Source organism: Nocardioides sediminis, from assembly GCF_003047295.1.
GTDB classification, from domain to species: Bacteria; Actinomycetota; Actinomycetes; order Propionibacteriales; family Nocardioidaceae; genus Nocardioides; species Nocardioides sediminis.
In genome coordinates, this window is sequence record NZ_PZYZ01000006.1 from 274,542 (window position 1) to 321,446 (window position 46,905).

At 73.0% G+C, this 46,905-nt stretch carries 43 protein-coding genes (1 of these 43 cut by a window edge); 22 read left to right on the forward strand and 21 right to left on the reverse strand.

Annotated elements, in window-relative coordinates; translation table 11 throughout:
- Together DAI17_RS15425 and DAI17_RS15430 are read right to left on the reverse strand one after the other, a co-directional pair.
- Positions 1–616 carry the 5' portion of a M1 family metallopeptidase gene (locus tag DAI17_RS15425; RefSeq protein ID WP_107774087.1) on the reverse strand. Its footprint begins 872 nt before the window's first position, so the window shows 616 of its 1,488 coding nt (coding positions 1–616); it begins with the start codon at positions 614–616; its stop codon lies off the left edge, out of view.
- On the reverse strand, positions 613–1,164 hold the full coding sequence (locus DAI17_RS15430) for an RNA polymerase sigma factor (protein WP_107774088.1): 552 nt from the start codon (positions 1,162–1,164) through the stop codon (positions 613–615). Before DAI17_RS15430 ends, DAI17_RS15425 begins: the two co-directional genes overlap by 4 nt.
- Before the next feature lie 20 nt (positions 1,165–1,184).
- Here DAI17_RS15430 and DAI17_RS15435 point away from each other — a divergent pair, with 20 nt between their 5' ends.
- On the forward strand, positions 1,185–2,720 hold the full coding sequence (locus DAI17_RS15435) for a serine/threonine-protein kinase (RefSeq protein WP_199905150.1): 1,536 nt from the start codon (positions 1,185–1,187) through the stop codon (positions 2,718–2,720).
- Between the two features lie 15 nt (positions 2,721–2,735).
- On the opposite strand, the gene DAI17_RS15440 is transcribed toward DAI17_RS15435, so the two are convergent.
- Positions 2,736–3,380, reverse strand: coding sequence for a hypothetical protein (locus DAI17_RS15440; protein ID WP_159081590.1), 645 nt, complete (start codon positions 3,378–3,380; stop codon positions 2,736–2,738).
- A gap of 43 nt (positions 3,381–3,423) precedes the next feature.
- Here DAI17_RS15440 and DAI17_RS15445 point away from each other — a divergent pair, with 43 nt between their 5' ends.
- From DAI17_RS15445 to DAI17_RS15455, 3 genes are all read left to right on the forward strand, one after another.
- Positions 3,424–4,038, forward strand: coding sequence for a sulfotransferase family 2 domain-containing protein (locus DAI17_RS15445; RefSeq protein ID WP_107774090.1), 615 nt, complete (start codon positions 3,424–3,426; stop codon positions 4,036–4,038).
- Between the two features lie 148 nt (positions 4,039–4,186).
- Complete coding sequence (gene paaN / locus DAI17_RS15450) at positions 4,187–5,893, forward strand: phenylacetic acid degradation protein PaaN (RefSeq protein WP_107774091.1); 1,707 nt, start codon at positions 4,187–4,189, stop codon at positions 5,891–5,893.
- A 74-nt stretch (positions 5,894–5,967) separates the two neighbouring features.
- Positions 5,968–7,470 (forward strand): amidohydrolase, encoded by a 1,503-nt coding sequence (locus DAI17_RS15455; RefSeq protein WP_107774092.1) that lies wholly within the window; start codon positions 5,968–5,970, stop codon positions 7,468–7,470.
- A 4-nt stretch (positions 7,471–7,474) separates the two neighbouring features.
- Here DAI17_RS15455 and DAI17_RS15460 read toward each other — a convergent pair whose 3' ends face one another.
- Entirely contained in the window at positions 7,475–8,665 is a 1,191-nt protein-coding gene (locus DAI17_RS15460; protein ID WP_234412521.1) for a helix-turn-helix domain-containing protein, read from the reverse strand.
- Between the two features lie 117 nt (positions 8,666–8,782).
- On the opposite strand from DAI17_RS15460, the gene DAI17_RS15465 reads away from it, so the two are divergent.
- From DAI17_RS15465 to DAI17_RS15505, 9 genes are all read left to right on the forward strand, one after another.
- On the forward strand, positions 8,783–9,919 hold the full coding sequence (locus DAI17_RS15465) for a ferredoxin reductase (RefSeq protein WP_107774094.1): 1,137 nt from the start codon (positions 8,783–8,785) through the stop codon (positions 9,917–9,919).
- 45 nt (positions 9,920–9,964) lie between these two features.
- A complete protein-coding gene (locus DAI17_RS15470; RefSeq protein WP_107774095.1) occupies positions 9,965–11,203 on the forward strand; it encodes a fatty acid desaturase family protein in 1,239 nt (412 codons plus the stop codon).
- A gap of 395 nt (positions 11,204–11,598) precedes the next feature.
- Positions 11,599–12,729 (forward strand): carboxypeptidase-like regulatory domain-containing protein, encoded by a 1,131-nt coding sequence (locus DAI17_RS21330; RefSeq protein WP_107774096.1) that lies wholly within the window; start codon positions 11,599–11,601, stop codon positions 12,727–12,729.
- Positions 12,730–12,827: 98 nt separating this feature from the next.
- Positions 12,828–13,643: a crotonase/enoyl-CoA hydratase family protein gene (locus DAI17_RS15480; protein ID WP_107774097.1), complete on the forward strand. Its 816-nt coding sequence runs from the start codon at positions 12,828–12,830 to the stop codon at positions 13,641–13,643.
- Between the two features lie 639 nt (positions 13,644–14,282).
- Positions 14,283–15,227, forward strand: coding sequence for a cupredoxin domain-containing protein (locus tag DAI17_RS15485; protein WP_159081592.1), 945 nt, complete (start codon positions 14,283–14,285; stop codon positions 15,225–15,227).
- A gap of 369 nt (positions 15,228–15,596) precedes the next feature.
- Positions 15,597–17,963 carry an ATP-binding cassette domain-containing protein gene (locus DAI17_RS15490; RefSeq protein ID WP_107774099.1) on the forward strand — a complete coding sequence of 789 codons (2,367 nt, stop codon included), beginning with the start codon at positions 15,597–15,599 and terminating at the stop codon, positions 17,961–17,963.
- Positions 17,964–18,010: 47 nt separating this feature from the next.
- Positions 18,011–19,252, forward strand: a complete 1,242-nt coding sequence (locus DAI17_RS15495) for an MFS transporter (protein WP_199905151.1) — start codon at positions 18,011–18,013, stop codon at positions 19,250–19,252.
- Positions 19,252–21,045, forward strand: coding sequence for an acyl-CoA dehydrogenase (locus DAI17_RS15500; protein ID WP_234412522.1), 1,794 nt, complete (start codon positions 19,252–19,254; stop codon positions 21,043–21,045). The genes DAI17_RS15495 and DAI17_RS15500 overlap by 1 nt, the downstream gene beginning before the upstream one ends.
- Positions 21,046–21,115: 70 nt before the next feature.
- The gene (locus DAI17_RS15505) at positions 21,116–21,922 is read left to right on the forward strand and encodes a GTPase domain-containing protein (protein ID WP_107774101.1); all 807 of its coding nucleotides are present in this window, start codon (positions 21,116–21,118) and stop codon (positions 21,920–21,922) included.
- 11 nt (positions 21,923–21,933) lie between these two features.
- Here the strand turns inward: DAI17_RS15505 and DAI17_RS15510 are convergent, their stop codons facing one another.
- The 6 genes from DAI17_RS15510 to DAI17_RS15535 all read right to left on the reverse strand — a co-directional run bounded on the left by DAI17_RS15510 (position 21,934) and on the right by DAI17_RS15535 (position 26,225).
- Positions 21,934–23,223: an RNA polymerase sigma factor gene (locus tag DAI17_RS15510; RefSeq protein WP_107774102.1), complete on the reverse strand. Its 1,290-nt coding sequence runs from the start codon at positions 23,221–23,223 to the stop codon at positions 21,934–21,936.
- Positions 23,224–23,246: 23 nt separating this feature from the next.
- Positions 23,247–23,594 (reverse strand): YciI family protein, encoded by a 348-nt coding sequence (locus tag DAI17_RS15515; RefSeq protein WP_234412523.1) that lies wholly within the window; start codon positions 23,592–23,594, stop codon positions 23,247–23,249.
- Positions 23,595–23,776: 182 nt separating this feature from the next.
- Positions 23,777–24,424: an HAD family hydrolase gene (locus DAI17_RS15520; RefSeq protein WP_107774104.1), complete on the reverse strand. Its 648-nt coding sequence runs from the start codon at positions 24,422–24,424 to the stop codon at positions 23,777–23,779.
- A 10-nt stretch (positions 24,425–24,434) separates the two neighbouring features.
- Positions 24,435–24,905 (reverse strand): PTS sugar transporter subunit IIA, encoded by a 471-nt coding sequence (locus tag DAI17_RS15525; protein ID WP_234412524.1) that lies wholly within the window; start codon positions 24,903–24,905, stop codon positions 24,435–24,437.
- Positions 24,902–25,135 carry a glucose PTS transporter subunit EIIB gene (locus DAI17_RS15530; RefSeq protein ID WP_107774105.1) on the reverse strand — a complete coding sequence of 78 codons (234 nt, stop codon included), beginning with the start codon at positions 25,133–25,135 and terminating at the stop codon, positions 24,902–24,904. The genes DAI17_RS15525 and DAI17_RS15530 overlap by 4 nt, the downstream gene beginning before the upstream one ends.
- A 37-nt stretch (positions 25,136–25,172) precedes the next feature.
- Positions 25,173–26,225: an SIS domain-containing protein gene (locus DAI17_RS15535; RefSeq protein ID WP_234412525.1), complete on the reverse strand. Its 1,053-nt coding sequence runs from the start codon at positions 26,223–26,225 to the stop codon at positions 25,173–25,175.
- A 108-nt stretch (positions 26,226–26,333) separates the two neighbouring features.
- On the opposite strand from DAI17_RS15535, the gene DAI17_RS15540 reads away from it, so the two are divergent.
- The 4 genes from DAI17_RS15540 to DAI17_RS15555 are packed head-to-tail and all read left to right on the forward strand — an operon-like array spanning position 26,334 to position 31,193.
- Positions 26,334–27,110 (forward strand): GntR family transcriptional regulator, encoded by a 777-nt coding sequence (locus DAI17_RS15540; RefSeq protein WP_107774149.1) that lies wholly within the window; start codon positions 26,334–26,336, stop codon positions 27,108–27,110.
- Positions 27,107–28,360, forward strand: a complete 1,254-nt coding sequence (locus tag DAI17_RS15545; protein WP_325049876.1) for a PTS transporter subunit EIIC — start codon at positions 27,107–27,109, stop codon at positions 28,358–28,360. Before DAI17_RS15540 ends, DAI17_RS15545 begins: the two co-directional genes overlap by 4 nt.
- 11 nt (positions 28,361–28,371) lie before the next feature.
- Positions 28,372–29,541, forward strand: a complete 1,170-nt coding sequence (nagA, locus tag DAI17_RS15550; protein WP_107774106.1) for an N-acetylglucosamine-6-phosphate deacetylase — start codon at positions 28,372–28,374, stop codon at positions 29,539–29,541.
- A 23-nt stretch (positions 29,542–29,564) separates the two neighbouring features.
- The gene (locus tag DAI17_RS15555) at positions 29,565–31,193 is read left to right on the forward strand and encodes a hypothetical protein (protein ID WP_107774107.1); all 1,629 of its coding nucleotides are present in this window, start codon (positions 29,565–29,567) and stop codon (positions 31,191–31,193) included.
- A gap of 19 nt (positions 31,194–31,212) precedes the next feature.
- Here DAI17_RS15555 and DAI17_RS15560 read toward each other — a convergent pair whose 3' ends face one another.
- The 6 genes from DAI17_RS15560 to DAI17_RS15585 form a co-directional block, all read right to left on the reverse strand.
- The gene (locus tag DAI17_RS15560) at positions 31,213–32,217 is read right to left on the reverse strand and encodes a glycerophosphodiester phosphodiesterase (protein ID WP_199905152.1); all 1,005 of its coding nucleotides are present in this window, start codon (positions 32,215–32,217) and stop codon (positions 31,213–31,215) included.
- A gap of 86 nt (positions 32,218–32,303) precedes the next feature.
- Positions 32,304–32,594, reverse strand: coding sequence for a 2TM domain-containing protein (locus tag DAI17_RS15565; RefSeq protein ID WP_107774108.1), 291 nt, complete (start codon positions 32,592–32,594; stop codon positions 32,304–32,306).
- 5 nt (positions 32,595–32,599) lie between these two features.
- On the reverse strand, positions 32,600–33,463 hold the full coding sequence (locus tag DAI17_RS15570) for a hypothetical protein (RefSeq protein WP_107774109.1): 864 nt from the start codon (positions 33,461–33,463) through the stop codon (positions 32,600–32,602).
- Between the two features lie 6 nt (positions 33,464–33,469).
- Positions 33,470–34,024 carry a nitroreductase family deazaflavin-dependent oxidoreductase gene (locus DAI17_RS15575; RefSeq protein ID WP_107774110.1) on the reverse strand — a complete coding sequence of 185 codons (555 nt, stop codon included), beginning with the start codon at positions 34,022–34,024 and terminating at the stop codon, positions 33,470–33,472.
- Positions 34,025–34,229: 205 nt separating this feature from the next.
- Entirely contained in the window at positions 34,230–35,129 is a 900-nt protein-coding gene (locus DAI17_RS15580; protein WP_107774111.1) for an SDR family NAD(P)-dependent oxidoreductase, read from the reverse strand.
- Positions 35,130–35,203: 74 nt separating this feature from the next.
- Positions 35,204–36,040, reverse strand: a complete 837-nt coding sequence (locus DAI17_RS15585; RefSeq protein ID WP_107774112.1) for a maleylpyruvate isomerase family mycothiol-dependent enzyme — start codon at positions 36,038–36,040, stop codon at positions 35,204–35,206.
- A 37-nt stretch (positions 36,041–36,077) separates the two neighbouring features.
- Here DAI17_RS15585 and DAI17_RS15590 point away from each other — a divergent pair, with 37 nt between their 5' ends.
- From DAI17_RS15590 to DAI17_RS15600, 3 genes are all read left to right on the forward strand, one after another.
- On the forward strand, positions 36,078–37,835 hold the full coding sequence (locus tag DAI17_RS15590) for an NHL domain-containing thioredoxin family protein (protein WP_199905153.1): 1,758 nt from the start codon (positions 36,078–36,080) through the stop codon (positions 37,833–37,835).
- Between the two features lie 275 nt (positions 37,836–38,110).
- The gene (locus DAI17_RS15595; RefSeq protein ID WP_107774114.1) at positions 38,111–38,320 is read left to right on the forward strand and encodes a DUF6458 family protein; all 210 of its coding nucleotides are present in this window, start codon (positions 38,111–38,113) and stop codon (positions 38,318–38,320) included.
- 85 nt (positions 38,321–38,405) lie between these two features.
- Positions 38,406–39,599: an NAD(P)/FAD-dependent oxidoreductase gene (locus tag DAI17_RS15600; protein WP_107774115.1), complete on the forward strand. Its 1,194-nt coding sequence runs from the start codon at positions 38,406–38,408 to the stop codon at positions 39,597–39,599.
- Positions 39,600–39,603: 4 nt separating this feature from the next.
- Here DAI17_RS15600 and DAI17_RS15605 read toward each other — a convergent pair whose 3' ends face one another.
- The 5 genes from DAI17_RS15605 to DAI17_RS15625 all read right to left on the reverse strand — a co-directional run bounded on the left by DAI17_RS15605 (position 39,604) and on the right by DAI17_RS15625 (position 44,992).
- Positions 39,604–40,209, reverse strand: coding sequence for a response regulator transcription factor (locus DAI17_RS15605; protein ID WP_107774116.1), 606 nt, complete (start codon positions 40,207–40,209; stop codon positions 39,604–39,606).
- Entirely contained in the window at positions 40,206–41,267 is a 1,062-nt protein-coding gene (locus DAI17_RS15610) for a sensor histidine kinase (RefSeq protein WP_107774117.1), read from the reverse strand. The genes DAI17_RS15605 and DAI17_RS15610 overlap by 4 nt, the downstream gene beginning before the upstream one ends.
- On the reverse strand, positions 41,264–42,070 hold the full coding sequence (locus tag DAI17_RS15615; protein ID WP_234412526.1) for an ABC transporter permease: 807 nt from the start codon (positions 42,068–42,070) through the stop codon (positions 41,264–41,266). Before DAI17_RS15615 ends, DAI17_RS15610 begins: the two co-directional genes overlap by 4 nt.
- Positions 42,067–42,951 (reverse strand): ABC transporter ATP-binding protein, encoded by an 885-nt coding sequence (locus DAI17_RS15620; protein WP_107774118.1) that lies wholly within the window; start codon positions 42,949–42,951, stop codon positions 42,067–42,069. Before DAI17_RS15620 ends, DAI17_RS15615 begins: the two co-directional genes overlap by 4 nt.
- Positions 42,952–43,117: 166 nt before the next feature.
- Entirely contained in the window at positions 43,118–44,992 is a 1,875-nt protein-coding gene (locus DAI17_RS15625; RefSeq protein ID WP_107774119.1) for an acyl-CoA dehydrogenase, read from the reverse strand.
- 247 nt (positions 44,993–45,239) lie between these two features.
- Between DAI17_RS15625 and DAI17_RS15630 the strand changes: the two genes are divergently transcribed.
- Positions 45,240–46,142, forward strand: a complete 903-nt coding sequence (locus DAI17_RS15630; protein WP_107774120.1) for a sulfite exporter TauE/SafE family protein — start codon at positions 45,240–45,242, stop codon at positions 46,140–46,142.
- 125 nt (positions 46,143–46,267) lie between these two features.
- Positions 46,268–46,726, forward strand: a complete 459-nt coding sequence (locus tag DAI17_RS15635) for an RrF2 family transcriptional regulator (RefSeq protein ID WP_107774121.1) — start codon at positions 46,268–46,270, stop codon at positions 46,724–46,726.
- Positions 46,727–46,905 lie beyond the last annotated feature (179 nt).

The following is a 46,905-nucleotide window of genomic DNA, read 5'->3' on the forward strand; positions in this document are numbered from 1 at the left end:
CCTTGTCGGACGGCTGGTCGTTGACCGGATACCACGAGTAGGCGCCGTAGGGCTCCTGCATCGTCCACACCTCGCCGCGGTCGGTGACGGTGAAGCCGACGGTGGAGAAGTCGCGGCGGGTGGTCGGCGCGGGCACGGGGCGCGGGCTGCCGCCATAGGTCACGACGAGCTCGTGCCGGTCGCCCTCGGTGAGCGGGGAGCGGACCACGAGGTCCTTGCCCCGGTGCGCGTACGCCGCGTCCTCGCCGTCGAGCGTCACCTCCGAGACGTCGAGGGCGGGGCCCAGGTCGAGGCGGAAGGTCCGGGTGTCGCGCGCCGCGCGGAAGGTCACGGTCGCGGAGCCGAAGAGGGTGCGGTCGGCGGGGGCCCACGCCAGGTCGAGGTCGTAGTGGAGCGCGTCGACGTCGGGGTGCCCGACGTCGGGGTAGACCGAGTCCTCGACCGGGGTGCTCTCCGCCAGCGCGAGGTCGGGCTCGACGGCCGCGGCGGTGGGCGCGGAGACCGCAGGCTCGACCTCGGGGGAGGGGGACGGCGACGGGGGGGACCCCGTGCACGCGGTGAGGCCGACCAGCCCGGCGACGGCGAGCGCCGCCGTACGGCTGCGCAGGCCCCTCACGCCTCACCCCGCAGCAGCGGCCGGGCGAGCTTGCGGCCGTGGTGGATCTGCGCCTTGACCGTGCCCAGCGGCGCACCCACCTGGGCGGCGATCTCGTCGTAGGGGAGGCCGTAGACGTCGCGCAGCATCAGCGGCTCGACGTACTGCGGGTGGTCGCGCTCGATCGTCTCCATGGCCTCGAGCAGGTCGAGGCGGGTGCCGGCGATGACCGAGGTGGTGCGCGGGTCCGGGCGCTCGTGGTGGTGCATGCCTTCGAAGTCGGTGGGGACGGCCTGATTCTTGAGCCGCCGGTAGGTCGAGCGTGCGCTGTTCAGCGCCACGACGTGCAGCCAGGTGGTGAAACGGCCGCGGCCGTCCCACGAGCCGATCTTGGTGGCGATGTTGAGCAGCGCCTCCTGGCAGGCGTCCTCGGCGTCGCCGGAGTAGGGGAGCACGCCGCGGCACACGTTGAGGGCGCGCGGCCGGACGGCTCCGAGCAGCGCCTCGAGGGCGTCGCGATCCCCGTCGCGGGCGCGCCGAGCGAGGTCGTCGATGTCGTCTGGCGTCACACCTGCAACATAATGCAGTGGTGTCGACTCCCTCGCTCCTCGGTCGCTACCCGGTGCGGCGACGCCTCGGGGCCGGGGCGTTCGCGACCGTGTGGCTCGCGCACGACGACCAGCTCGACTCCCCGGTCGCGATCAAGGTGCTGGCCGACAACTGGACCGAGGACCTGCACGTCCGTCAGCGGTTCCTCGAGGAGGGCCGCTTCCTGCGCCGTGTCGAGTCGCCGCACGTCGTGAGCGTGTACGACGCCGGGGAGCTGCCCGACGGGCGCCCCTTCCTCGTCATGTCGTACGCCGACCAGGGCACCCTCGCGGACCGGCTCGAGCTCGCGCCGCTCACCCGCGCGCAGGCCGTGCACGTGGTGGCGCAGGCCGGGGCCGGACTGCACGCGCTGCACCAGCGCGGGGTCCTGCACCGCGACATCAAGCCCGCCAACGTCCTCTTCCGCACCGTCGAGCTCGACGGCCACAGCCGGGTCACCGCGATGGTCGGCGACCTCGGGCTGGGCAAGGCGATGGACATGTCCTCGCGGTTGACGATGATCGGCGGCACGCCGCAGTTCGTCGCGCCCGAGCAGGCGCGCGGCGAGGCGCTGGACGCGCGGGCCGACCAGTTCTCGCTGGCGGCTGTCACCTACCTGCTGCTCGCCGGCCGCGCGCCGTACGACCACACGTCGCTCATCGCGGCCGCCGAGCCGGCGCCCGCGCCGCCGATGGGCGGCGGGCTGCCGGACGCCGTGGAGGCCGCCGTGCACCGCGGCCTGGCCGTCGACCGGGAGGACCGCTTCCCCGACGTGCCGGCCTTCGTCGCCGCGCTGACCGCCGCCCTCGACGAGACCTTCGACGGGGCGGACGAGCCGCCCACGGCATGGATCCCCACGGACCCGAGCCTGACCCGGGTGGCCGGCCTGCCCGTGCCGTCGGGCGAGGCCCCGGCAGGCGTCGGCAGCTCGGCGAGTGGCCCGGACACGACGGGCGGGACCTCCGGCACCGCCGGTCCCGCCTCGGCGGCCGCCAAGATGCCCATGACGTCGACCGCGCGCCGCCGCTGGGCGCTGGTCGGCGTGGCAGCGCTCGTCATCGGGCTCGGCGGAGGCTTCGCGCTCGAGCGCACGGGCACCGTCGAGCAGAGGCTGGTCGACGCGAACGGGACGATCTCGGTGACGGTCCCGGCGGACTGGACGGCGGCGGTGGACGACGGTGGCTGGACGCCCCCCTACTCATCCCGGGAGTATGCCGCGATCTCCGCCGGCACCGCCGAGGACTGGAACGGTGACGAGGAACCCGGTCACGGGGTCTTCGTCGGACTCATGCGCGGCTACGACCTGCCGACGACGTTGCCGCAGCACCCGGAGTGCGAGGAGACCCGGCCGACGAGCCGCGGCGTGCGCGAGCAGTCGATGACGGTGGTCTCCACCGGGTGCTCCGACGACGGGGTGACGGTGGAACGGGTCGTGCAGGCGACCGCCGACCAGCTGCTCTGGGTGCAGGTGCGCTCGGCCGACCAGGGAACCGCCAACAAGGTGCTGGACTCGGTCGAGCTGTACGGCTTGCTGTGACCCTCGGGCGGGCCGTCAGGCACCGTCCTCGGCGAGGCGCATCCCGGCGGTCACGCGGGAGATGAGCTGCGCCGCCCCGCGGGCGTCCATCTCGCGGCCGGTCACCGCCACCTCGACCTCGGCGACGCCGGTGCCACGCATGTCGAGCCACGCCAGGAACCCGTGCCGCGGGAATCCGTCGGAGACGTAGGTGAACTCGAGGGTGGAGGCGGTGCGCTCCTCGATGGTGAAGCGCTCCTTCTCGTCCTGCAGGTCGCCGATCCGGTCGCTGATGGTCTCGGCGATGGTGTCCTCCCGGGACACGACGTTCTCGACGCGCAGGATGAAGGTGTCGGCCGGGTTGTTGGGCTTCTTCCACTTGGCCTCGTTGTTGCCGTTGCCGAGGCGCGCCCAGCCGACGGGAACGGGGTGCGCCAGTCGCAGCCCGCCGTTGCCGAGGCGGGCGTCGCGCATCGGCAGGTCGGTGCCCAGCGCAGGCACGGAGGGGGAGGCGTTGGCCGAGGGCAGCGGGTCCACCGGGACGCGCGGGTCGCTGGCGACCACGGGCTCGGGTGCCCCGGACGTGGCGGGGACCGGCTCGAACGCCGACGCGGCGGCGTACCCCGCGACGACGCCCGTGACCAGCAGCGCCACGGCTGCGGCCATCCCCCTCCACCTCATGCGGACGAGGGTAGGCGACGCACCCACCTAGGATGACGCCGTGATGGTCTCCCGGGAGCACCGGTTCGTCTTCATCCACGTCCAGAAGACCGGTGGCAGCGCGGTCTCGCGCACGCTGGAGGCCTCGATGCCGGACCTGGCCCCCGTCCCGGGCACCAAGCACATCAAGCTCGGCGCCGCGCTCGAGCGCTTCCCCGAGCTCGCCGGCTTCTTCACCATGGGGTTCGTCCGCAACCCCTGGGAGCGGCTGCACTCCTGGCACTCGATGATCCTGCGGCGCCGTGACGGAGTTGCCGAGGGCACGTACGACGCGGAGCTGTTCGCGCGCAACGAGTTCTGGCAGCGGGTGGTCGCCGACTTCGAGGACTTCGAGTCGTTCGTGCTCGAGGGCACGCGACGGCTGCCCCGGCTGCGGGTGCCGCAGGTCGACTACCTGGTCAGCGACCGCGGGCGGGCGGACTTCGTCGGGCGCACCGAGAACCTCGACGACGACCTGCGGCGCGGGCTGGCGCTCGCGGGCCTGCCGGCGCCGGCCACGGTCGAGCGGACCAACGCCGGACCGAGGTCGGACCACCGCGAGCACTACACGCCCGCGATGCGCGACCGGGTGGCCGAGATCGCGGCGCGGGACATCGCGGAGTTCGGCTACACGTTCTGAGGCTCGCCCCCCGGTGGGTAGTTTGGGACGAACTGGTAGGCGATTCGGCCGTTCCGCCCACGAGATCGTCCCAAACTACCCGGGTCGAGGGTGTGACAGGCGGGCGTCGCGATTGCGCGAAGACGTCACAGCGCGAGACAGTGTCCCCATGACCTCGAGCCCCACCCTGAGCCCCACGCCCAGCAACACCGCCAGCCCGATCCTCAGCCTCGACCGCCACCGCGAGCGCCTCGACGCCGCGGTCGCCGCCAGCGCCGCCCGCACCTACTACTCCGCGTTCGAGGAGTCCCCCTCTCCGCGCGTGTACGGCGAGTCCGCGGCCGCCGAGGGCAAGGCGGCGTTCGAGGCGCTGCTGCACCAGCCGTTCCCGCTGGAGACGCCGGGCAGCGAGGGGACCGTGGCGACCGAGCGGTCGCCGTACGGCATCGACCTGGGCGTGACCTACCCCCGGGCGAAGGACGTCGACACGCTGATGGCCGCCGCGCAGGCGGGGATGAAGGCGTGGCGCGACGCCGGGCCGGACGGGCGCACGGCGGTGTGCCTGGAGGTCCTCGACCGGCTCCACGGGCGGATCTTCGAGCTGGCCAACGCGGTCCAGCACACCAGCGGCCAGGCGTTCGTGATGGCCTTCCAGGCCGGCGGCGCGCACGCGCTCGACCGCGCGCTGGAGGCGATCGCCTACGCCCACACCGAGATGACCCGCACGCCGGCGACGGCGCGCTGGGAGAAGCCGGGCAAGCACCCGCTCGCGATGGAGAAGACCTTCACCGTGGTCCCGCGCGGCGTCGCGTTGGTGATCGGCTGCAACACCTTCCCGACGTGGAACTCCTGGCCCGGCCTGTTCGCCAGCCTGGTCACCGGCAACCCGGTCGTGGTCAAGCCCCACCCCGGCGCCGTCCTCCCGCTCGCCATCACGGTCCAGGTCTGCCAGGAGGTGCTTGCCGAGGCCGGCTTCGACCGCAACCTGGTCACCCTGGCCGCCGAGGAGCCCGACGACCGGCTGGCGGCGACCCTGGCCACGCGGCCCGAGGTGCGGCTCATCGACTTCACCGGCGGCAACGCCTTCGGTGACTGGCTCGAGGCCAACGCGCGGCAGGCCGTCGTCTTCACCGAGAAGGCCGGCGTCAACACCGTCGTCATCAACTCGACCAGCGACTTCCGGGCGATGTGCCAGAACCTCGCGTTCTCCTTCGCGCTCTACACCGGGCAGATGTGCACGGCCCCGCAGAACGTCTACGTCCCCGCGGCCGGCATCGCCACCGACGACGGCGTCAAGACCCCTGCCGAGGTCGGCGCCGGCATCGGCGCGGCCCTCGACAAGCTGCTCGGCGACGACGCGCGCGCCGTGGAGCTGCTCGGCGGCGTGGTCAACGCGGGCGTGCTGGAGCGCCTCGACGCGGCCGCCTCCCGCGGCGAGGTGCTGGTGCCCTCGCGGACCGTCGCCCACCCGTCGTACGCCGACGCGACCGTGCGTACGCCGATGATCGTCGGGCTGACCGCCGCCGACTCCGAGGTCTACGAGGCGGAGTGCTTCGGCCCGGTCGCCTACCTCATCGAGACCGCCGGCACCGACCAGTCGATCGACCTGTTCCGCGACACGGTCCAGCGGCACGGCGCGATGACCGCGTCGGTCTACTCGATGTCCGACGAGGTGGTCGAGAAGATGCGCGACGCCGCCCTCGACGCCGGGGTGGCCCTGAGCGAGAACCTCCTCGGCGGGGTCTTCGTCAACCAGTCCGCCGCCTTCAGCGACTTCCACGGCACGGGCGCCAACCCGGCCGCCAACGCGTCGTACACCGACGGCGCGTACGTCGCCTCGCGCTTCCGGGTGGTGCAGTCGCGGCGCCACGTGTGAGTGGTCACCCGGTGGGGTGACCATCCCCGCCGCCCGTGTCCGGGACGGGCCCGGATGCGTCCTACGGTGTGCGCATGCTGATCCGCAACGCCCGCCTGGTGGCCCTCACCGACCCCGCCCCGAGCGACCTCGTCGACGTGCTCGTCGAGGACGGCGTCGTGACCCGGGTGAGCCCCGCGGGGGCATCGGGGGACGGGCGCGAGCCGTACGACGAGGTGGTCGACGCCGAGGGCGGCTGGCTCCTGCCCGGCCTCTGGGACCAGCACGTGCACCTGGGCCAGTGGACGCTCTCCAGCGCCCGGCTCGACCTCGCCCCGGCGCGCTCGGCCGAGCACGCGGTGGCCCTCGTCCGCGAGCGCCTCGAGGAGTGGCCCGACCTGCCGGTCATCGGCTGGGGGCACCGCCCGACCGCGTGGGACGAGGCCCCGGTGACCGCGCACCTCGATGCCATCGAGACCGAGCAGCCGATCGTGCTGATCGCGGGCGACGGGCACCACGGCTGGCTCAACACCGTCGCCATGCACATGCTCGCCCTGCCGACCCGGCAGAGCGTGGTCGCCGAGGCCGAGTGGTTCATGGCCTACGGCCGGCTCGCCACCGTGCTCGGCACCGACGGCACCGGCCCGGAGGCCTACCGCCGCACCATGGAGAACGCCGCCGCGCTCGGCATCGTCGGCGTCGTGGACCTGGAGTTCAGCGGCGGCGTCGCCGACTGGGCCGAGCGCTGGGCCGGCGGTGCGGACCTCATCCGCGTCCGCCACGCGGCGTACGCCGACGGGCTCGACGACGTCGTCGCGCGCGGCCTGCGCTCGGGCGACCCGCTCGACGGCGACCGCCGGCTGACCATGGGCCCGCTCAAGATCATCAGCGACGGCTCCCTCAACACCCGGACCGCGTGGTGCTGCGACCCCTACGCCGAGAAGGCGGTCCACGGCTTCCCGGTCGGCCAGCCCAACCAGACCCCGGATGAGCTGCGCGACCTGCTCCGCCGGGCCACCGAGCACGGCCTCGACGTCGCCGTGCACGCGATCGGGGACCGGGCGGTCACCGAGGCGCTGGCCGCCTTCGCCGACACGGGTGCCCGCGGCGGCATCGAGCACGTCCAGCTCACGACGCGCGACGACGTACGCCGGATGGCCGAGCTCGGCGTCCGCGCCAGCGTGCAGCCCGCGCACCTCGTCGATGACCGCGACGTGACCGAGCGGCTGTGGCCCGGTCGGGCGGAGCGGTGCTTCCCGCTGCGGTGGATGCTCGACGACGGCGTCGACGTGGTCCTCGGCTCCGACGCGCCGGTCTCGCCGCTCGACCCCTGGCTGGCTGTCGCCGTCGCCGTGCACCGCTCCGGCGACGAGCGCGAGGCCTGGCACCCCGAGCAGTCGATCACCCCACGCGAGGCGCTCGCCGCCTCGACCGACGGCTGGGGGACGGTCGCCGCCGGACACCCCGCGGACCTGGTGCTGCTCGACGCCGATCCGCTCGAGGGGGCCGGCGACCAGGCGCACGCGGCACGGCTGCGTGCCTTCGCCGACCACGTCGTCGCCACCTGGGTCGACGGGCGGGTCGCCCACCAGCGCTGAGACGTCAGGCGAGCGCGAGAGTCACCTCCAGCACGAACTCCGGGTCCTCGAGCCGGTCGCCGTACAGCTCGCGCAGCTGCCCGACGCGGTAGCGCACGGTCTGCGGGTGGATGAAGAGCTCCTCGGCGACGGCGTCGCGGCGGCCCTGGTGCAGCACCCAGGAGCGCAGCGTCTCGGCGAGCTTGTCGGCGGTCGAGGGGCGCTGGTCGGCGAGCGGGGCGAGCACCCTGGCGCGCAGGTCGGCGCGGGTCTCGGGGTCCGCCGCGAGGAGCAGGGCGCCGAGGTGGGCGTCCGTGTCGACCACCCCCTCGAGGCCGAGCGACACCGCGCGCAGCGCCCGGGCGTGCGACCGCGCGGCCTCCAGCCAGGGGACCGTCGGCCCCACGACCGCGGTCGAGCCGCGCAGCGCCCGCACCAGCCCGGTGCGGGCCGTGCGAGACCCCGTCGAGGGCACCAGCAGCAGGGCGAGGCCGTCGGGGATGCCGGGCACGTCCTCGGTGGGGTGCAGCGTCCGGGGGTCCAGGACGGATCGGGCGTGCGAGACCTGCGACTCCGGCAGCAGCACCGCGCTCAGCGAGTGCGGCGGGTCCCAGTCGGCGCGCTCCGCCGCCGCGACCACCGCGTCAGCCGCCGCCCCGGTCACCAGCGCGCGGGCGAGCCGGTCGAGGTTGCGCTGCCGCACCCGACCGCTGCTCTCGAGCTCGTCGGTGTGCCCCGCCGCGCTCGAGGCGGACAGCTCGTCGATGTAGGCGAACACCAGCTCGGCGAACCGTGAGAGCTGCTCGGCTTCGACCCCCGCCTCCACCGCGGTGCGTGAGAGGTCGCGCCACGAGACCCGGGCGCCGATCCGGTACGCCGCGAGGAGCGCCTCCATGCTGCGCCCGCTGCGGGCCTCGCCGCGCCCGAGCTGGTAGGCGCCCTCCAGGGCCGGTGCCATCGGGGTGCCGGCGTCCTCGCGGGTCGCCAGCGTCAGGAACCCGCCGAGGGCGAGCTGCACCGCGGTGCGGATCCGCTCTCCCATCGCGCCGCTGAGCTCGCCGGCATAGCTGGGCACCTCGTCGGTGATGGCCGCCACGGCCCGCTCGGCGACCTCGGCCAGCTCGGCGCGCATGAGGCCCACGACCTCCTCGTCGAGGCGTACGACGGTGGGCGCGGGCACGCTGCGCTCGGGACGCATCTGTGTGGCACGACGCACATGTTGACGCGGCATGGGCCCTCCCGGGCGTGAGTTGTTCGTGTCGAACAATAATCCAGATCCGATTCACGTGCACGGGGCAGGACTTCGCCGCCCTGCGCAGGCACCCTTGGTGACATGACGACGTTCCTGTCTCCCCCCACAGGCCGCCGCGAGCGACCGCTGGCGCGCGAGTGGCGCGACCGGGCGGTCCGCCTCGCCGAGAGCGTGACGACGCCGTACCTCCCCTCGGACTACCTCGACCTCTTCGCCCCGCTGCGCTCCGGCGCGGACCTGCGCGGCCGCATCGAGGAGATCCACCCCGAGACCCCCGACGCCGCCACCATCGTCATCCGGCCCGGCGCCGACTGGGCCGGCCACGAGCCGGGCCAGTACCTCCGGATCGGCATCGACGTCGACGGCGTCCGCCAGTGGCGGGCCTACTCGCTGACCCACGGCCCCCGCGCCGACGGCCGCATCTCGATCACCGTCAAGGCGGTGCCCGACGGCCTCGTCAGCAACCACCTGGTCCGCGAGGCTCGCCCCGGCACGCTGGTCCACCTCGAGCAGGCCGCCGGCGAGTTCGTGCTGCAGAGCGACCACGACAAGCTGCTCTTCGTCACCGCCGGCTCCGGGATCACCCCGGTCATCGGGATGCTGCGCAACCTCTTCCCGAGCACCGACTCCGGCGTGCTGCGCCTGCCGCGCAGCAAGGACCTCGACATCGTCGTCGTCCACGTGGCGCCCAGCAGGCCGCAGTCGATCTTCAGCCGCGACCTGCACGCCCTCGCCGACGCCGGTGCGATCCGCCTCGTCGCGCGGTACGACGACGAGCACGGCGTCCTCGACGTCGCCGACCTCGCCACCCTGGTCCCCGACCTGCACGAGCGCCGCACGCTCGCGTGCGGCCCGGCCGGGCTGCTGGACGCCTTGGGCACCCACCACGAGGCCGCGGGGCTCGAGCTGACCACCGAGCAGTTCCGCACCACCCGCGTGGAGGCGGGTGAGGGCGGCACGGTCGCCTTCTCCTCCGGCACCACCCTCGAGGTCGACGGCGCCACCCCGATCCTCGACGCCGCCGAGGAGGCGGGCGTGCTGATGCCGAGCGGCTGCCGGATGGGCATCTGCATGGGCTGCGTCCTGCCCCTGCGCGAGGGCTCGGTGCGCGACCTGCGCAACGGCGCCATCACCACCGCCGTCCCCGGCGAGTCCGGCGCCATCAAGGTGCAGACCTGCATCAACGCCGCCGCCGGCCCGTGCCAGATCGACCACTGAGCCTTCCCGACCGCTGACGCTCCGTCCCCCCGAAGGAGATCCGACATGACCACGATCCAGAAGAAGACCGCCGCCGGCGGCAACCCGATCGCCCACCTCACCGAGGCCGACATCGAGCAGATCGGCAGCGAGCTCGACGCCATCCGCCAGGACGTCCTCGACACCCGCGGCGCCGACGACGCGGCGTACATCCGCAAGGTCATCGACCGGCAGCGCAAGCTCGAGCTCGGCTCGCGCGCCGTGCTGCTGTTCAGCGCCTTCCCGCCGGCCTGGGTGCTCGGCACCGCCGGCCTGAGCATCGCCAAGATCCTCGACAACATGGAGATCGGCCACAACATCCTCCACGGGCAGTGGGACTGGATGCGCGACCCCAAGATCCACTCCAGCACCTGGGAGTGGGACATGGCCTCGCCGGCCGAGCAGTGGAAGCACAGCCACAACGAGCTGCACCACACCTACACCAACGTCATCGGCAAGGACAACGACCTCGGCTACGGCATCATGCGCGTCGACGAGGAGCAGCGCTGGACCCCGTTCCACCTCGGCCAGCCGGTCTGGTGCTTCATCAACGCCGTGTTCTTCGAGTACGGCATCGCGGCCTACGACCTCGACCTCGGCGCGGTCATCAAGAAGAAGCAGACCAAGGACCCGGACTTCCGCCGTCGCGCCAAGCAGGTCCTCGGCAAGATCCGCAAGCAGGTCACCAAGGACTACGTCGCGCACCCCGTGCTCTCCATCCCGACGGGCTCGTTCGTGCCGACGCTGGCGGCCAACTTCACCGCCAACATCGTGCGCAACCTGTGGTCCAACTCGGTGATCCTCTGCGGCCACTTCCCCGAGGGCGTCGAGACCTTCGAGAAGCGCTCGATCGACGGCGAGTCCAAGGGCGACTGGTACGTCCGCCAGATGCTCGGCTCGGCCAACATCTCCGGCTCGAAGTTCCTGCACCTGATGACCGGCAACCTGTCGCACCAGATCGAGCACCACCTCTTCCCGGACCTGCCGTCCAACCGGTACGCCGAGATCGCGCCCAAGGTGAAGGCCCTCTTCGACAAGTACGACCTCACCTACTGCTCGCGCCCGATGGTGCCGCAGGTCTACTCGGCCTGGCACAAGGTCGTGCGCCTCTCGCTGCCCAACGGCTGGCTGGCCACCACCAACGCCAAGAACGCGCCGCAGCAGCTCAAGCTGCTCTACAAGATGGCCACCGGTGGGCCCAAGATCCGCCGCGCTGCCCAGGCCCGCCTCGAGCAGCAGGCGCGCCGGATGGTCAAGGCCGCCTGAGGGGCCCGTGTCGGAATCACCGCCGAGGCGGTCCCCGGTTTCTGCGTAGGAATCACCGCTGAGGCGGTGATTCCTACGCATACTGGCCGTTGCATCGGCCAGCATGCGTCAACGTCGGCCAGCCGGTGATGCTGGTGAGGCGTACGCCGCCTCGTCCTGGCCGGTTCTCGTCTCGAGCGCCCTGCCTCGCCCAGCGAGGCAGGGCGCTCTGCATTCCCGCCCCGGTTCGGGAACAACGCATACGACCGGTCTGGTCCGCATTTCCACCGCCGCCCCACCGCCTTCCCACGCGACGTCAAGCAGACGTCTTCATGCCCTTCGTCGCCCCTGCCGCGTACCTAATTTCGGGGACGTAGCGGCCCACCCGAGGTGCCGCAGGAGCCAAGGGGGCACCCATGAAGCAGCGTCACAAGGTCGCTGGAGCACTGCTCGCGACGACCGTTGGACTCACGTCCATCACCGCACTCTCGATCCCGGCGCAGGCAGTCGGAGGTCCGCCGGCGCGCATCAAGGGTGTCGTGACGACGCCCGCCGGCGCGCCGCTGGCCGGCATCCACGTCGCGACGCTCAAGTGGAACGACGACCTCGACCTGTGGAGCACGGCCGACTCCGACACCACCGGCGTGGACGGCGCCTACAGCGTCGGCAAGCTGGAGGTCGGCACCTACCGGGTCCGCTACTACGACCCGACGGGCACCTACGCCACGGAGTTCTACAACGACAAGAGCCGCGCGGCCGAGGCCGAGCCGATCGACGTCAGCAAGGGCCACGTGACCCTCGAGCCCGCCCAGCTCGGCGGGGCCGCCCACATGACCGGCCGGGTCACCGGCACCGGCGGGACCGCACTTCCCGGCGCGACCATCACCGCCTACGTGAAGCAGGACGGAGCCTGGATCGAGTTCCAGTCCGTCGTGGCCGGTGCGGACGGCAGCTACGACCTCGGCGGTCTGCCCGGCGGGGAGTACACCCTCGGCTTCCACGACCCGGTGTCGGGCGTGACGGAGTACTGGAACGACCGCGCCGCGCTCGTCGACGCTTCCGCCATCCAGCTGCCCAACTCGGGCTCCAGCACCGGGCTGGACGCCCAGCTGGCGACCCCGGTCACCGAGGAGCCCACGCCCGAGCCCACCCCGACTCCCGAGCCGACCCCGACGACGCCGACGACGCCGACCACCGGCACGACGACTGGTACGACGACCGGCACCACGACGTCGACCGCCACGGGCACGTCGACCACGACCGCCTCGGCCGGCAAGGTCCTCGTCGTGAAGAAGCCGCGGATCAAGGGCTTCGCCAAGGTCGACCAGCGCCTGCGGGTCACCAAGGGTGCCTGGAACCCGACCACGGTCAAGCGCAAGATCCAGTGGCTGGCCAACGGCAAGAAGATCAAGGGCGCGACCAAGATGCGGCTCCGCCTGACCCGCAAGATGGCCGGCAAGAAGATCAGCGTCAAGGTGACCGCCAAGGCCGCCGGCATGACCCCGGTGACGGTCCGCACCAAGTCCACCAAGAAGGTCAAGCGCTGACACGAGGCTGAGCACCCAGACGGGGCAGCAGGTGGGACACCTGCCCGGGGGGAACGCAGGGGTACGGCGACGCGCCAGCGCCGCCGTACCCTTGCGGCATGCCCGCTGAGGACGCCGCCGACACCCTGGTCACCTGCACGATCGAGCGCAACGTCGCCCGGGTGCGGCTGACCCGCCCCGACAAGCTCAACGCGCTCACCCTCGACACGCTCGAGCAGCTCATCGACACCGCCGGGATGCTGCGCCGGGACAAGTCGCTGCGGGCCGTGGTGCTGGACGGCGAGGGAGATGCGTTCTGCGCCGGCCTCGACTTCGGCACCGTGATGCGGCAGCCGGCCCGGGTGGCGACGGCGTTCGTGCCGCGCCCGTGGCGGGGCACCAACACCTTCCAGGAGGCGTGCTGGGCCTGGCGGCGCCTCCCGGTCCCGGTCATCGCGGCCGTGCACGGGCACTGCCTCGGCGGTGGTCTGCAGATCGCGCTGGCCGCCGACTTCCGGATCGCCCACCCCGACTCGCGCTGGTCGGTGCTGGAGGGCAAGTGGGGGATCATCCCCGACATGTCCGGCGTACGCAGCCTGGCCGAGCTGGTCGGCATCGAGACGGCCAAGCGGCTGACGATGACTGCCGAGACCTTCAGCGGCAAGGAGGCCCACGAGATGGGCCTGGTCGGCCGGCTGGACGCCTACCCGGCGGCGGCCGCCCTCGAGCTCGCCGAGGAGCTCAAGAAGCGCTCGCCCGACCAGCTCGCCGCCGCCAAGCGGCTCTTCAACGACACCTGGACGTCCAGCCCGCGGCACACATTCGCCCGCGAGCGGGTCGAGCAGGCTTTCTTGCTCTTCAACCGCAACACCAAGGTCGCCCGCGAGGCGGCCTTCGCCAAGGTCAGCCCCGTCTTCGGGCCCCGCTCGCGCTGAGGCGGATATCGCCCCTGAGGCGACGCCCGAGTCCGTACGACGGGGTGGCGGTCTGGAGGCGTGTGCGACCAGGGCAGTCGCACATCGAGCACCCTCGTCGCTGCGTTGACGCGCGTCGAGCGATTGCGGGTGGCGGGAGGGGCGAGTCGGCGGTGAAGCTCCTAGCGAGCCCTACTACGCCGCTTGCGGGCGCACCCTCGTTCGTACAGAACGGTTGCCGACAGGTGCCCGGTCGAGCCCTCCACAGGGCCCCCCGTCGATCCACTAGCCCGTATCTCGCGGCCGTCGGCAAGCGCACCGACCGCTCGCCCCCTTGGGGACTCCGAGGGAAGCGAGGAAGACCGCATCCAGTTCCGGCAGCTGATGGGTCAAACATGCCACCGGCGACTAGGCGTCCAAGCGAACGCGCTTCGGCGCCCCGCGCCCCGCGCGACCACATCGCTTCATGGCTCGGTCTTCACGTGCGCGAGTCCGCTCCCGCGCAGGACCGAGCCGCGCCCGCATGCTCTGAGGGAAGTGGTCTATGCAGCCCACGACCACCGGTTGTCGCGGACCGAGGCCGCGAGGAGAGTGAGGAAGTTCCCCAACTGCGAAGGAGTGACCATGCCCCCGATGTCCGCTCGACCGAGGAGATCCTCGGTGTTCCTCGCGGTGTTCGCCCTGTTGATTGCCGCCATGCCCACACTGCTGGCAAGCAACGCCCACGCCGCGTCCACTACCAAGGCCAAGACCTGGAACGTCATGGTCGGCGCAGAGTCGAGCTCAGGCGCCGTACAGACGATGGCGTACGGGCCGAAGAAGATCTGGATCAACGCCGGCGACACGGTGCACTGGGTCTCCAACTCGATGGAGCCGCACACCGTCTCGTTCATCAACGACAAGCACCCCGCCGTCGAGTTCGATCTGGCGACCACCTACATGACAGCGCCGACGTCGAAGGGGTCGATCTCCAAGCCGGGGCAGTTCCGCAGCTCCGGGATCATGACCCCCGCGCCCGACGCCCTCTTCCCGGACGCGGTCAAGTCGTACGACTTGAAGTTCAAGAAGCCGGGCAAGTACAAGTACCTGTGCTACGTCCACGGCGAGGCCATGAAAGCGGTCGTCGTGGTCCGCAAGGCCGGCACGCCCTATCCGCACACGCAGTCGGACTACAACGCGATGGCCACCAAGGCATCGAATGCGGACATCGAGCACGGGCTCGACCTGTGGGCCAACGCGCTTGGTGCTGCCGACTCCCACCACGTGTTCGCGGGCGCCGCTGACATGCGCGTGCAGGTCAACCGGTTCATCCCTGGCAACGTCGTGGTGAAGGTCGGCGAGAGCGTGACCTTCGACATGGCGAGGAACGCGTTCCCGGTCCCGCACACGATCACGTTCGGACCGCCGCCTGCCAACCCGTTCGCGCCGACCGGCGATCCGACGAACTTCCAGGGTGGCGCTCTCAGCTCAGGGGTGATCCTGCCTGCGGGGTTCGGGCCGCCGCCGAGCACGTTCACGGTGAAGTTCACCAAGGCCGGCACGTACCCCTACGTCTGCCTCGTCCATGCAGGAATGGGGATGGTCGGACAGGTGGTGGTGCAGTAGCCGTGCCCGAACGGTGAATGCGGTTCCGGCCAGCGGCCGGAACCGGCCTCCCGGGACCGACTGAGGCGCTTTCCCATCTGGACACCGAGCCCCTCGGCCTCCCTCGGCGGCGCGAAGCGCCGAGGGCGCTAGCTCTATGTGCGTTGTGTCAACGCTCGCGATCGTGGAGAACGATCAGACGCCGGCTCGACGGGGGGCTCGCCGGTCGGCGCAGGTCGTCGTCCGGCGTCCGCAGCGGGCCGGGCTAACCTGAGGCATGGTCTTCGCCCCGTTCGCACGCGCCGGGGCAGGTCTCCGAGTCATCGTGGCACGAGGTCCCTCGGACGAGACCGACCACGGGCGTCGCGCTCGGTCTGGGTACAGGGGCGCGTGACCACCGACGCGACCGACGGCTTCGTGCGCGTCCGCGGCGCCAACGAGCACAACCTCCGCAACGTCGACGTCGACATCCCTCGGAACGCCATGGTCGCGTTCACCGGGATCTCCGGCTCGGGGAAGTCGTCGCTGGCATTCGGCACGCTGTACGCCGAGGCGCAGCGTCGCTACTTCGAGTCGGTGGCGCCCTACGCGCGCCGGCTGCTGCAGCAGGTCGGTGCCCCGCATGTCCAGGAGGTCACCGGGCTGCCGCCGGCGGTGGCGCTGCAGCAGCGTCGCGGCGCGGCCACGTCCCGCTCGTCGGTCGGCACCCTCACGACGCTGTCCAACCTGCTGCGGATCCTCTACTCGCGAGCGGGCGACTACCCCGCCGGGGCTGACCACCTCCCGGCCGAGGCGTTCTCGCCCAACACCGCGGCGGGCGCGTGTCCGCGCTGCCACGGTCTGGGTGTCGTGCACGACGTCACCGAGGACCTGCTTGTCCCCGACCCGTCCCTGAGCATCCGCGAGGGCGCGATCGCCGCTTGGCCCGGCGCGTGGCAGGGTGCCAACCTGCGCAGCATCGTCACCGGTCTCGGCATCGACGTCGACAAGCCGTGGCACAAGCTCAGGAAGAGGGACCGAGACTGGCTGCTCTTCACCGACGAGCAGCCGTCGGTGCTCATCAAACCGGAGCGCGACCGCATCGACCACGGCTACTACGGGAAGTTCTGGAGCGCGCGCAAGCACGTCATGCACGTCCTGGCCGACTCCAAGAGCGAGCGGATGCGCGAGCGCGCGCTGCGGTTCGTCGAGGATGCACCCTGCCCGGACTGCCACGGCAGCGGACTGCGGCCGGAAGCACTCGCGGTGACCTTCCTCGGGCACTCGATCGCCGAGGTCAACGCCCTCCCGTTCACGCAGCTGGTCGCGCTGCTGCGACCGGTCGCCGAGCAGCCCGAGGAGACCGACGAGGTCGCGGTGCGGATCTGCGCCGATCTGGTTGCCCGCATCGAGGTGCTGCTCGACCTCGGCCTGGGCTACCTGAGCCTGGGGCGGAGCTCGACGACCCTGTCGCCCGGTGAGGTGCAGCGCCTGCGGATCGCCACCCAGCTGCGTTCCGGGCTGTTCGGGGTCGTCTACGTCCTGGACGAGCCCTCCGCCGGCCTGCACCCGGCCGACGCGGAGCCGCTGCTGGACGTCCTGGACCGCCTGAAGGCGTCCGGCAACTCGCTGTTCGTCGTGGAGCACGACCTCGACGTCGTATGGCGTGCGGACTGGGTCGTCGACATCGGTCCCGGTGCGGGCGAGGCCGGGGGCCGCGTGCTCTACAGCGGCCCGGTGGCGGACCTGGAGGACGTCACCGAGTCGGCCACGAGCTCCTACTTGTTCGGTCGCGCGGAGCGGCTGGTGCACGACGTCCGTGCCCCGCAGGGCTGGCTGCGGCTGGCCGGGGTGCGCCGCCACAACCTGCGCGACCTGTCCGTCGACATCCCGCTCTGTGTGCTGACCGCCGTCACCGGGGTGTCCGGGTCCGGCAAGTCGACCCTGGTCAGCCAGGTGCTCGCCGAGGACCCGACCGCCCTCGAGTCGTTCGACCGACTGGTCCTCGTCGACCAGCGGCCGATCGGCCGGACGCCGCGGTCCAACCTCGCGACGTACACGGGGATGTTCGACGCCGTGCGGAAGCTGTACGCCGCCACGGACGCCGCCCGAGCTCGCGGCTACGGCGCAGGCCGCTTCTCCTTCAACGTCCCCGAGGGTCGCTGCGAGACTTGTCAGGGCGAGGGATTCGTCTCCGTCGAGCTGCTGTTCCTGCCCGGCACCTACGCACCGTGCCCGACGTGCCACGGCGATCGCTACAACGCCGAGACGCTCGAGATCACCTACCGCGACAAGAACATCGCGGAGGTCCTCGCCCTGTCCGTCGACGACGCCGCGACGTTCCTCGCCGACGTGCCGGCCGCCGCACGCAGCCTCCAGACGCTGCGCGAGGTGGGCCTGGGCTACCTGCGACTGGGACAGCCGGCGACCGAGCTCAGCGGCGGCGAGGCGCAACGCATCAAGCTCGCCACCGAGCTCCAGCGGGCACACCGCGGCCACGCGCTCTACCTGCTCGACGAGCCGACCTCGGGACTGCACCCCGCGGACACCGCGCTCCTGCTGCGCCAGTTGCACCGCCTCGTCGACGCCGGCAACACGGTGGTCCTCGTCGAGCACGACCTCGACGCGGTCGCCACCGCCGACTGGGTCATCGACCTCGGCCCCGGCGGAGGAGACGCCGGCGGTCGGGTCGTCGCGACCGGGACGCCGGCCGACATCGCGAAGGCCGAAGGCAGCGTGACCGCGCCGTACCTCGCGCGGCGGCTCGAGCGGACCTGAGCGTTCTGCGAGGCCCTGGGCACGACGCTCGCCGTAGACTCCCCGCCGTGAGTGCAGGGGGGCCGATCTGGCGTCAGCCGGGGATGGCTCCGCTGGTCGCGATGACGTGCGCGGGGTTCTCCGGCTACGCCCTGCTGCTGACTGTCGCCCCGCTGTGGGCGGTCGAGGGCGGGGCGACCACCGCCGGTTCGGGACTCGTCAACGGCGTGCTCCTGCTGTTCACCGTGCTGACCCAGCTGCTCGTCCCGCGCGCCCTGCACAGGTTCGGGTGGGGGCCGGCGCTCGCCGTGGGGCTGGCGCTACTGGGTGTCCCGGGCGTCCTGATGTCGTTGAACAACGCTCTCGGCGCGGTCCTCGCGCTCTCGGCGGTCCGGGGGGTCGGGTTCGGTGTCCTCACCGTCGCCGGCAGCGCGGCCGTCGCCGCGCTGGTGGGTGCGGAGCGCCGCGGGGAGGCGATCGGCGCCTACGGCCTCGCCGTCGCACTGCCCAACCTCGTCCTGCTGCCCGCCGGACCGTGGATCGCCGAGAGCCTCGGCTGGTGGGTGGTGTTCGCGCTCAGCGCCCTGCCGCTGGTCGGCATCCCTGCGGCGTTCCGTCTCTCGTCGGCGCTCCGGCTCAGCGCGCCGGACCTGCACCCCGGGACGACGGTCTCGCCCGACCCCGACGACCCGGAGTTCAAGGCCTACCTACGGTTGATGCGGCCGATGATGCTGCTGCTGGCGGTCACGTTGGCGGGCGGGGCGGTGATCACGTTCACGCCCCAGATGGTCGACAGCCCGTCGGTCGCGGCAGGCGGTCTGTTCCTGATGGGGCTGTCGGCTGCTTTCAGCCGGTGGCGGGTCGGCGCCCTGGCGGACCGGTACGGCCCCCAGCGCTTCGTCGTACCCCTCGTCCCCCTGACCGGGGTAGGGATGGCGCTCGTGGCGTGGTCGGTCGCTAGCTCCGACGGCGTACGCGTCGGATCCTTCCTGGTCGCCATGCTCCTGGTCGGCCTCTGCTACGGGGGCCTGCAGAACCTGACGCTCCTGATCTCCTTCACGGCCGTCTCGCGCCGGCACCACAACCTCGCGAGCGCTGTGTGGAACGTCGGCTTCGACGCGGGTACGGCGCTGGGCTCGGTGGCCGTCGGGGTGATCGCCCAGCTCACCTCCTTCGCGACCGCGTTCCTCGTCGCCGGCGCGATCGCCGTGGCGACGCTCCCGCTCGCACTGCAGGGGCGGACCGGCTCCGCCGCGAGGAGGACGCGTCGTGTAGGCATGGAGCGAGCCGAGCCACCGAGGGAGACCTGATGAGCCTGATCATGTCGCGCCGCGACCTGGAGTTCCTGCTCTTCGAGTGGCTCCACACCGAGACGCTCTTCGAGCGGGAGCGGTTCGCCGAGCACTCCCGCGACGTCGTCGAGGACCTGCTGGGACTCGCCGAGCGGATCGCGACCGACCAGTTCGCCCCGCACAACCGGGCCGCGGACCTGGCGGAACCGCGCTTCGACGGCGAGCGGGTCGAGCTGGTCCCGGAGGTCGAGCCGGCGCTGAAGGCCTTCGCCGAGGCGGGGTTCCTGGCGGCGCCGCTGGGCGAGGAGGCCGGCGGGCTGCAGCTGCCGGCGTCGGTCTTCGGAGCCTGCATGGCGTGGTTCCAGGCGGCCAACGTGGGCACGGCCGGCTACGCGCTGCTCACCATGGCCAACGCCAACCTGCTCACCGTCCACGCCGCCCCGGAGCTGGTGAGCCGCTTCGTGGAGCCCATGACCACCGGCCGGTTCTTCGGCACGATGGCCCTCTCCGAGCCCGACTCGGGCTCCAACCTGGCCGACATCACGACCCGCGCCGAGCCGCAGCCCGACGGCACCTACCGCCTCTTCGGACGCAAGATGTGGATCTCCGGCGGTGACCACGAGATGGGCGACAACATCGTGCACCTCGTGCTCGCCCGCACCCCCGGCGCCCCGCTCGGCACGAAGGGGATCTCGCTGTTCCTGGTGCCGAAGTACCTCGTGGCCGAGGACGGCTCGCTCGGCGAGCGCAACGACGTCGTGCTCGCGGGCATCAACCACAAGATGGGCTTCCGCGGCACGGTCAACACCGCCCCGATCTTCGGTGACGGCGCGTTCACGCCCGGCGGACGTCCGGGCGCCGTCGGCCACCTCGTCGGGACCGAGAACCGCGGCCTGCCAGCCATGTTCACGATGATGAACGAGGCCCGGATCGGCGTCGGCCTGGCGGCCACCGCCCTCGGGTACACCGGCTACCTGAAGTCCCTGGCCTACGCGCGCGAGCGGCTGCAGGGCAGGCCGGTCGGCGCCTCGCCGGAGTCGCCCCAGGTGCCGCTGGTCGAGCACCCCGACGTACGCCGGATGCTGCTGGCCCAGAAGTCGTACGCCGAGGGCGCGCTCGCCCTCGTCCTCTTCTGCTCGCGGCTGGTCGACGACGTCGCGTCCCTCGACGACGCCACCGCCCGGGCCGAGGCGGAGACGCTGCTCGGGATCCTCACCCCCATCGCCAAGAGCTGGCCGTCGCAGTGGTGCCTGGCCGCCAACGACCTGGCGATCCAGGTGCTCGGCGGCGCAGGCTACACGCGGGACCACGACGTCGAGCAGCACTACCGCGACAACCGGCTCAACGCGATCCACGAGGGCACCCACGGCATCCAGGGGCTCGACCTGCTCGGCCGCAAGGTGCTGATGGACGCCGGCGCCGGCCTGACCCTGCTCGTCGGGCGGATGCACGAGACCGCCCGTCGCGCCGCCGGCACCGGGGACGCCGACGGCAAGGGGTACGCCGCACAGCTCACGGCCGCTGCCGTCCGGCTCGTCGAGGTCACCGGTGCCATCGCCGGCCGCGGCGACCAGCAGGCCATGCTCGCCGACGCCACGGCCTACCTCGAGGCGACCGGCCACCTGGTGGTGGCCTGGCTCTGGCTCGAGCAGTGGCTCGCGGCCGACCGCAAGGAGTCCGCGTTCCACGAGGGCAAGCGGGCCGCGACGGCGTACTTCTTCGGGCGCGAGCTGCCGAAGGTGGGGCCGATGCTCGACCTGCTCGCCGCCGGCGACCGCACCACGCTGGACCTCGACCCCGGGGTCCTGTGAGCGGACGCGAGCCACGCCGAACGTAGGCTCGGGCGTGCCACCCACCCGACGCACTCCTCCGAGGAGACCCGTGTCCCGCACGACCACCCGATTCCGCACCGTCCTGCCCACCTCCAGCCGCGCCGCCCTCGGCGCGACCATCGCCGGCGGCGTGCTGACCAGCCTCTCGGCCGCCCCCGAGCGCGTCGGGCGGCTGTTCCGCGGGCGGTTCCCGACGGTCGCCGTGACCGGCATGACCGGGGTCGGCAAGACCGAGATGGCCAACCGTCTCGCGCGGCGCACGTCCGGCGAGGGCGTGGGCGAGGTGGGCTCCGCCGTCATGGAGCGCCGTACCCGCCGCTCGCGCCGGCTGCAGGGCTTCCGGTTCCTCGTCGTGCCGGGGGACAACGCGGCGACGCGGCTCTCGGCCCTCGACGAGGTCTTCCACGACGAGCCGGTCGACGGGATCATCCACGTCGTCGCCAACGGCCACGCCACCCCGCGGCGCGTGGCCGGCACGTCGGGCCACGCCACCGCCACCCGCGAGGAGCTGCTCGCCGCGGAGCTCGAGGACTGGACGATCACCGCGCACCGGATCGCCTCGATGGCCGTACGCCGAGACAGGCCGGTCTGGCTCGTCATCGCCGTCACCAAGGCCGACCTGTACGCCGACGAGCTGGACGAGGTCGTCGAGTACTACTCCCCGGGGAGCGGGTCGCCCTTCGGCAACCGGATCGACGAGCTCCGCGCGCTCGCCGGCGGTGCGAAGCTGTCGGTCGACGTGCTCCCCGTCTCCAGCCGGGGCGGCGACCGTGCCTCGGCCATCCCGCCCAAGAAGGCGAGCGCGATGGTGGACGCCCTCGCGGCCCGGCTCGCCCAGCTCAGCGGTCACGTCTGACGACTACGACGTCAGGGGCCGGAGGCACGTGCGAGGTTCTCCTCCGCCCGACGGCGCAGGACGGCTCGCTCTCCCTCGTTCCGCGTGCGTGCGGCGGCGTCCGTGAACGCAGCGGCGGCCTCGGCGTGCCGACCCGCCAGCTCGAGGAGGTCCCCGCGGACGCTCGGCACCAGGTGTGAGTCGCCCAGCGTCCCCGGGTCCACGGCCTCCAGGACGGCGAGCCCCGCGGACGGCCCGAACGCCCGCCCGTGCGCCACGGCGCGGTTGACCTCGACGACCGGTCCGGGGGCGGCACCGGCCAGGACGTCGTACAGGGCAGCGATCCGCCGCCAGTCGGTGTCCTCGGGTCGCGGGGCGCGGGCGTGCTCGGCGGCGATCGAGGCCTGGAGGAAGTACCTGCCGACGGGTCGCCCCTGCGCCGCGAGCCCGGAGGCGCGCTGCAGGGCGGCCAGTCCGCGGCGGACCATCAGCCGGTCCCAGAGCGTCCGGTCCTGCGACTCCAGCAGCACCGGCAGGCCGTCGGCGTCGAGGCGGGCGGGCGTCCGGGAGCCCTGGAGCTCGAGCAACGCCTGGAGGCCCAGCACCTCGGGCTCGTCGGGCGCGAGGTCGGCGAGCATGCGAGCCAGCCGCGTGGCCTCGGCCGTCAGGTCGGGACGCATCCAGTCCTCGCCGGCGGTGACGGTGTAGCCCTCGTTGAAGATCAGGTAGATCACCGCCATCACGTCGTCGAGACGCCTGGTCCGCTCCTCACCGGTCGGCAGCTCGAGCTCGGCGTGTGCCGTGGACAGCGTCTTCTTGGCGCGGGAGATGCGCTGGCCCATCGTCGACTCGCTGGTCAGGAAGCCGCGGGCGATCTCGGCCGTCGTCAGTCCGCCGACCAGGCGCAGGGTCAGCGCGGCCCGGGACTCGGGCGTGAGGACGGGGTGGCAGGACAGGAAGACGAGGCGCAGGACGTCGTCCTCGATGTGGTCGACCTGGTCGTCGAGGTCGGGCACCTGCGCCTCCTCTCCTCTGCGTGCGCCCTCGAGCTCGGCGACCTTGCGGCGCAGGTTGTCGGCGCGCCGGAAGTGGTCGACGCCGCGGCGCCTCGCCGTGGTCATCAACCAGGCGGTGGGGTTGTCCGGGACGCCGGTCACCGGCCACTGCTCGAGCGCGGCCACGAGCGCGTCCTGCGCGAGGTCCGCGGCGAGCTCCACGTCCCGGGTCATCCGGGTGAGGGCACCGACGAGGCGGGCCGAGTCGGCCCGCCACGCGGAGTGGACGGCCTCGGTCGGGTCGTCCGCACTGGTCCCTGCCGGCACGCGGCCAGCGTAGTGATTCCCGCTCAGGCGCCGGTCTCCTCCGGACCGTCGGAGATCTGGCGCAGCGTCGAGATCACGGTGACGTCGGGCCAGTGCTTGGCGTGCAGCCGGGCGAACTCCTCCTGCTCGGCCACGGCCTGCTCGAGCGTGTCGTACTGCAGGATCGCCCAGCCGCCGACGACCTCCTTGCCCTCGGCGTAGGGCCCGTCGACGCGGGTGACCTCGCCCTGGCGGACGACGAAGTTGACCGCGTCCTCGGTGCCGTAGAGCCCGCCACCGTCGAGGAACACCCCCTTGGCGGCCTGCTCGCCGATGTAGACGTCCATCGCGTCCATCAGCGCCTGCGGGGGCATGCCGATGTTCTCTTCCATCCTGACGAATCCCATGAAACGCGGCATTGTCATCACTCCATCCGGTTGCCGTGTGGTTGCTTCTCGCCCGTACGTCGAACGACCGGTGGAGTCTTCGACATCGACACAGGACTTTCTTCAGACAGTCGCCATCCTCGGCGGTGGCGCCGGCCCCCGGAAGGGGGGTGCGCGACCGGACGACGCTACGGCGCGAGCCGGCCCACCAGCTCGACGAGGGGCAGCAGGTCGGCGTGCACCTCCGCAGCCCCGGCCTGCACGAGCAGGCCGTCCGGGTGCGTCGTGCCGATCCCGTGCACGCGCCGTACGCCTGCGCCCAAGGCCGCGAGGACGCCGGCGGGGGAGTCCTCCACGGCGATCGCCAGCGCGGCGTCCACCCCGAGGCGGTCCGCGGCCAGGGCGTAGCCGGCCGGGTCCGGCTTGCCGTCGACCACGTCGAGGGCGGTCACGACCTCGTCCACGGCGTCCAGGGACAGGCCGAGGGACTCCACGAGCGAGCGCTCGACCCAGGCCGGCCCGGCCGAGGTGACGACCGCCAGGCGCACGCCGGCGGCGCGGGCCGTCAGCAGGAGGTCACGTGCCCCGGGGACGGCGGTCGCGGCCTCGTCGGGCACGTGGGGCAGCACCTCGGCCAGCAGGGCGTCCGGGTCGTGGCCCTGCCACGGGCCGGGCTCGTTGGCGAAGACGTCCTCGGCCCGGCGCCCGGTGAAGACCGACAGGTCCGGCACGCCCCAGCCGCGCGCGTCGAGGAACGACCGGTAGCCGCGCCGGTGCAGCGGCTCGGAGTCGACGAGGGTCCCGTCGAGGTCGAGCAGGAGCGCCGTGGGCCTCATGCGGTGGGCCTCACGCGGTGGTGAAGAGCAGGTCGCCGGCCGCGACGGGCCCGCCGACCGCGTCGCTGGTCACCGAGCCGCGGGGCGCGTCCATGACGACGACGGGCACCATCGTCGAGACGTCCTGACCGTCGACCGACGCCGGGATCGTCGCGGGGTCCCACCGGATCATCGGGTCCCCCGCGGCCACGGCGGTGCCCTGGCTGGTGAGCACCTCGAACCCCTCGCCGTCGAGGCGGACCGTGTTGATCCCGAGGTGGACGAGCACGCCCACCCCGTCGCCGAGCACGACGAACGCGTGCGGGTGCACCTTGAGCACGGTGCCGGTGATCGGGGAGAGCACGACCGTCGGGCCGGGGTCGGGCTCGATGGCCACGCCGGGTCCCACCATCTCCTCCGCGAAGACGGGGTCCGGCACGTCGGCCATGGCGACGACCCGGCCGGGGCAGGGGGAGAGGACCTGCACGGGGGGAGTGGTCACATCAGGTCCTCGATGTCGTCGGCGAGGTTGTCGGCCTCGGGGCCGACGACGACCTGGACGACGGTGCCGTTGGCCATCACGCCGTGCGCGCCGGCGGCCTTGAGGACGGCCTGGTCGACCAGCGAGCCGTCCTTGACCTCGGTGCGCAGGCGGGTGATGCAGGCCTCGATCTCGACGACGTTGTCGGCGCCGCCGAGGCCGGCCAGGATCTGCTCTGCCTTGCTGCTCATCTGCGTGCTCCTCGTGTGAGTGGGTGGGTGTGGGGGCTCAGGGTGCGTCGGTGCGGGTGACCTTGGCCAGCCCCCGGGGGTTGTCGGGGTCCAGCCCGAGGTCGCGGGCGAGGCGCTCGATCGTCAGCTGCGCCGGGACGATCGAGGCGATCGGCGCGACCACCTCCGGCAGGTCCGGTCCCGCCAGGTGCACGTCGCACCGGCCGGCGAAGGCCGTCGTGCCGCCGATCCCGAGGATCCGCGCGCCGCGGGCGCGGAGGTCGTCGGCCAGCTCCTCCATGGGCTGGGCGAGCGGGCCGTCGGCGGCCGCGACGAGGACGGCCAGCACGCCGCCGGTGACCACCGAGATCGGGCCGTGGCGCAGGTCGGCGTAGGAGTAGCCGCGCACCGGCCGCAGGCACGTCTCCTCGAGCTTGAGCGCGGTCTCCAGGGCGGTGCCGAGCAGCAGGCCGCGTCCCGAGACGACGACCTCGTCGGCCGAGGCCAGGGCGCGGGCCGCGTCCGTGACGTCGGAGTCCAGCAGGGACGCGACCGCGTCGGGCACCCGCGCCAGCGCGTCCCCGAGGTCGGCACCCAGGGCGTCGGCCAGGACGGCCAGCGCGAGCACCTGGGTCAGGTAGGTCTTGGTCGCCGGGACGGCCAGCTCGGGCCCGGCCTGCGTCACCAGGGCGACGTCGGCCTCGGCGGCCAGCGCGGACCCGGCCACGTTGGTCACGGCCACCGTCGCCGCCCCGCACCGGCGCGCCCACTGCTGGGTCTCGACGATCTCGGCCGTGGCCCCGGACTGCGACACCGACACCACGAGCGTGTCCGAGAGGTCGAGGTGGGCGCCGTAGTGGGTCGCGACGCTCGGCGCGGCCAGGCCGGCCGGCACGCCGGCGGCGACCTCGAGCAGGTAGCGGCCGTAGATCGCGGCGTTGTCGCTCGAGCCCCGCGCGACCATCAGCACCCGTCGCCGGCCGGCGCCGAGGGACCGCAGCCGCTCGCGCTGGGGCAGCAGGTGGTCGAGCGTCCGGCGCGCGGCAGCCGGCTGCTCGGCGACCTCCCGTGCCATCCGGGTGGCCACCTGGGACGGGGCTGGTGTCGTCATCGGGGTCCTTGACAAGTCCGGGGGCCGAGGCCCATGCTCCCAACTGGTACGGACCAGACCGTACCAATATCCCCGGCCCGCGTCGAGGCCCCGGACGGAGAGGTGGCGATGGCCCGCAGCATCAGTGACGGCCCCCGGCCCAAGCACGTCCAGCTCAGCGACGTGCTGGCCGACCTCGCCGTGACCGAGCTCGGACCCGACGCCGCCATCCCGTCCGAGCGCGACCTGATGGCGACGTACGGCGTCTCGCGGGCCACCGTCCGCAGGGCGATCGAGAGCCTCATCGCCGAGGGCCTGCTGCACCGGATCCAGGGCAAGGGCACGTTCGTCGCCCGTCCCCGCGTGGAGAGCCACCTGCACCTCGCGTCGTTCTCCCAGGACATGCGCAGCCGCGGGCTCGCCCCGTCCACGCGGCTCATGCGCGTCGACGAGGAGCGGCCGCCGACCGAGGTGGCCAAGGCGCTGAGGCTGGGCAGCCGCGGCACGGCGTGGCGCATCGACCGGGTCCGGCTCGCCGACGACCAGCCGATGGCGATCGAGCAGGGGTGGTACCCGTGCTCGCCGCTCCCGGACCTGGACACCCAGGACCTCAGCGGCTCGCTCTACACGCTCTTCGCGACGCGCTACGACCTCGTCATCGACGCCGCCGAGCAGACGCTGTGGGGGGAGAGCGCCGAGGGCGCGACCGCGCGGCGCCTCGAGGCCCCGGTCCACACGCCGCTGCTGGTCTTCCGTCGCGTCTCCAGCGCCGCCGGCCGGCCGCTGGAGTACGTCGTCTCGCGCTACCGCGGCGACCGCTACCAGCTCCACATGACGCTCGCCGGACCCGGCACGACCGGGTCCACCAGCAGGAACAGCCCCTCAGGAAGGAAGAAGACCTCGTGACCACTCAAGACCCCGCCGTGGGCGGGACCACCGGACGCAGGTTCAACCTCGCACCGCTGCAGAAGTTCGGCCGCAGCCTGATGCTGCCCATCGCGGCGCTGCCCGCGGCGGCGCTGCTGCTCCGGCTCGGCCAGCCCGACCTGCTCGGTGCCGACGGGCTCGGCTGGGACCGGGTCGCGTCCGTCATCGGCGCGGCCGGCGACGCGATCTTCGCCCACCTGCCGCTGCTCTTCGCCGTCGGCATCGCCATCGGCATCGCCCGCAAGTCCGACGGCTCCACGGCCCTGGCCGCCGTCGTCGGCTACCTGGTCTTCGAGGGCGTCGGCGACGCGATGTCGCCGATCGTCCTCGGCGCGGCGGCCGAGGGGGAGGAGCAGGAGCTCATCAACTACGGCGTCCTGGGCGGCATCGTCATGGGCCTCGTCTCCGGCTGGCTCTGGCAGCGCTACCACCGCATCTCGCTGCCGCCGTACCTCGCCTTCTTCGGCGGCCGCCGGTTCGTGCCGATCCTCGCGGCGCTCGCCGCCATCGTGATCTCCGTGGCGATGAGCCTGGTCTACACCGTCTTCGACGCCGGCATCACCGGCCTCGGCGAGTGGGTCACCGAGAACACCGTCCTCGGCGGGTTCGTCTATGGCACCCTCAACCGGCTGCTGATCCCGCTCGGCCTGCACCACATCCTCAACAACCCGCCGTGGTTCATCTTCGGCGAGTACACTTCGGCGGGCGGCGAGACCGTCACCGGCGACATCCCGCGCTTCCTGGCCGGAGACCCGACGGCCGGCGCCTTCATGACCGGCTTCTTCCCGATCATGATGTTCGCCCTCCCGGCCGCGGCGTTCGCGATCTGGCACGAGGCCAAGCCGCAGCACAAGAAGGCCGTCGGCGGCATCATGCTCTCGGCCGCCCTGACCGCGTTCCTCACCGGCGTGACCGAGCCGCTCGAGTTCGCGTTCATGTTCGTCGCCTTCCCGCTGTACGTCGTCCACGCGGTCCTGACCGGCACGTCGCTCGCCCTCGTCAACGCGCTCGGGATCAAGGACGGGTTCGGCTTCTCGGCGGGACTCTTCGACTACGTACTCAACTGGAACATCGCCACCAACCCGGGCTGGCTGATCCCCATCGGCCTGGCCTACGCCGCGGTCTACTACGTGCTCTTCCGCCTCGTGATCCGCCGGTGGAACCTGCGCACGCCGGGCCGCGAGGAGGACGACGCGGAGTCGCTCGTCGAGGCCGACACCAGCGCGTGACGGCACCTGGCATGGGCACCATCCTCTCGGCAGCACGGGTCGTCACCCCGGCGCGGGTCCTCGCGCCGGGGTGGGTCCACCTCGAGGGCGACCGGGTCGTCGCGGTGGGCGAGGGCCAGCCACCGTGCGGGGCCCGGGACGCCCTCGACCTCGGCGACGCCACGCTCGTCCCAGGCTTCGTCGACATGCACGTCCACGGCGGCGGGGGCGCGTCGTTCGACGCAGGTACGGCGGACGCCGGCGCGGTCGTCGCCGCCGCCCACCTCGCGCACGGCAGCACGTCGATGGTCGCCAGCCTGGTCACCGACACGCACGAGCGGATGGTGTGCGCGGTCCGCGAGCTGTCCCTGCTGGTGCGCGACGGCCTGCTGGCCGGCGTGCACCTGGAGGGGCCGTGGCTCAGCCCGGACCGGTCGGGCGCCCACCAGCCGGGCTCGCTCGTCGAGCCCCGCCCGGCGGCGGTCGAGTCGCTGCTGGCGGCCGGCGACCCTTCGACAGGCTCAGGACGGCGCGGTGCGGTCCGCATGGTCACGCTCGCGCCCGAGCTGCCCGGCGGGGTCGACGCGGTCCGCCAGCTCGCCGCCTCGGGGGTGGTCGCCGCCATCGGCCACACCGACGCGACGTACGACGTGGCGCGTGCGGCCCTCGACGCCGGCGCCACGGTGGGGACCCACCTCTTCAACGCGATGCGCCCCCTCCACCACCGCGAGCCGGGTCCGGTCGGCGCCCTGCTCGAGTCGGCTGCCGCGGACGTCGAGCTGATCGCCGACGGCGTCCACCTCCACCCGGCCGTGCTGCGCACGGCCTTCGCCGCCAAGCCCGGCCGCTGCGTGCTCGTGACGGACGCGATGGCCGCGGCCGGTGCCGAGGACGGGGACTACCGGCTCGGACCGATGGCGATCGAGGTGCGCGGGGGCGTCGCCCGCCTGGCCGACACCGGGCCGGGACTCGGCGCGATCGCCGGGTCGACGCTCACCATGGACGCCGCCGTGCGGTTCGCGGTCCGGGAGGCGGGCCTTCCGCTGGTGGACGTCGTGCACGCCGCGAGCACGGCCCCCGCGCGGGTGCTCGGCCTGCACGACGTGGGCGCGCTCGAGGCCGGCCGTCGTGCCGACCTGGTCGTGCTGGACGAGGACCTCGAGGTGTCGCGCGTCATGCGCGCGGGTGCCTGGATCGGCTGACCCACGGCCTTAGCCTTGCCGCCATGCTGGCAGGGCGGGTCGGGGTGGTCACCTGGCTGCTGCTCGCCCTGGTGCTGGCGTGGCTGGCCCTCGGGCCGTGGGTGCCCGTCGTGGCGCTCCTCGCGCTGTGCGTCCCGCGGATCCGCTGGTGGGTGCTCGACCGGGTCTGGGTGACGTGGCGGGGTGCCGGCATCGCCGCGGGCGTCGTCGCCCTGCTGGTCGGGGTCGTCGTGCTGGTGCCCGACGGCTGGCTGCCCGTCCCGCCGGCGCCGGGACTGCTGGTCGCGCCGTCGTACGTCGGTCGGCCGGCGCAGGTGCCGCCCGTGCCGGCCGGCGCCGTCCCCCAGAACCCGCACCTGGCCCGGAACGGCGCCGGCACGGCGCGCGGCGACGCGTGGGGCACCGGCACCACGACCTGGGCGGGTCCCACCGGGCTGCAGCCCGAGGTCGACACCGCTTGGTGGGGCCTGGAGCACTGCTCGACCCTCACCCTCGACAGCGCCGACCGGCTCGTGGGGCTCTGCGACGACCGCGAGGGCCGTGCTCTGCACGTCGTCGACCCGGACTCGATGCGGCCGCTGGCGACCAAGTGGCTGCCCGCCCCGGACGAGGGCGACGACGAGTCGTGCGGCGCGCACGCCTACCTCGACGCCACCGACCGGGCGGTGGTGGCGACCTCGGACCGCCGCGTGCTGGCCGTCTCCACTGCCGACGCCGACGACGAGCCCGACCTCACCACCGACCGTGCCTGGGACCTCGGCCCCCACGTCCCGGACGGCGACTGCGTCGTCGCGCTGCTCCCCGACTGGGTCGGCCGCACCTGGTGGGTCAGCCGCGGGGGACTCGTCGGCACCCTGGCCCCCGACTCCGGCGAGGTGCGGGTGCTCGACCTCGGCGAGGAGGTCACCGCGCCGTTCAGCACCGACGAGACCGGCGGCACCTACGTCGTCACCACCCACGCGCTCTACCGCCTGGTCGCCGACGGCTCGGGAGCCCCGGTGGTCGGCTGGCGCACCGAGTACGACCGCGGCACCGAGCGCAAGAGCGGCCAGCCGACCCGCGGCAGCGGCACGTCCCCGACGCTGCTCGACGGCGGGGTCCTCGCCCTCACCGACAACGCCGAGCCCCGGATGCACGTGGTGCTGGTGGAGCGGTCCACCGGCGCCGAGATCTGCCGGGCCGCCGTCTTCGAGGAGGACGCCAGCGCCTCCGGCGCCGCGCTGGCGAGCGTCGGCGGCGGCGTGGTGGTCGCCAACACCCACGGCTACGCCGGCCCGACACGCACGCTGCTCGGCCGCGGCACCTCCGCCGGGCTGGCCCGGGTCGACGTGCCCGCCGACCGGTCGCGCGACGAGTGCCGGGTGCGGTGGACCAGCGACGTCGTCGCCCCGTCCGGCGCCTCGGTGTCGGTGGCCAGCGGCCTGGTCTACGCGTGGACCAAGCGGCCCACGTGGTGGGGCGTCAGCGCGTGGTACCTCACCGGCGTCGACGCCCGCACCGGTCGCGCGGTCTTCAGCGTGCGCACCGGCACCGGGGTGCTGATGAACCCCGACGGCGCCGCACCGACCCTCGCGCCGGACGGCTCGGCGTACGGCGCGACACTGGGCGGGATGGTGCGCGTCCGCGACCGGCAGCCGTCGACCCCGGACTGACCCCCCGTCGGCGACCTGCTCAGGCGCAGGGGTCGACCCCCGGCACCCCCGGCCGCTCGATGCCGCGACGGTCCAGGATCCGCTCGAGCAGCGTGGGCCGCGCGGGCATCAGCCCGTCGACGCAGGCGTCGATCATGGCGTTGTAGGTCGCACCGTCGTCCGGCGCCGTGCCGCTGAACCAGACGTGCACGGCGTAGCCGTCGGCGTGGGCCCGGGCGACGAACTCGCGGGTGACCACGGGGATGCCGGAGTAGGTCACCGGCACCTGGAGGGCGACCGTCCCCTCGATCGGCCGGGCGCCGCCGAGGAAGTAGGTCATCAGCCCCTGCATGCCCGGTGCGAGCGCCGTCTGGGGGGAGCGCGCGTGGAAGTCGGCCACGGCCGCGTCGTTGAAGGACGTCACGATCACGTCGCTGCGGCCCGACTCGTTGACGAGCTCGGCCAGCAGGCGTCCGGTGCGCAGGTAGGAGGCGGTGTCGGAGTCCTTGGTCCCCTTGATCTCGATGTTGATCGGCACCTCGGGGAAGCGCCGGAACACCTGCGCCAGCGTGGGGACCGCGAAGTCGGACCGCTTGTAACCGTCGGGCGCGGGGCGGTCACCGGTGCGCACGCCGCGGAAGCGGTAGCGGCGCTCCGCCGCGTCGTGGGTGGTGCCGCGCCGCGGGACGAACCAGTACGCCGCGTCGAGGCGGCGTACGCGGCGCAGCGGCATCGACTCGACCTTGCCGCTGCCGTCGGTCGTCTCGTCGACGGTGGCGTCGTGCAGCACGACGAGCTTCTTGTCGCGCGTGGACTGGACGTCGAGCTCGATCATGTCGGCGCCGCGCTGCACGGCACGCTTGAAGGCGTACATCGTGTTGGTCGGCGCCTCGAGCTCCCCGCCGGAGTGGGCCATGTTCAGCACGCGCTGCTCGAGCCAGGGATTCGGCTCGACGGCGGCCGCGGCTGCGGCCCCGGCAGGGGGCCCCGTCAGCAGGGTCGCGAGCAGGGCGGGGAGGGCGATGGCGGCGCCGAGGGTCTTCACGCCGCCGACCCTAGGGCCCGGCGATGCCGCCGGACAGGGGAATCAGGGATGCCCGTGACGTCCTGGCTGACCCGGACCGACGTGCGTCACCGCATGCGGGCCGCGCGGGCCTCGGTCTCCTGGTGACGCTTCGTGATCTGCTCGTCGAGCTTGACGTGGCCGAACCACCAGTGCGCGACCAGGCCGATCAGCATGCCGCCCACGGCGAACGCCGACCACGGGAACTCCGGTGCCACGATGACGTTGAGGACGATCAGGCCGGCACTGACGAGAACGGTGACGATGCCGTGGACGGCCAGGCCGGTGTTCGCCTCCTCGTGGGCCATCACCCGTTCTGCCGCCTCGTAGTCGGGCAGTGTGATGTTCGGGGTGCTCATGTGTCTCACCTCCCTCCCGATCGCGTCGTGCTCGAGCGTCGACGGCGCGCCCCCACGAGGACGACGCCGAGGATGCCGAGCACCCACAGCCCCGCGAGCCCTGCCGCCACGTCGGCGTCCCCTCGTTCGGGGTAGTCGGCGGTGACGTGGGGCGGCAACATGTGGGTGGGGCCGCCTTCACTCTGGTGCACGACCGCGGACGCGTGCGCCGTCGTGTGCGTGACGAGTGCGCCCACGGGATTCCCCGTCAGCACGGCGGAGGAGTCCGCCAGCACGGTGCCGATGAGCGGCGAGCGCAGGTCGGCGTCGCGGTACTCCGCGTAGCCGAGGTGGTAGCTGGTCGACATCAGCAGCGACAGCAGCAGCACCAACGCGGCGTACGCCGTCTTGCGCGCGGCGCCCCGTCGGTCGCCACGCAGCAGCAGCCAGGCCACCGCGGCGGGGAACACGAACAGCGTGAGGGCGTCGACGGTGCCGTACACCACCCCACGCCAGCCGATCTCGAACCACCACCGCCAGCCGTCCGGGTGGTCGGTGCCGGCGGAGCCGAACACGATGGCCGCCACGGCGACCCCCGCGAGCGTCCCCACGGCCAGGCTCCAGGCCAGGTTGAGCCGCCACAGGTCCCGCAGCTCGGTGCGGTGGGCCAGGACGAACGCTGCGAACCAGCCCAGGGCGATGGTGAAGTAGCAGAGGTAGTACAGGTCGGGCTGCAGCCCGAGCAGGTCGGTCCCGACGAAGGGGACCAGGAAGAACACCACGAGGCCGCCGACCAGCCACGCCCACGGCTCCCATGGACTGCTACGGGGCGTCGCGCTCGTCCCGGTGTGGACCCGGGCGACGGGTCGGCTCAGGTGCAGGGTGCGCACGGTCGTTCACCTTCTCTCGGTCGGCACCGTCCCGCCGCTCGCCGGACCGGGACGGAGAGCCACGCATGGACGGTTTCTCAGGAACTCCTCCATCGCCGTGTCGGAACGCAGGTCGACCCCGAGCGCCCGCCGGACCAGCCGCACGCGGAATGGGTGCCGGCGCCGGAACTCCCGGCCCACGGAGAAGGCCTCCTCCTGGGAGAGGAACCGGTGCTGGGGCACGAACGAGTCCCGGCCGATCTGGACTCGCAGGGCCGGACGAGCCTGCAGGTTGCGGATCCAGTCCGTGCGGGGGCCCCAGACCGAGCAGATCACCGCCTCGCCCGTGGTCCTGTCCTCGGCGAGGACCATCGCGGCCGTGTCGTGGGGTCGGCCGGTCCGGCGACCCACGTGGGTGACGACGAGGAAGGTGCGGCCCAGGAACAGGTGCCCCCAGCCCGCGCGGTACAGCGGAAGTGGCAGCCGGAAGACCCACAGCGCGAGCCTCCCCGGGCGGGTCCTGAAACCCAGCAGCGGTCTGCGGTCCTCGCCTCGGTGGTCGGCGCGAGCTGTGGATGCCATGTCTGTCACCTCGCACGCCGGAACGGTGTCGACGTCAGGGTTCAGGCCCGGTGCGTTCCGACGTTCCAGCCACCACTGTCTGCCCCGGAGCTCGCGGACGTCAGGTCCAAAGGTCCTCTTGTGCGGGTTCGGATGGACCGCGCTCGACCTGGTCCTCGGGACCTGCCCTCGCCGCACGCCGGCGTCGTGGGATGCCGAGGATCTCTCAGGGGTAGGTGATGCCGGTGACGTCCTGGCTGATCTCCCACAGCCGCCGCTGAGCGTCCCGGTCCAGCGCGAGCCGGCGCGGGGCGACGACGCGCGGCGGGCCGGACATCTCGCCGGGACCGCTCGGACCGACGTACGTCGACCCGGGCAGGTCCGCGGTCGCGGCCATCAGGATGGGCAGCGCGCCCGCCGCCACGGACTGGGAGACCGCCCGCACGGCGGCATCGAGGATGGAGGCGGGTCCACCTGCGGCCCGGCCGAAGCGGCCGTTGGCGACCAGGTGGCTGCCCGCGAAGCCGGGGTGGGCGGCGAGCGCCCTGACGGGCAGCCCGGCGGCCCGGCAGCGCCGGTCGAGCTCGAAGGTGAAGAGCAGGTTGGCCAGCTTGGTCTCGGCGTAGACCCGCCACTTCCGGTAGGGACCCTCCTGGCTGCGTGGATCCCCGAGCGGCGCCTGCCGGGCGGTCTTGTGCATGGTGGAGGACACCGTGACGACCCGGCCGCCGGCGGCGGTGACCTGGGGGAGCAGCAGCCCGGTCAGCAGGAACGGCCCGAAGTGGTTGGTCGCCATGTGCAGCTCCAGCCCGTCCGCGGTCCGCCGCAGCGGCACCGCCATGACGCCGGCGTTGTTGACCAGCACGTCGATCGGCCCGAAGCGGGTCGCCTCGTCCCCGGCGCGGCGCACGGAGCCGAGGTCGGAGAGGTCGACCACCAGCCGCTCGAGGCGGGCGCGCGGGACCTCCCCGGTGATCGCCGCGTCGGTCTGCGCCAGCCGGTCGGGGGTACGACCGGCGAGCACCACCCGCGCGCCGGCGCGCGCGAGCTCGAGGGCGGTGTGGTGGCCGAGCCCGCCGACCGTCGGGCCGGTGACGAGCGCGGTGCGCCCGGTGAGGTCGGGCATGTCGGCCAGGCTCCACGCTTGGCCGCGCCCGGGGCGGGCGGCGCCGGCTGCACCGGCCGGACCGGAGGGATCGCTCACGGCGTGACGGCCAGGCCCGCCAGCACCCGGCGAGCGAGGTCGGCGTCGCCGAAGACCTCGACCCGTCCCGGCTCGGGCTCGCGGCGCCCGCCGGCGAGGAGCACGAAGGACTCGCGGTCGGTGCGCAGGCCGGCCGTCGGCTGCTCGGGGACCTCGTCGAGCAGCCGGCCGCGGCCCTCGGGGGTGATCGTCGCGGCGACCGGCGGGTGTCCCTCGACCTCGAGGACCACGGTGGTTCCGGGCTCGGCACCGACCCGCTTGGCCAGCACGTAGCCCAGGCTCTCGCTGAGGTAGTCGGTCGTGTGGGCCGCGGCGTCGGCACCCATGCCGCCGGGGAGGCCGACCGCGCGGCGTACGTCCTGCTCGTGCATCCACAGGTCGAGGGGACGGTTGCGCAGCAGCGTCAGCGTCGACCAGCCGATGGCGCCGAAGACCCCGGGCGCCGGGGCGTCGGGGTCGGTCGGCGGGTCCGCCAGCAGTGCCGTGTGCCGGGCCGTGGCCGCGGCCCGGATCTCGTTGATGAGCTCGTCGGGGGTGGCGTCACGCCGGGCGACGACGCCCTGCTCGGTGAACTGCCCCATCATCCCGCGGGCGTGCGGGGCGTCGCCGACCTCGACGTCGACGTGCTCGCCGCCGGCGAGGAGGGACTCGAGGTGGGCGGTGTGCGCCGCGACCGCGTGGACGTCCCAGCCCGGCAGGTCGGTCGGGGTCGACCACTGCTCGGCCGGCACCTTCTCGAGCAGGGTGGTGAAGTCGTCGACGGCCTGCCACCACAGGTCGACGTAGCCGGTCAGCGCGGAGTCGCCGCTGCCGTCCGCGGGAGGTGTGGTCATGGGCGGCACCCTAGTGGCATCGGGGACAATGGAGCGCGTGCGTGTCCGTGCCCCTGAGCTCACCGGCCGCGGCTGGCTCAACACCGCCGCCCCGCTGTCCGTCCGCGACCTGCGAGGTCGCTTCGTCCTGCTCGACTTCTGGACGTTCTGCTGCATCAACTGCCTGCACGTCCTCGACGAGCTGCGCCCGGTGGAGGAGCAGTACGCCGAGGAGCTGGTGGTCGTCGGCGTCCACTCGCCCAAGTTCGTCCACGAGGCCGACCCCGACGCGCTGGTCGCCGCCGTGGAGCGCTACGGCGTGCACCACCCCGTGCTGGACGACCCCGAGCTGACGACCTGGTCCGCCTACACGGCGCGCGCGTGGCCGACCCTGGTGCTCATCGACCCCGAGGGCTACGTCGTCGCGCAGTACGCCGGCGAGGGCCACGCCCACGCCATCGGCTCGCTGCTGGCCGACCTGGTCCCCGAGCACCGCTCGCGCGGCACCCTCCAGCCCGGCGACTCGCCGTACGTCCCCCCGGTCGTGGAGCCCAGCGACCTCCGCTTCCCGGCGAAGGCTGTGCCGCTGCCCGTCTCCTCGCACCCGGGCGGCGTGCTCGTCGCGGACGCCGGGCACGACGAGGTCGTGCTGCTCGACGCCGACGGCGCGGTCGCGCGCCGGTTCGGCGGCTTCCGCGAGCCCAACGGCCTGTGCCTGCTGCCCCCGGAGGTCGGCGCGCAGGTGGGGTACGACGTCGTGGTCGCCGACACCGTCGGCCACCGGCTCGCCGGGCTCGACCTGGCGACCGGTGACGTCCGGACGCTGGCCGGCGACGGCACGCAGTGGATGCAGGGCGACGGCACGGACCGGCTCAGCAGCCCGTGGGACGTCGCGTGGTGGCAGGACCGCGTGTGGGTGGCGATGGCCGGCATCCACCAGCTGTGGACCTTCGACCCGCTCACGGGCGAGGTCGAGGTGGCCGCCGGCACCCTCAACGAGGGCCTGCTGGACGGGCCGGCTGCGGACGCGTGGTTCGCGCAGACCAGCGGCCTGGCGGCCGACGGCGACCGGCTCTGGCTGGCCGACTCCGAGACCTCGTCGCTGCGCTGGGTCGACGCGGCCGGCACCGTGCACACCGCCGTCGGCACCGGGCTCTTCGACTTCGGGTTCCGCGACGGTCCGGCCGACCAGGCGCTGCTCCAGCACCCCCTCGGCGTCGCCGTGCTGCCAGACGGGTCGGTCGCGGTGGCCGACACCTACAACGGCGCCGTACGCCGCTTCGCCGACGGCGAGCTCACCACCCTGGCCGTCGACCTGGCCGAGCCGAGCGGGCTGTACCTCGACAAGCACGGCGTCGACGGCGACGGCCTCGTCGTCGTCGAGTCGGCCGCCCACCGGCTGACCCGGGTGCCGCTCGACGCGACGGTCGCGGCCGCGGACTTCAGCCACACCACCCAGCGGCCGGTCACCGACGTCGGGGCGCGGGTGACGCTCGAGATCGCCTTCACCCCGCCGCCCGGGCAGAAGGTCGACGACCGCTTCGGGCCGCCCTCCCAGCTCCTCGTGACGGCGACTCCGCCGGCGCTGCTCCGCGAGGGGGAGGGCCGCGGCACCGACCTGCGGCGCGAGCTCGTCCTCGACCCCGCCGTCGGCGACGGCGTGCTGCACGTCGCCGCGCGCGCGGCGTCCTGCGACGAGGGCGGCGGCGACGGCGCCGCGTGCCACATGCACCAGCAGGACTGGGGCGTCCCGGTGCGGGTCACGGCCGACGGCGGCGCTGTCCTCGCCCTGCCGCTGGGCGGTGCCGCGACCTGAGCCGGCCCGTCGAGTCGCCGGTCGCTGAGTCGCCGGGCCCGGATTTCGGCGGTCTGGGGGCCATCGGCGAGCGCTACGACCTGAGTCACCGGGTGACTCAGCTCGCAGCGCGCGGTCAACCGCTGGCCGGGAGCCGACCTGAGTCACGGGGTGACTCAGGTCGCACTACCCGTGAAGGGGGCCACCGCCCCGCCGGTGCACGGATTCCGGACGCGCGACCCCTACGCTCGACGGGAAGGACGGCGCACCGGCGTCGTCGTACGAAGGAGCTGATCATGGGTATTGGTCTCGGCATCGTCCTGCTCGTCCTGGGCCTCATCCTGCTGACGGGGGCCGTCGACCTGAGCGCGATCGACGAGTTCGTCGCCAGCGAGACCCTGGGCTGGATCCTGGTGGTCGCCGGCGTGCTCGCGCTGGTCCTCGCGCTCGTGATGAACCAGCAGCGCTCGCGCACCACGCACGTCGAGGAGCGCCGCGAAGTCTGACCCGCGAGACCCCGGCCGGGTGTGGCGTGGGGGTCGCGCGCACCAGTAGCGTGCGAACCTCCACCCACACACCCCGGGGGCTGCCATGGACATCGTCATCATCGGCGGGGGCATCGCCGCCGCCAACGCCGCGCGGGAGCTCCGGGACCGGGGCCACGAGGACGGCATCGTGGTGCTGGCAGCGGAGCCGCACGTTCCCTACGAACGACCGCCGCTCTCCAAGGGCATCCTGCTCGGTGACGCCACCCCCGAGTCGGCCCACGTGATGGAGCAGGACTGGTACGACGCCAACGACGTCGACCTGCGCACCGGCACCGAGGCGACGAGCATCGACCTGGACCGCCGGCAGGTGCACGCAGGCGCCGAGTCGGTGCCCTACGACCGGCTGCTGCTCGCCACCGGGGCGACCCCGCGGCACCTCCCCGACCTCGACGACGCCGACGTGCCGGTGACCTACCTGCGCACCGTCGACGACTCGGTCGCCCTCAAGCGCTCGCTCTCGGGCACCGTCCTGGTCGTCGGCGCCGGCTGGATCGGGCTCGAGGTGGCCGCGGCCGCCCGCCTGGCCGGCGCGGACGTCACCGTCGTCGACCCCGCCGAGCAGCCTCTCCTGGCCGCCCTCGGCCCCGAGCTCGGCGCCCGCTTCGCCGACCTGCACCGCGAGCACGGCGTCGACCTGCGGCTCGGGACGAGCGTCGAGTCCGCCGCGGGAGGCACCGTGCGCCTCTCCGACGGCCACGAGGTCACGCCCGACCTGGTGGTCGTGGGCATCGGAGCGGTCCCCGACGACCGGCTCGGCCGCGAGGCGGGCCTGGCCGTGGACAACGGCATCCTGGTCGACTCGACCCTGCGCACCAGCGACCCCTACGTCTTCGCCGTCGGTGACGTCGCCAACCACGACCACCCGGTCCTGGGCCGGCGCATCCGCGTCGAGCACTGGGACACCGCCCAGCACCAGGGCCGGGCCGCGGCGCGGGCGATGCTCGGCGAGGACGAGCCCTACACGCGACTGCCCTACTTCTTCACCGACCAGTACGACATGGGCATGGAGTACGTCGGCAGCGTCGGCCCCGACGGACCCGACGAGGTGGTCGTCAGGGGCAAGGACCTGGTCTCCGGCCTGACCGTGCTCTGGGCCCAGGGCGGCTCCGTCGTCGCGGGCATGCAGGCCAACGACTGGGACGCCACCGACACCATCCGGGCGCTGGTGGGCAAGCCGGTGCCCGCGCGGTTCGGCGACACCGGAGTGCCGCTCGCCGACCTCGTCACCGAGGACTGAGGCCTCACAGCCACCCGCGGGCGTGCGCGATCCGGGCCGCCTCCGCCCGGGTGGCAGCCCCGGTCTTGCCGATGGCCGCGGACAGGTGGTTGCGCACCGTCCCCTGCGAGAGGTGCGCGGCCCGGGCGATGGTCGCGACGGGTGAACCGTCCAGGGCCAGTCGCAGGATCTCGGCCTCCCGGGCGGTGAGGGGTGACGGACCGGCCATCAGCGACTCCGCGGCCAGGGTCGGGTCGACGACGCGCAGGCCGGCGTGCACGCGTCGTACGGCGTCGGCGAGCTCGCGGGCAGGGGTGTCCTTGACGACGAACCCGGCGGCTCCGGCGTCCAGCGCCCGGCGGACGTAGCCGGGCCGCCCGAACGTGGTCACGATCAGGGAGCGCACCGCCGGCAGCTCGGCGCGCAGCCGTTCGGCCACCTCCAGCCCGGTGAGCCCCGGCATCTCGATGTCGAGGAGGCAGACCTCCGCACCCGACTGCCGTGCGGCGTCGAGGACCTCGTCGCCGCGACCCACCTGGGCCACGACCTCGAGGTCCGTCTCGAGGTCGAGGAGGGCGGCGAGCGCACCGCGGACCAGGGCCTGGTCGTCGGCCAGCAGGAGGCGGATCATCCGAGCACCACCTCGACCCGGGTGCCCGGCGCGGCGTCGCGGACGGCCAGGGTGCCGCCCGCGTCCTCGACCCGTTCGCGCATGCCGCGCAGGCCGTTGCCCTCGGGACCGGTCGGGCCGCTGCCGTCGTCGGTGACCGCGATGCCGTGCTGGCCGAGCTCGATGACCACCGAGCGGGCGGCGGCGTGCCGGACCACGTTGGTGACCGCCTCGCGCAGCACCCACGCGAGGAGGGTGCGGTGGCGGGGGTCGGTGTCGGCGACGTCGCCGACGACCCGGGTCTCGATGCCCGCGTCGGCCAGCACCTGCGGGGCCGCTGCCAGCTCGACGTCCAGGTTGCCCGCCCGCAGCCCGCCCACGGTCGCCCGGACCTCGGCCAGCGCCTGCCGAGCCGTCTCCTGGATCGAGGCGAGCTCGGCGCGGGCGCGCTCGGGGTCGACGTCGATGAGCCGGCCGGCCAGCTCGGCCTTGATGCTCAGTGCGGTGAGCGAGTGGCCGAGGACGTCGTGGACGTCGCGGGCCACCCGCTCGCGCTCGGCGACCAGCGCCAGCATCGCCCGGCTCTGGTCGGCGCGGTGCTCGCCCTCGGTGAAGACGCGGAGCAGCACCATGCCGATGATGATCGGCCAGACCATGAGGAAGAAGAACGGCGGGAACCCCTCGTCGGACACCATCGCCAGCAGCGGCACGAGAGCGACGGCGACGGTCGTCCGCGGCCACCACGGCGCCGGCAGCTGCAGGGCGGAGTAGACCCCGAGGTAGGGGGTCAGGCCGATCGCCTCGATCCCGATGATCGGCACGGTGGCGGCCGCCAGGACGAGCATGGTCCCGAAGACCAGCCACGGTCGGTCCGTCAGCCAGCCGAAGCCGAGCATGTAGACGATGCCGAAGCCGGCGATCAGGCCCAGCCCGAGCACGGTCGTGGCGGTCGACCCGGCGGCCTGCAGGGTCTCGATGACCGGGTAGGCCAGGAACACCAGCCAGATGCCGGCGAACACCCAGCTCCAGCGTTCCCAGGGGGAGACCGGGACCGGGGGTGGGCTCGGGGCAGCGCTCACACCCGCTCCTGCCCGCGGCGTACTCCCCACACCGCCAGGGCCGCGAAGATCACCGTCCACGCGAGCACGTTAGCGACCGGCAGCCACAGCGGGTCGTGGGATCCGCTGGCCGTCCACCCGTCCGTCAGCGGGTAGCGCGCCAGCGCGGCGTAGCCGTAGAGCGGGGTGAAGCGGCCGATGTCGAGCATCAGTCCGGACATGGGGGTGAACACGTTGCCCAGGAACGCCATCACGACGACCAGGCCGGAGGCGATGCCGGCGGCGTTCTCACTGCGGAAGACCGAGCACACGGCCACGCCGTAGATCGCGAAGAGCGCCGACCCCAGCCACACCAGCAGCCCCCCGAGCAGCCAGTCCGAGGCGGTGCCGCGGGAGCCCGTGGCGGCGCCGATGGCGAAGATCAGCGCGACCGGGACCGCGGCGACCGTCATCGCGATGACCGCCTTGACGGCCACGAAGGACCCGGCCCCCATCGGGGTCAGCGCGAGCTGCCGACCCCACCCCAACGTGCGCTCGAGGACCGCGCTCCCGGCCACGCTCGTGGTGGCCGAGACCGCGCCGTACGCCGCCATGGAGACCATGACGTACATCGCGACGTTGCCGCTGCCGACGGGGTCCTCCGAGCCCAGCCCGAAGACGACGTACATGAAGGCGGGCAGGCCGACGACGAAGAACATCTCGGCCCGGCTCCGCAGCCGGCGCCGCAGGTCGAGTACGGCGAAGCCGGCGAGGGCGCCGAGCGGCGAGCGGGAGGTGGTCCGTGCCCGGCCGGTCACCGCGGTGGTGGGGAGGGTGGTGCTCATCGGTCGGCTCCTGCGAGGTCGGCGGTGGGGGAGGTGAGGGCCAGGAAGGCGGCCTCGAGGCTGGCGCTGGAGACCTCGACGTCCGTGACGCCCAGGGGCGCGAGGGCCTGCCCGACGCGCGCCAGCCAGGCGGGGTCGACGCCGTCGCGGTGCACGACGTGCGCGGGCGGGCGGAAGGAGATGCTGCGCCCGCCGAAGGCGGCCCGCACGTCCGCGGTCGGGCCGTCGGCGACGATGCGACCGTCCTTCATCAGGACGGTCCGGGCCGCGAACTCGTCGGCCTCGACGAGGTAGTGGGTGGCGAAGACGATGGTCCGCCCGGTCGCCGCGTCGTCGCGCATGGTCTGCCAGAAGGCCTGGCGGGCCGCCACGTCCATGCCGGTGGTGGGCTCGTCGAGGACGACCAGGTCCGGGTCGGGGACGAGGGCCAGCGCGAACTTGAGCCGCTGCTGCTCGCCCCCGGAGCAGGCCTCGACCCGGCGCCGGGCGAGGGGGGCGAGCCCGGCCCGCTCGACGACCTCGTCCACCCGGTCGCGGCGGCCGTGCAGCGCGGCGATCGCCTGCACGGTCTCCAGCACCGTGAAGTCCGGCAGCAGGCCGCCGGTCTGCATCACCGCGCTGACCCGGCCGGCGGCGACCGCGCGGCCCGGCGCCTCGCCGTACACCTCGACGGTCCCGGCGGTGGGGGTGGTCAGCCCGAGGAGCAGGTCGACGGTGGTGGTCTTGCCGGCCCCGTTGGGGCCGAGGAAGGCGACGATCTCGCCGGGGGCGACGGTCAGGTCGACCGCGTCGACGGCGGTCACCGTCGAGCCGTCGCCGACGCGGAACGACTTGGTCAGGCCGGTCGCCCGGATCGCGGGCACGGGGACTGGGGTGCTCATGCCTCCAGCGTGACCGCGACGGGGCCGCCGCCCCCGGCTCGCCTGTCACGACCTGGCCATGACACCTGTCACGGCCCCGACACGACGAGAGCGGTGCGCCACCCACAGTCCCCGGGCCCGGGAACGTGGCTGACGCACCGCTCTGCGGCTCTGCGGTGACCTCAGGTCAGAAGGACGCCTCGTCGAGGTCCATCAGGGAGAGGTCGACGTGCTCGGCGATGGCGCGCTCGGCGGTGAGGCGCGGCAGGTTGGTCTGGGCGAAGAACTGCGCCGCCGCGACCTTGCCCTCGTAGAACGCCGTGTCCTTGCCGGCGTCGCCGGCGAGCTTCTCCAGCGCGACCTCGGCCTGGCGCAGCAGCAGCCACGCGCACACGACGTCGCCGAGCACCATCAGCAGGCGGGTGGTGTTGAGGCCCACCTTGTAGATGTTGCGCAGGTCCCCGCCCTCCGCGGAGGCGTCGGCCGACATCAGGTCGTTGATCATGTGCCCGACGATCGCGTTGGCGTCCTCGAGGGCGGTCGCCAGCAGCTGGCGCTCGACCTTGAGGCGACCGTTGCCGGCCTCGGAGGCGACGAAGGACTCGATCTCCTTGGCCAGGTGGCCCAGGGCGCGGCCCTGGTCCTTGACGATCTTGCGGAAGAAGAAGTCCTGGCCCTGGATCGCGGTCGTGCCCTCGTAGAGGGTGTCGATCTTGGCGTCGCGGACGTACTGCTCGACCGGGTACTCCTGGAGGAAGCCCGACCCGCCGAAGGTCTGCAGGGACTCGGTGCCCAGCAGCACCCACGAGCGCTCGGAGCCGTAGCCCTTGACGATGGGGAGCAGGAGGTCGTTGACCGCGGCGGCCAGCTCGTCCTTCTCGCCCGCGTGCTCGGCGACCATGACCCGGTCCTGCCAGGTGGCGGTGTAGAGCACGAGCGCGCGCATGGCCTCGGCGAACGACTTCTGCGTCATCAGCGAGCGGCGTACGTCGGGGTGGTGGGTGATCGTCACGCGCGGCGCGGTCTTGTCGGCGGCCTGGGTGAGGTCGGCGCCCTGGACGCGCTCCTTGGCGTAGTCGAGGGCGGCGAGGTAGCCGGCCGACAGGGTCGCGATGGCCTTGGTGCCCACCATCATCCGGGCGTTCTCGATGACGTCGAACATCTGCGCGATGCCGTTGTGGACCTCGCCGAGCAGCCAGCCCTTGGCGGGCTCGCCGCCGCCGACCTGCGGGTCGCCGAAGGTGACCTCGCAGGTGTTGGACACCTTGATGCCCATCTTGTGCTCGACGTTGGTGACGTAGACGCCGTTGCGCTCACCGGTCGGCTCGCCGGTCTCGAGGTCGAAGTGCTGCTCGGGCATCCAGAACAGTGAGAGCCCCTTGGTGCCGGGACCGCCGGCGCCCTCGACGCCCTCGGGACGGGCGAGCACGAGGTGCATGATGTTCTCGCTCATGTCGTGCGTCGCGCTGGTGATGAAGCGCTTGACGCCCGTGATGTTCCACGAGCCGTCCTCGTTGGGGGTGGCCTTCGCGCGGCCGGCGCCGACGTCGGAGCCAGCGTCCGGCTCGGTGAGCACCATGGTGCAGCCCCACTGGCGGTCGACCATGTGCTGGGCGACCTTGCGGTCGCGCTCGTTGCCGTTGCGGTGCACGACGTTGGCGAACGCCGGGCCGGCGGCGTACATCCAGACCGGGGCGTTGGCGCCGAGCACCATCTCGCCGATGGCCCAGACGAGGGACGAGGGAGCGGGGGTCCCGCCCATCTCCTCGAAGACCTGGAGGCGCCAGAACTCGGCGTCCATCCAGGCCTGGTAGCTCTTCTTGAACGACTCCGGCACGGGGGCGGTGTGGGTGGCGGGGTCGAAGACGGGCGGGTTGCGGTCGCTGTCCTCGTACGACGCGGCGAGGTCCTCGCGGGAGAGGCGGTCGACCTCGCGCAGGATCTCGCGGGCGCTGTCGCTGTCGATCTCGGAGAACGGCCCGGTGCCGAGCACCTCGTCCCGCCCGAGCACCTCGAAGAGGTTGAACTCGATGTCGCGCAGGTTGGTCTTGTAGTGGCTCACGTTCCACCTATTCCGTTCGGGGCACCGGTCCCGCGGGGGATCCGGTCCAGTGGCGGCCGGCCCCGCGGAGCGGGCCCGGCGGCGAGCAGCCCGTGCTGCTACTCGCCAGTAACAAAATGATGCCTCGCCGAACGCCGCCGCGCAACACGATCGGCCGAAGTGTGACGACGCGGTGAGTCGAGTTGACCGAGTTCTTCACGTATCTCTAGTCTCCAGATAGACATACGCAAGAGAAGGGTCACACCCCATGCGCAAGCTCATCGTGCTCGGCTTTGTCGGGCTCATCGCACAGCTCATCGACGGATCGCTGGGCATGGCCTACGGCGTCACGTCGTCCACCCTGCTGCTCGCCGCCGGTGTCGCCCCGGCCGCGGCATCGGCCGCGGTGCACCTCTCCGAGATCGGCACCTCGCTGGTCTCGGGCGCCTCGCACCACAAGTTCGGCAACGTCGACTGGCGCACCGTGTCGATCCTCGCGGTCCCCGGCTTCGTCGGCGCCTTCCTCGGCGCGACCCTGCTGTCCAACCTGGACGCCGCGGTCGCCAAGCCGGTCGTCGCCGTGATCCTGCTCAGCCTCGGCTTCTACGTCGTCTACCGCTTCCTCCGCCTCGGCGGCGCTCGCCCGACCTTCAAGGGCCACCCGTCGGCGGCCTTCCTCGCACCGATGGGCCTCGTCGCGGGAACGCTCGATGCCGTCGGTGGCGGCGGCTGGGGCCCGGTCGGCACCACGTCGCTGCTCTCGAGCGGTCGGCTCGAGCCCCGCAAGGTGGTCGGCTCGATCGACACCTCCGAGTTCGTCGTCGCCGTCGGCGCCTCGCTCGGCTTCCTCTTCGGTCTCGGGTCCGCGGGGATCAACTGGGGGTACGCCGGCGCGCTGCTCGCCGGTGGTGTGGTCGCAGCCCCGATCGCGGCCTGGCTGGTCCGGCACCTCCCCGCCCGCGTGCTCGGCACCGCGGCCGGCGGCCTGATCATCCTCACCAACTCCAAGACCCTCCTCGAGACCCTGGGGGCGAGCGGCATCGTGGTGGCGCTCGCCGCGGCCGTCATCGTCACCCTCTGGGTCACCGGCATCGCCTGGGCGGTCAAGCAGGAGCGCCTCGCCCGGGTCCTGGCCGACGACGACCGTCCGCTGGAGCCCGCGACCGCCTGAGCGGCGTACGACGTCCGCACCTCCACCGCCGGCGACCGGGACCCCGTGCCCCGGTCGCCGGTGTCGCGCCCACCCCGGCGGGCCAAGTGGAGTGACTTGGCTGACTCGTCTGACAAACTGGCGCCATGCGCGTCTCCGCCAAGGCCGACTACGCCCTTCGGGCGCTGATCGAGATCGCCGTCCGCGCCGACGGCACGGCGGTCAGCGCCGAGCAGCTCGGCAAGGCCCAGGACATCCCCCACGGATTCCTCCAGGCCATCCTCGCCGACCTGCGCCGGGCCGACATCGTGGTGTCCCAGCGTGGCCAGTCGGGCGGCTGGCGCTTCGCGCGCGGACCGGAGACGGTCACGGTCGCCGACGTCATCCGCGCGGTCGACGGCCCGCTGGTCTCGGTCTACGGCCTCCGTCCGGAGGCGGTGGCCTACGGCGAGTCGGCCCAGGTGCTCCAGCACGTGTGGATCGCCGCCCGCAGCTCGCTGCGCGGGGTCTTCGAGCGGGTCTCGATCCAGGACCTCGCGGACGGCACGCTGCCGCCCGAGGTGGCCTCGCTGACCGCCGACGAGGACGCCTGGCAGCCGCACTGAGGGGCCCCGGTCGGAATCACCGCTGCAGCGGTGATTCCTCCGGTTGCTGGCCGGGCGTAGTCGATCGGTCGAAGCAACGCTGATTTTTGAGGAGCGTTGCGGATGCCGAAGTGGATCTCGTTTGAGACCGAGGAGGAGTTCTTCAACCTGGTGTGTAGTGGTGCGCCGATCGCACACGC

Excerpts from the sequence above, each read along its gene's own strand:
- DAI17_RS15440 (WP_159081590.1), bottom strand. The coding sequence starts at position 3,380 with ATGAGGTGGAGGGGGATGGCCGCAGCCGTGGCGCTGCTGGTCACGGGC.
- DAI17_RS15445 (WP_107774090.1), top strand. The coding sequence starts at position 3,424 with ATGGTCTCCCGGGAGCACCGGTTCGTCTTCATCCACGTCCAGAAGACC.
- paaN (WP_107774091.1), top strand. The coding sequence starts at position 4,187 with ATGACCTCGAGCCCCACCCTGAGCCCCACGCCCAGCAACACCGCCAGC.
- DAI17_RS15455 (WP_107774092.1), top strand. The coding sequence starts at position 5,968 with ATGCTGATCCGCAACGCCCGCCTGGTGGCCCTCACCGACCCCGCCCCG.
- DAI17_RS15465 (WP_107774094.1), top strand. The coding sequence starts at position 8,783 with ATGACGACGTTCCTGTCTCCCCCCACAGGCCGCCGCGAGCGACCGCTG.
- DAI17_RS15470 (WP_107774095.1), top strand. The coding sequence starts at position 9,965 with ATGACCACGATCCAGAAGAAGACCGCCGCCGGCGGCAACCCGATCGCC.
- DAI17_RS21330 (WP_107774096.1), top strand. The coding sequence starts at position 11,599 with ATGAAGCAGCGTCACAAGGTCGCTGGAGCACTGCTCGCGACGACCGTT.
- DAI17_RS15480 (WP_107774097.1), top strand. The coding sequence starts at position 12,828 with ATGCCCGCTGAGGACGCCGCCGACACCCTGGTCACCTGCACGATCGAG.
- DAI17_RS15500 (WP_234412522.1), top strand. The coding sequence starts at position 19,252 with ATGAGCCTGATCATGTCGCGCCGCGACCTGGAGTTCCTGCTCTTCGAG.
- DAI17_RS15515 (WP_234412523.1), bottom strand. The coding sequence starts at position 23,594 with ATGGAAGAGAACATCGGCATGCCCCCGCAGGCGCTGATGGACGCGATG.
- DAI17_RS15520 (WP_107774104.1), bottom strand. The coding sequence starts at position 24,424 with ATGAGGCCCACGGCGCTCCTGCTCGACCTCGACGGGACCCTCGTCGAC.
- DAI17_RS15530 (WP_107774105.1), bottom strand. The coding sequence starts at position 25,135 with ATGAGCAGCAAGGCAGAGCAGATCCTGGCCGGCCTCGGCGGCGCCGAC.
- DAI17_RS15535 (WP_234412525.1), bottom strand. The coding sequence starts at position 26,225 with ATGACGACACCAGCCCCGTCCCAGGTGGCCACCCGGATGGCACGGGAG.
- DAI17_RS15540 (WP_107774149.1), top strand. The coding sequence starts at position 26,334 with ATGGCCCGCAGCATCAGTGACGGCCCCCGGCCCAAGCACGTCCAGCTC.
- nagA (WP_107774106.1), top strand. The coding sequence starts at position 28,372 with ATGGGCACCATCCTCTCGGCAGCACGGGTCGTCACCCCGGCGCGGGTC.
- DAI17_RS15555 (WP_107774107.1), top strand. The coding sequence starts at position 29,565 with ATGCTGGCAGGGCGGGTCGGGGTGGTCACCTGGCTGCTGCTCGCCCTG.
- DAI17_RS15565 (WP_107774108.1), bottom strand. The coding sequence starts at position 32,594 with ATGAGCACCCCGAACATCACACTGCCCGACTACGAGGCGGCAGAACGG.
- DAI17_RS15575 (WP_107774110.1), bottom strand. The coding sequence starts at position 34,024 with ATGGCATCCACAGCTCGCGCCGACCACCGAGGCGAGGACCGCAGACCG.
- DAI17_RS15580 (WP_107774111.1), bottom strand. The coding sequence starts at position 35,129 with ATGCCCGACCTCACCGGGCGCACCGCGCTCGTCACCGGCCCGACGGTC.
- DAI17_RS15585 (WP_107774112.1), bottom strand. The coding sequence starts at position 36,040 with ATGACCACACCTCCCGCGGACGGCAGCGGCGACTCCGCGCTGACCGGC.
- DAI17_RS15595 (WP_107774114.1), top strand. The coding sequence starts at position 38,111 with ATGGGTATTGGTCTCGGCATCGTCCTGCTCGTCCTGGGCCTCATCCTG.
- DAI17_RS15600 (WP_107774115.1), top strand. The coding sequence starts at position 38,406 with ATGGACATCGTCATCATCGGCGGGGGCATCGCCGCCGCCAACGCCGCG.
- DAI17_RS15605 (WP_107774116.1), bottom strand. The coding sequence starts at position 40,209 with ATGATCCGCCTCCTGCTGGCCGACGACCAGGCCCTGGTCCGCGGTGCG.
- DAI17_RS15615 (WP_234412526.1), bottom strand. The coding sequence starts at position 42,070 with ATGAGCACCACCCTCCCCACCACCGCGGTGACCGGCCGGGCACGGACC.
- DAI17_RS15620 (WP_107774118.1), bottom strand. The coding sequence starts at position 42,951 with ATGAGCACCCCAGTCCCCGTGCCCGCGATCCGGGCGACCGGCCTGACC.
- DAI17_RS15630 (WP_107774120.1), top strand. The coding sequence starts at position 45,240 with ATGCGCAAGCTCATCGTGCTCGGCTTTGTCGGGCTCATCGCACAGCTC.
- DAI17_RS15635 (WP_107774121.1), top strand. The coding sequence starts at position 46,268 with ATGCGCGTCTCCGCCAAGGCCGACTACGCCCTTCGGGCGCTGATCGAG.